Origin of the sequence: Bradyrhizobium sp. CCBAU 51745 (genome assembly GCF_028128715.1) — a bacterium.
GTDB classification, from domain to species: Bacteria; Pseudomonadota; Alphaproteobacteria; order Rhizobiales; family Xanthobacteraceae; genus Bradyrhizobium; species Bradyrhizobium manausense.
On the sequence record NZ_LBJP01000072.1, the window covers coordinates 1 to 56714 of the forward strand.

Genomic DNA, 56714 nt, shown 5'->3' on the forward strand with positions numbered 1-56714 from the left:
TCGCGGAAGGCGCGCTCGAGCTCGTCGAGCGAGACCTCGCCCGGACGGAGCGGACGCTCCAGCGTCTGGTCGACCAGCGAGCCCGTGGTCATCTCCTTGACGGGAGCGGCCTTGGCTTCAACGGCAGCCGGCGCTTCCGGCACCAGCGGCGGGGCGTCGGCAACGGGAGCGGAGCTGCCAGCCGGCATCGGCTGCGCCGAGCCTGACATCGCGGCCATGCCCTGCTCGACCATCGCTTCCAGCTTGTCGATGAGATCGCGGTCGTTGCCTTCAGGCTCGGCTTCGGTCGCCTCCAAGCCGGCCAGGATCTCCTTGATGCGGTCGATCGAGGACAGGATCACCGTCACGGCCTGGCCGGTCACCGGCATGCCGTCGCGGAATTTGCCCATCAAGGTCTCGCCGGCATGCGCCAGCGCTTCGAGCCGCGGCAACCCGAGGAAGCCGCACGTGCCCTTGATGGTGTGGACCAGGCGGAAGATGTTATCCAGGATCTTGGCGTTGTTCGGCTCCTGCTCGAACTTCACCAGCTGATTGTCGACGGTGTCCAGGCTCTCGCTGGTCTCCGTCAGAAACTCCCGCAACAGATCATCCATGAGCTACGCCTTACTGAGCTGGACCCCGACGTCCGCGCCGCCAGCAATTGGCGGAAATCCGCTCCGAGATCGTTAGACAACCCATTTCACGGTCCCGTTAATTTCATCCTCCGTGCTAATACGGATATTGAAGAGAAGTTTTCGATTCGACGGACGCGCGACTGCGGCTTTCGGCAAGTCCGGAGCGGAGCTTCGGCCCCGAAACGCGATAGGTAAATGCGAGGATAACAGCGTCACGACGGGCGCAAAAAAATCCGCCAATGTCGGCGGATACGTAAGGGCCGCACCAATTGAATCAAATCACCGGCGATTGGCATCGCATGCGCGGCGTTTGGTCGATGTGCCGATGACATCAGCAAGACGCGCACTCGCCGTAAACGGATTCTTACCCGCCCGGCGTCGCGAACAGTAACGCGCTAACCGAGCCGCGCAGCGGCCGCATGGTGCTCTGCGAAACAGTCATTGATCGCGGCCAGCAGCGCATCCGGCGTGAACGGCTTGCGCAGGCAGCGCGCCGCGCCGAGTTCGAGCGCCATCCTCAGAAAGTCCGGCGCCGACGAATTCAGGTCCGCGAAGGAATAGCCGGACATCGCAATCAGCGGCGTCGCAGGTGCCCTCCAACAGGTATATGGACAGCAACACAACCAATAAAATACAATTTAGCCGCCGCGCAACTGGGTGTCGAGGGCGCGACACATCTCATGGCATGCGTGGGATTGCGCCCATATGACCGCAAGCGGCCGACCGCCCAACCAGCTGCTGCAAATGCTCGATGCAGCAGATTTCGAGCTGTTGCGCCCTCACCTCGTCACGATTGAACTGGCCAGAACAACTGTCTTGAGTAAAGCTGATGTGGCGCTGCGACATGTCTACTTTCCACATGACGGAGCCGTATCGATCACCGTAGGCCCTTCCGAAGGGCAGACCATCGAGGTGGCGATGATCGGACGCGATAGCATCGTCGCCGGCGGCGCAGCCCTCGCTGACGGAATCGCGCTGTCAGATGCCGTCGCGCTCTTTCCCGGGACCGCATCCGCCGTTGAAATCTCGGCGTTTCGCAACGCTGCTGCCGCGAGTGCCCGGTTCCGCGGCCTCGTTATCAGGCATGAGCAAGCCCTGTTCGCGCGCGCACAGCAATCCCTGCTCTGCAATACGCTTCATCCTGTCGAGGCGCGGCTGGCATGCTGGCTGCTGCGCGCCCATGATCTGTTCAACAAGAAAGCCCTCCCGCTGACCCAGGAAACCCTGGCCCAGATGATGGGCGTACGACGTAACGCCGTTTCACTGGTCGCGCATGAGCTGCAACGCGCCGGAATCATCCGGTACAGCCGGGGCCAGATCGAAATCACCGATCTGTGCGCCCTGGAGGCGACATCCTGCGACTGTTGTTCCGCCGTAAGGGCTCATCACGCGCGGCTGCTGCGACTCCCGCCTTGACGCCGTCGACAGCTCAACCCGTTGTATTCCGGAGTGCACACAAGCCATCAAAGAAACAAAACATCGCGCTGTCCGTAAGGTCTGTGATTGCCAACTTATCCTGCGGGGAACAAGATGGAACTTGTTATTGAGCGAGGAATCGATTTCGAACCAAGATTGTTTGATTGACGAGACGGGAGGCAGCTTTGGAAACGATGGTGCGCCCCTCCAACGGTCTCCTGTCGGCGCTGTCGACAGACGATTATGAACTGATCCGCCCATATCTGCGCACGGTCGATCTGCCGCATGACGCCGTGCTGGTCGAGACCGGCGAGACGCTCAAGCGCGCCTACTTCCCGCACCGCGGCGTGATCTCGCTGGTCGTGAAGCTCGCCAAGGGCGAGCATGTGCAAGTCGCCATGATCGGCCGCGACAGCCTGCTTGGCGCGCTCTCGACCATGGGCGATGCATGCGCGCTGAACACCGCCATCGTGCTCATTCCCGGCGTCGCATCGGTGATCGAGCTCGACCGGCTGCGCGTGGCGGCTGAGCAAAGCTCCAGCCTGCGAACGCTGCTGCTTCGCCACGGCCTCGCAGTCTACGCCCAGGTCCAGCAAACCGCCGGCTGCAACGCGGCGCATCCGGTGGAGTCGCGACTCTCCCGCTGTCTGCTGCACACCCATGATCTGTCGGGCGACTATCGGCTGCTGCTAACGCAGGAGGCCATGGCGCAAATGATCGGAGCGCGGCGCAACAGCGTGTCGCTGGTCGCCAATACTTTGCAGCAGGCCAATTTCATCCATTACAGCCGCGGACACATCCAGATCCTCAATCTGGACGGGCTGCGCCAGACGGCGTGCGAATGCTATGCCACGGTCAAAGCCCAGTACGATCGACTGCTCGGACCCTGACGGCGCGCACGGAGCGGCGGATGGTAAAGCAAGTGCTTAACTCAGCCGTCAAACACCGCGCTTCTCGTGACCAGAACTGCAATCGGAATGACGTAAATCTCCCGGACGCCGCCAAACGGGGACCGGGACAACCATGTTCGACACCACATTCGCGCCTGCGCCTGGAACCGCGTCCCAGCGCGAGCTCGAACCGCTGCGCGAGGCCGGCGCGTTCGACGCGCTGGTGCGCGAAATCGGCGAGGACGGCGCCAGCGAGGTGCGGACGGTGTTCTGGAGCGAGACTATCGCGCGGCTCAAACTGTTTCGCACGCTGGCGCTCGACCAGCACCGGGCCAGGATCGGGCGCGAGGCGCATTCACTGAAGAGCACCGCCCGGACGTTTGGCTATGTCAGGCTCGCGTCGCTGGCCTCGCTGCTGGAAAGCACGGCCGATGCACTCGGCGCCGCTGAATTTGACGATCTTCTGCAGCAATTGGATGCGGCCTTTGCCGGCGCAAAGGCGCAGGAATCGCGCGATTGACGGCCCCCGGATACCCTCGCCGTACTTATACGGTTTGCAATTTTCACAGATGACTAATCATAGCTGGCGATAGTCCCCGGAAACCAGGAGGGTTTCCATGTTCACCTATGAGACCGCGGATCAGAAAGAGGTCCGTCGCTTCCGCATCGCCCAGTTCAACGGCCGGATGGCTACGGTGAAGGCAGGCGAGTCCACGGTGACGGGTTTTGTCCGCTCCGTGCTGGAGCAGGAATCGACCATCCCGCCACGCTGGACCATCACCATCATCCCGAATACGCCGAAGGAAGAGCCGAAGATGCTGCGGCCGACTTCGCGTGTGCGCCCCTTCGCCGAAGATTATTTCTAGGTGCAATGGCGCCGCCGCAGAGGCGGCGCCAGACGACAAGCTCAATCGATCGAATGCAGCAGCGCAGCGCGGACGAGGTCGGCGGTGTTTCGTGCGCCGAGCTTGCGCATCGCTTCGGCCCGATGGCTCTCGAACGTCCGTGGGCTGATCTGCATCCGCAGCGCGCCCTGCTTGTTCGAAAAACCCTCGCTGATCAGCCTCAGTACTTCGCGCTCGCGCTTGGTTAGCCGCTTGCCCGAGAGGCTCGAGAGCTCGGAGCCTGCCTCGCGCGGTACTTGCAACGCGTGGCCGGCCTGCAGCTCGGGAACCTCGGTGATGGACGAAGAGGGCAAGCCGGCCTTGTGGGAGCCGGCGAGCTGCTTGACCAGGCCGCAGACGCGCTCGGTCTGGGTCAGCGCATTCGCGACCACCTGCTGCAAATAGGCGCGTTCGCTCGAAGCGGGCGCAAGCTGGTCGCTGTGATGCTTGATTTCGCCCATATAGAGCAGCAGCGCGGTCAGGGGGCCGTTGAGCTCGCGCGCGATGGCCGCGGCCATCTCGTCAGCCGCCTTGGCACGGGCGGCATTGAGACGGACGAAATCGAGCTCTTCACGCGCAGAAGCGCTGCTTTCGAACCTTTCCGACGGCCGCGAATCAGCAACCGTATCGTTCTGTGACCCCATGTGATTCGTTTAGCGGAACCCGAGGCCTTCTGTGGTTAACTTTTTGCTCCGTAAGACTACGGTGATTTTGTCGGTTTTGTGCTGGAACGCCGGCACAGGCACAATTTATGCTTGCGTCCGGTCGCTCAAGCCTTCGCAAAAGTTGCTGGGCCTGCCCGATTCGTAGGCAACCTCCAAAGACATCCTTAACGAGATCAGCACCGGCCGGCCCGGCGTCCCCCATTTTACGGATAAATTAACGGCGGCTTGCTTCTCTTGTCACAATTGAGAGCGCGCGAATGCCTCCATGCATCGGGCCGACAGGCCTGCTGGAAACGTTGCAAGAGACTGCGTGCAATGGACGAGATCGACCAGCTTTCGGAGTTCCTGCAGAAGCTGACGCCGTTGTCGCGCAGCTGTCTGCTGAGCGAACTCGAGCGGCTTGAAGCCTGCGGCATCGACATGCCGGGCTCGGCGGAGATCCAGGCCAAGCTGCGCGCCGAATTCCGCAAGGATGGATCGAACCAGGCGCGCGCCACCAATCCATCGCGCTACTTCTTCGCACCGCTCGAGCTGCTGCTGATCGACGGTGCGCCCGAGCATGCCAATGCGGGACGGATCTCGCGCAACACGCTCACCCCGATCTGGGAATGGATCTGCCGCGACCTGCTGCCGACCATGGCGCGCGACTACGTCAGGGCGATCAACGACCAGGTCACCGCCAACAATCCCAAGGAAGTGCTGAAGATCGCAACGAACTTCCAGGGCAAGGTCGTCAAGGTGCTCGAGAACACGCTCGCCTCGCCGGAGAGCACAGAGTTCGCGCGCGCCAAGCTCGCGCAATACACGGCCTCGCGCACCGCCTTCGACGACGTGAAGAAGATGCTGCAGGTGCTGCGCGCCGGCGACGCGCTGCCGAAATTCAACGCGAAGCTGCCCGACACCATCACGAAATTCGACGACGGCCAGGTCGCGCAGATCACGGCGCAACTCGACGGCTTCAAGAAGGCCTATCCCGATGCGCTGCCGTTTGCGCTCGCATTGGTGGCGAGGCGCCTGAAGACGTTCTGGCGGCTCATATATCTTGCAACCAAGGGGGCCGCGACCAAGAGCGCGGACGAGGTTGCAGCGGCGCCCTATGCCTGCGTCGTTCCCATGGTGCTCGACCGGCTCGACGACAAGCGCCTCGCCCTGAGGATCGCGCTCCGCCATAACCGGTTCCTGGTCGCGCGCGACCTGCTCACCGAAATCTACGACGCCGAACATTCGCTCAAGGTCCGGATCGACGGCATCGAGCGATGCGAATGGGGCGTCCGGCTTCAGCAATTGATGGACGCGATCGCGGCGCTGGTGGCGGCCGAGGTCAGCCGCTTCCCCGCCAATGTCGGTCACATTCTCGGCTCGCGGCGGCTGCGCAGCCAGGACACGCTGGGCGGCAAGCTGAGCTATCTGGCCTGGAAGGGCCGCGACGCCGTGCAGGATGGAGCAGCGGCGTTTCGCAAATTGATCGGGGTGACCTGACTCCTCGAGATTCTATTCGGGCGTGTGCGGCAGCGTCAGGAAGCGATCGAGAAATCGCCCCGACATCACGAATCTGAACCACCAGTAGATCATCCGCCGCATCGACATAGCTGCAATCCCTGATAGCCCACCACCGGCCGCGCGCAGCAATAGCGCATGGGCGGCATCAGGCGTGTGAGGTGCTTCACACGCGTCTGCCGTCGGACCGGGTGAGTTTGCCGCATAACCGTCACGCGCGGCGACGGAACTTGCGCGCATCGCGCGAAAATGAGCGAAAATGAATTCGTGGACTGGGCGTATCGCTTCTATCCTCCTGTCCATCGCATGCCGCATGGAAGGACATTGGCAATGAAATCGCTCCGCCTGACATTGACCGTGATGACGTGGCTCCTGGGCGCGATCGCGTCAGCGGCGATGGCGCAGACGGCGCCGCCTCCGGGCACTTCCGCGCCGACCGCCGACAATGCCGTCCTGCTCACAATCTTCTTCAAGCACGATCAGTCGCGTCCACTCAGTGAGCTCAACGCTCAGCTGGACAAGCAGGGCTTTCGCAAAGCCTTTCCACCCGCGGGCGTGGAGGTCGTGAGCTGGTACGTGATGATGGGCATCGGCCAGGTGGTCACGCTGCGCCTGCCGGCCTCGCGCCTACGCGAAGTCAACCGCATCATCGAGGATACAGCGTGGGGTCCGTACCGCACGGAATTCTATCCGACCTATGACTACAAGGCGGTCGGCATGGCCGAACACGACAAAGCCACAGCCAATTGAGGCCGGCGTTATTCAATTGGGCGAAGTGCGCGCCGGCTTCGTCCAATTGCGGGACACCGGCTGCGCGCATCGGCGATGCGCTCCTCGCAAACTCTCACCGGATTTAGCGCATAGCTGCACGCAGCGCGCAGGCGGATGTAAAAATTTCTCGAAGAGAATTCGGACAATTTTACAAATGTTGCGAGCTTTAACGTTATCAGGATAATTCAAGATTCGTGTGAAGCTCTCCATACTATAACGCCCCACATTCCGTTAACTCGACTGTAACGGAATGGGAGCGGTCTGCGATGAACGATGGGATTGGTGAGCTCGCCGGGGGGCGGCTGAGGACCTTCGGACGACGGAAAATAATGCCGCGCGCATGCGTGGCCGACAGCAAGCGCCATCTGCGTGCCTTCATGAGCGAGGTGCTCGAGGATCTTGGCTTCGTCACCAGCGAATGCAGCGGTGCGAGCGAGCTGCAGGCGACGCTGGCCACCGATCTGCCGGACCTGATCCTGCTCGGCATCGCCGCCGACGGCATCGAGCCCGGCCAATTCCTGGAGGTTCTGGTGCGCGAAGGCTTCGACGGCAAGGTGCTCGCTGTCGGCGCGCGCGACTCGATCATCGTGAAAGCCGTGCAGCAGGTCGGCGAGGAGTACGGGCTCACGATGCTGCCGCCGCTCACCACGCCCTTTGCCGCCGACACGCTGCGCGACCGTGTTGCGATGCTGCTACCCGAGGAGCCGGCCCCGAGCCCGGCCGTGCATGTCGGCGAGGCCCTGCATGCGGGCTGGCTCGAGCTTTGGTACCAGTCGAAAATCGACGCGCGCTCGCTGGTACGCCGCGGCGCCGAGGCGCTGGTGCGAATGCGCCACCCAACCTGGGGTGTGGTGCCGCCGGCCTATTTCATCCCGGAGGAGCACGATCCGCATTTCCGCGACTTGTCGGAATTCGTGATCGAGCGCGCCGTGCAGGACTGGCACTATCTCCTGGAACAGCAGAGCGCGGTCGATCTGTCGATCAACCTGCCCGCGCCTTATCTCAAGGAGCCGCAGGCCGTGCGCGATCTCTGCCGCCGCATGCCGGTACATCCCGCCTTTGGCGGGCTGACGATCGAGATCGCCAGCAATGAAGCGATCCACGACCTCGCTTTCCTGACCGATATCGCGCGCGAGATGAGCTTCCATAATATCGGCCTGTCGGTCGACAATCTCGGCGCCAATTGGCCGGAGCTGATGGGACTGGACAAAATTCCCTTCATCAAGCTGAAGGCGGACCGGCAATTCGTCACGGGCTGCGGCAATGACCGCCTGAAGCGCACGGTGTGCCGTCACATCGTCGAGCTCGCGCGCGGCTACGGCGCCCGCGCCGTCGCGGAAGGTGTCGAGAGCCGGGCCGACCTGATGGCCGTGAACGAGCTCGGCTTCGACCTCGTGCAAGGCTATCTGTTCGGCAAGCCGATGCCGCTGAAGAAGTTTGCCAGAAGCGCGCAGACTCGGCCGGTGATGGCCCAGGGGTGAGACGAGACCCTCAGGCGTATCGTCGCGCGAAGAAGACGCAGACGACCACGAGCGCGGTCGCGGCGATCATGCTCCATGCGACCGGCTCGTGCAGCAGGAAGCCAGCCAGCGCGAGCCCGAAGAACGGCTGGAGCTGTTGCAACTGGCCGACGCGCGCGATGCCCCCGATCGCAAGGCCGCGATACCAGAAGATGAAGCCGACGAACATGCTGAAGATCGAGACATAGGCGAGACCGATCCAGGCAGGCAGACCGACGCCGTTCCATGCCTGAGGCCAGGTCCAGATCATGACAGGCAGCATCAGCGGCAGCGCCAGCAGCAGCGCCCAGGAGATCACCTGCCAGCCGCCGATCCGGCGCGACAGCGCGGCACCTTCGGCGTAGCCGAGCCCGCACAGCACGATCGCAGCGACCATCAGCAAATCGCCGGTGAGCGAGGCCGAGCCGTCATTCGACAGCGCAAAGCCCGCGACCGTGGCGCTGCCGAGGATGGCGAACAGCCAGAACAGCGGCCGCGGCCGCTCGCCGCCGCGCAGCACGGCGAAGATCGCGGTCGACAGCGGCAAAAGGCCGATGAAGACGATCGAATGCGCCGAGGTGATGTGCTCGAGCGCGAGCGCGGTCAGCAGGGGGAAGCCGAGCACGACGCCCACGGAGACGATGGCGAGCGAGGCGAGATCCTTCCGCTCGGGCCAAGCCTGACGCAGCAGGCCGAGCACGGCCGCACCGATCAGCGCGGCGATGATCGCGCGCGACGAGGTCAGGAATAGCGCGGAGAAGCCGCCGACCGCCACACGCGTCGCCGGCAGTGAGCCGCTGAAGATGATGACGCCGAGAAGCCCGTTGCCCCAGCCGCTGCCCGCAGATTGCATGTCCATCTTACCTTTTTGGGCGACGACCTTCGGTCCGGGCCGATGGCAAAACCAGCGACAATCCCATACAATCCCGCAAAACTGTATGGGCATGGAAGGTCATACACCTTGGATGGCGGGGCGCAGACAAAGGGGCGTGGCGGCACGCGGACCGTCGACGTGATGAGCGCGATCCGCGCCAAGGTGGCCGGCCGCGCACTCAGTGTCGGCGACCGGTTGCCATCGATCCGGAGCCTGGCCGCGGCGATGGGTGTTTCGCCATCCACGGTGGTCGAAGCCTATGATCGCCTCGCCGCCGAAGGGCTGATCCGTGCCCGCCGCGGCTCTGGCTTCTATGTTTCGCCGACTGTCACGCCGCCGCTCGCCTTGACCGAAGCCGAGCCGCGCCGCGACCGGGCCGTCGATCCGTTCTGGGTCTCCCGGCAATCGCTCGATGCGGATGCGGGCGTGCCGAAGCCGGGCTGCGGCTGGCTGCCGCCGGAGTGGATGCCGGACGCGGCGCTGCGGCGTGCCACCCGCGCGCTCGCCCGCAGCGACGCCAGCGTGCTGACGAACTACGGCTCGACCTCCGGCTCGCTGGCGCTGCGCCGGCTGCTGCTCACGCGCCTCGCGGAAGACGAGATCGAGGCCTCGATCAATCAGCTGATGCTGACGGGCTCCGGCACGCAGGCCACCGATCTGATTTGCCGCTTCCTGCTGCGTCCCGGCGACGCCGTGCTGGTCGACGACCCCTGCTATTTCAATTTCCGTGCGTTGCTGCGCGCACATCAGGCGAAGATCGTGAGCGTGCCCTATACGCCGTCGGGCCCCGATGTCGTCAGCTTCGAGCAGATCCTCGCCACCGAACGGCCGCGGCTCTACATCACCAATTCAGCGCTGCACAATCCGACCGGCGCGACGCTCTCGCTTCCGACCGCGCACCGGCTTCTGACCCTGGCTGCCGCACACGATCTCACCATCATCGAGGACGACATCTTTGGCGATTTCGAACCGGAGCGATCGCCGCGCCTGGCTGCGCTCGATGGATTGAACCGTGTGATCCGCATCGGCAGCTTCTCCAAGACACTCTCCGCCTCGGTCCGCTGCGGCTACATCGCCGCGCGGGCCGATTGGGTCGAGCATCTCGTCGATCTCCAGGTCGCGACCAGCTTTGGCGGCCCGAGCCCGGTCGCGACCGAGATCATCGTAAAAGTCCTGGTCGGCGGCAGCTATCGCAAGCACATGGACGAGCTCCGGCAAAAGCTCACGCGGGCTCGTCGCGATGTGGCGCGAAAACTCGGGGCGCTCGGCATCGAACCCTGGCTGATGCCGCGCGGCGGCTTCTTCCTGTGGTGCCGCCTCGCCGACGGACAGGATGCCACGGCGGTTGCCCGCGCTGCGCTTGAAGAGGATGTGGTGCTGGCGCCGGGCAATGTGTTCAGCGTGTCGCAGACCGCGCAAAACTTGCTGCGCTTCAACGTCGCACATATGAATGATCTGCGCATGTGGGATGTGCTGCGGCGGGCGTTGGAGGCTCAAGCCAGCTAGTACCACGGCTCCTCATACACGGGCTCGCCGTCGAGCAGCAGCCGCTTGATCGCGGCGCGGCCCGAGGGGAGCACGGCGGCGACGACGCGCAGCTTCTGCTGGTTGCGGGCTTGCTCGAGCTTTTTGCCCTCGCCTTCCGGCACGAAATAGCTTTCCAGGCCGTATCTGATCGTCAGCCTGTCGCAGAAGATGCGGCCGTTTGAGCCGCAGGAATAGCTGACGCGGCCGCGGATCAACACCTCGGACGCCGTGACCGCGACAGGAGCCGCATGCACCGAGACGGCCCGATAGAGGCCATCGGCATCGGGCGCCAGCTTGACGAACACGACCGGATTGCGCTCGGCGGACGGCTGACCGGCGAGTGCACCCGCCGGCAGTTGCGTGATGTCGTAGCCGAGCGTGACGTAGTCGCCGCGCAGGAGATCGCGGGGATCGACGGGGCGGGTCTGCAAGGTCACCTCGCGGCCCTCGCGCAGGATCTGCGTGCGATCGGCGACCATCAGGATCAGCAGCGCGCATTGCAGCAGGATCGCTCCGCCGAACAGCACGGCTTTCGGGATGCGCTGCCAGAGTGCGGAGAGCTTCGTCATCGCCCGGCCCTCGGCAGCATGCGATTGAGCGCTGAGGCGAACACGACGGCGATGACGCCGGCCGCCGCCAGGAAGGCCGAGCGGCGCAGCAGCGAGCCTTTCACCGCCCAGGTGATCCCCGCGATGACACCGGCGATGCCGAGCCAGCCGGCGACGATGCGCGGCCGCACGTCATCGAGCACGCCTGACACGACAAGGCACAGCATGGCAGCGAGCAGCGCGGCATAGGCGAACCAGGGCTCGCCGGCTGCGGATGCCGGCCAGATTGGCGCGGCGACCAGGACCAGGCCGATGGCACAGGCCGCGAGGATTTCACCTGCGCGCCTTGTGATACCGGCGGAGGCGAGCGCAAGAACCACGCCGGCAATTCCGCACAGGATCGCCCATGGCGGCTGCGCTGGCGCCGTGCCGGTTCGGAAGCGGAAGATGTCGTCGATCGTCATCACCTCCAGGGAGGCAACGAGGCCAAGCGCAAACGCGCCGTAGATCGACAGCACGCTGCCGAGCCGCTGCGCCCGCGGCGATGAGTGAGCTGCGATCGCAAGGCCGGCGCCGAACAGCAGCGCGGCTCCATCAGCCAGCACGAATGCCGGCTGCATCCCATCGAGATCGAAGCGAAGCGATGTCGCGATCCACCACGGCAGCATTGCGATCGCAACGAGGTGGGCGGCGACCCGGGAATTCCAGGCGAACGCAAGCGCGGCGGCGATCAGCCAGAGCAGCAGGAACGGAAGATGCAGGACATCAGCCGCGTCATAGGCGCGCATGCAGGTCCAGATGCCGGCGGCGACGAGGGCGACCGCAAGCGCGCCGCGCGCGCCGGTCAGCAGCGCCGCGGCGAATGCCCCGATCGACCACAGCAGCATGCCGCCGGCAAAATCATCGCCGAGATGATACATCTGGCCGACCAGCGCGATGCCGGCGCCGAAGATGATGGCGCCGATGCTGGCACAGAGATCGGCGAGAATAGTGCGGCCCGTCGTGGCGAACCACGCGCCGAGACCGCCGGCAACACACGTGCCGGCGAGCAGGATCGCAAACCGCGACAGGCGCGCGATCTCGGTCCAGTGCGCGGCGACGAAGGCGAGGAACGCGGCCGAGATCAAGAGGCCGCCGACGATGGCAACGACGACGGCGATGTTGATGCCTGATGAGAGCGGCGGCAACGCATTGCGGATGGCGCCGGCTGCCGCCGGCGCGATCACGCCATCGGCCTCCCATTGCGCAAGGTCGGCCTCGAGGCGCTGCCGGTAAGCTTTGTCGAACATCGTCGTCGGATCACAGGGTCGTGGATCAGCTGGCCGACTGCCGGCCGCGGGCTATTGGTCGGAACGCGGCGGCGGCGGGTTCAAACGGCCACGGCGCCGGGGGCTTCCGTTTGCCGGCCGGAAAGAAAGTCGAAAACAACCCCATGCACAGTAGCCAACCTCCGTCAGGTCAAGGACTTTGGCACACGATTACGGAATTCCAGAAATTGCGCTTGTTCCGTCGGGCAAAACAGGTGCATGATGGCATCATGGCGGGAGGTTCGACAGGCAGGGCGCGACATCCAGCATCCGCTCAGGCGAATTGAGAATATCGGGACAGCTGAAAGAAGGGTTCTGCCTGGTAGGACGGATCGGTGGCAAGGCGAGCGAGCCTTTGCCCGATGGCGGGCGCGAACTTCGCACCATGGCCTGAACACGCGGAGCAGACGATCAGGCGGGACTCCGGCCAGCGATCGATGATGAATTCCTCGCCCGCGTCTGGCCTGATGTCGGCGGGCGCGGTGTTGGTGTAGAGGCAGACGTCGCGATCGATGATGGGCCCGGCCGCGCCGGGGACGAGGGCGGCCAGCGCTTCGCCGATCGGGCGGAGTTCGGCATCGGTGGCGTGCGGACCCCAGTCGTCGGGGCCGACCACGGGCCCGTGGTTGTGAGGCGCAGCCTTGACGCCGCGCTGTTCGAAGTCCGGAAAGCCGTAGACGATGTTGTCAGGACCTCGGTCCAGAATGAAGATCGGGAAACGACCTGAAACCACAGTGCAGCTCCCCCCATGAGCCCCAGACCCAGCACGGCGACTTCGCATTTTCGCATGAAGGCCTCGCGAGCGATGTTACGATGCGTGGATCATCGTGGTGATTTCGCGGGGTTGCAAGGGCTACGGGAGGTGGTTACAGCACGATGGCCTGCTCGCAGCGACGCCAATGACGCACGATCTGACGCTGGTGACGCGCATTGATCGGGATGTGGCGGGGCCGGGGGCGACGGTGATTAATCCGTTTGGGGGCGGATGGATGGGAGAATTGACCGTGGTGCCAGCCGATTTCACAGGACATGCAAGGCAGGCCAGATAGGGCACGATGTGACTATTGCGAGGTGTGTGATGGGTAGAGCGACAGCGTACCGATCGGACGCACCGAACAGGGCAACCTTGGCCGCGATGATCGAACTGGCTAGTTCTTAGATTGATGATGGCGAGCCAATCGCCACTTTGAGATCACAGTCAGTCGTACAATACACCGATAACTTTTCGTGCAGAGACCATCGTCAATGCCACATCGACGCCGTCGGTCGCTTCAGTTGCGATGACGATTGACGAACCAAGCCCTCCTATTGTTTCGAACTGGCGGAGATAGCCCAGTCCACCCGGGAGACGCGCACCCACACGCTTAAGAATGCTGGTTCCATCCCCGAGCGTTACGGCGACAACTCGATTCTCCCATCGATCGAGATCAACGATTGTTAGCTCGGCACCACCCAAAATGATCTGTCCAGGCAGCGCGAGGGGAATGGCGCTTCCCTCCCTCACGCGATAGGCAACTGCAACGTGATCGAGCTCCGGCACAGAATTAATGGGCGTTGCCTCACCGGCGCCGACTGGCGGAGGCATATCGGTGAAGATCGCGCCGACAATACGATGCAGACGCAACTTGCTTTCGTCGAACGTCAGCGTAGGACGCAAAATCCGAGGGTCCGGCATCTGCGCAGCTAACGACACGCCGATCGCACCACGCGAAGTCACCAGCCGTCGCGCCAGAACTTGACTCTTATGCCGCGCGATAACCATGTTTTGGTCGCGGCCCGCATACGGCTCGGCATCGACAATCGCAACGGCACCTCCAGGTATGGCGAATCCTAAAGTATCGCCGCGAACATAGAAGAGCGCTTTACCTTCGAACCATTCGCCATCGAGCCGGTCTACAGCGACGTCCTGCGATTCCCCTTCGTGCAATTGGCCTACGAAGGCAGCAATGTCTGGGTAGATCGGAACAGAAAATGCGGGCTTGGCGATGGAAGGCAACCGCGCAACGGTCGCTCCGCTCTCAGCAGACAAAAGCGGTTCTCGCCAACGATGCAAGCGGAACTGCTCATGAACTTTCTCGATTTCTGTCCGGAGGCGCGCGAAATCGGCTTCGACCGCTTTAACATCCATGTAACTGATAGCAGCTTTGTTATGGTGAGATTGATTGAGCACACGTCGAGGCTCCGCCCCCTCACGAAGCGCGGCATCCTCAGCAAACCTCTTTACCACTGGATTGATGAACAGCTCGCCCGTCCCGCTTGAGACAAGGCCGCGCAGCTTGTCCATTAGAGGGATGAGCGTCAGCGCCTTAGTGGGCGCGGCATACGCTGGATGCACAATGTCGTCAAACAAATCACCGAGTCGCGTCTCAAGGAACACGCGCAGGTCGCTAGCGTAGTTCTGTGCGTCAAGAGCAGAATCGGGATTCGCATGAAATTCTTGCCGCTTACGATCAACCTCCTCGATCGCAGGTGCAACGGTGAGCGTTGGACGCACCGCGTTTACGGGATGCACAGATAGATGTTCAATACGATCATCAGCGCGATTTTCCGCAACGAGCGAGCGAGCGAACTTGCGATCATGCGTGGTTACGAACAGCTGCGCTCCCGTCTCTGCGACTCTTGCCAATCCGCGCGCGAAGCGCTCGCGATTATCGTTGTCAAGCAACTCCTGGGGATCGTCGAGGACCAGCAAAGACAGACCTCCGCGAGTTGCTAGCACATGCTCACGGAAAGCGAGAAAGAAACCGAGCAGCGCACCGCGCAACGCGGAAGCGTTGAAAACGTGCTGGGCCGGCGCAGTCACACCGTCCCGGCCAACTTGAAGCTCAAGCATACCTCGCGCATCCATACCCGTGCCGACGAGGTCCGGGGCGAAGCTCGTCGCGTTACGGTACATTGCGCGTCGCCAGTACTCAGATCGATTGTGAAGCTTTGTCCGCAGTGTTTCCACTTGAGCTTGGGCAAGCTCGCCGAGCGGCACAAGCAGCCTGAGGGCAGTCGCAGCCCTACTGCACGACACGATGCGCGCCTGCTTGGCAGTGTACCCCAAACGAGCAGACTCCAACCGTCGAATATGTTCAATCGCCGTATTAAGCGGCGCGACGCCCTCAATTATCGAGAGCAGCGACGACAGCCGGCGACCAATCGCCCGGTCAGCGTCGACGTCGCCATCTTGTCCTCGTCTAACGGCATAGAGAAAACTATTCAGCCCGTCGGCATTCTCGCGGCGCCATTCGGCGAAGGCCAACGCTCGCATGGTGCGGTTGACCATCTTCTGCAAGGCCATCGTTCCTGTCCCCAAAGCGGGGGGTAGCTGCTGCTGATCTGGCTCTTCAAACAAAGGCAAGGTCTGTATGCGCTCGGTTACAAGCGCAGAAGCATCCGCGCGTAGTGCTGAAAGCGCACCGCGAAACGATTCGGTCCCAAACAGTTCATCGACCAACCCGCCCCTAAGCAGTTCGGCGGGTGATGCCGGTAAATCGCCTCGACTTTCCTTCGCTATGGAAGGCGGAAGATCTTGGAGAAGACGTCCGCACCAATGCGACGACCATTCAGCAACGGTCTTCGCGACGATCTCACGATCTCGCTCTCCTTCCACTAGGTGGGCGCTAACCGCGTCTCCTGTAACTGGATCGCATGCGCCGTCTAACGAACCAATACAAACCGGGCATTTGCCCCTATCTGCATAATGATGCTCGTGCATCCAGGCCGAAACTCGAGCATATAGCTGCGAGCGCTGTGCGAGAGCGGGATTGACTGCAAGCTCGGCCAAGGTCGCCGCCTCTGCACTGATCTGCGACAATAAGCTAAGGACCGCCGAAGCCTCATCAATGCTTACCGAGAGAGCAGAGAGGCGCGCGATGGAGGGCAGCTCGCCAATATGCTTCGAGAGCTGCTCGATTGCTGGACGAACACTTGCCTCGAGGTTGTCTCGTGCCCTTCTATCTTCGGGATTAAATGCCTCACCCAATACTTCGCGCGCTTTAGCCAGCGCTGTACTCTTTAGCGTCGCGAAATGTTCATGTATCTTCAGAAGTCGAGCGCTGGAATCGCTCGCGTCCACGGCAGGTACGTCGCCTTCGAATGCGATAGAGGGACATTCGCTTGTGACGCCCGTGAGGTCTAGAGTTGCCTGCTGATAGTGCGTGCTCTGCAATCGCTACAAGCTCGACATCGAGTTCCTTAATCGAGCGCTTAGCAATACGTTCCGATGCTTTGCTGGCATGCCTGGCGAGATCGACAAGGTCCGCGAGGCCGGTCAAGCGAGCGACTGCCTCACCCAGTTGCGACGCAGAGCCAACCACAAGAAACGGTAGCAGGGCGGGCATGGTGGTCGCGATCCGCCATGCGATTGGATCGATGCCGAGCGAACTCAAATTCGGTGCAATTTCGGTGATCCTGCCGCGCGGCGTACGCCCCTGTTGGCGCCGGACAGGCGGCAAAAGGTTGCCGTTACCGTCGACGAATGTTAGCTAGACCCAGCTGTCCGCCGGGATTGCTGCACCATCTGCAAGCCGATCGGCGGTTTTATCCGGCATTGGCGTGACCGATGACATCGAGTGCGTCGTCGTTTCACCGCCATTGTGATCAATCTCGCAACTAAATTCGGTTGGACCTTCCTCTGGCGGACGCTGCGACCGGATAAGATGGCCAGTCAAGCACCAAACGATGGCATTCGCGATTGACGTTTTGCCAGAACCGTTGGCGCCCTCGAACAAGGTCACAGCCTTGCTGGGCTCAAAAGTGAAAGTGTCGGGCGGCTCGAGCGAACGGCCGTAAGCGTGTAGTCCAGCAAATCGATGTGCGACGATCTTCACCAGGCGCAACACCTTGATCGTGTGTGCAGGTTCGTGATCGGGCACGAGCTCAAACGCCGCTGGTGTGGTCCCGATGACATCGACAATTGCTTCGATATCGTCCGTAGAAAGTTTGCTGGCCCACATGCCTCGATTGCGACGATACCAATCCAAAATCACCCGGGCATCGTCGGAGCCGATCGAAAATTTGTTACCGGCGGCAACTGTGACAGCTCGCCCACCGACCAAGTCGGCCAGTAGTGAGTCGATAGTTAGAAGGTGAATGTCACGCGCGGGGAAATTCTCGTTCACTGTTGCCTCCTTAAGAGGCAACTTCTCTCGCGAATGCGCTCTAGTCCAGCGGATTAAGTTAGGAATCCACTCTTCGCAACTTTTTGGAGAGTTCCGTAGTCGCGTCTGAAGGTGCGGTTTATGGCGGAGAGGGAGGGATTCGAACCCCCGATAGGCTTGCACCTATGCCGCATTTCGAGTGCGGTGCATTCAACCACTCTGCCACCTCTCCTGAAGGCGCCATATAGAGGCAGGGCCCCTGTGGTTGGGGGCGTTCATAAGCGAGGATGGCGGGCCAGACAAGGCGCGAAAGGGGAAAATCCGCTGCCTGTTTTGGGCTCGCACCAGCCCGGAGCCCGTTCGCCGGGCTCCGGATTCCTATTTGACGCGTTTTCTTGACGCGAACCGGGGTCCAGTTCGCTTGAAAACGCTTCTGCAAGGTAAGGAACTGCCATGGAGCACCTCACCATCTCTGCCAATGGCGCCAAATTCCATGTGGTCCGCGCCGGCAGCGGAAAACCGCTGCTTTTGCTGCATGGGTGGCCGGAATTCTGGCTGACCTGGGAGCCGGTGATCTCGCGGCTTTCGGGCCGTTTCAGCCTGATCGCGCCTGATTTGCGCGGCTTTGGTGACAGCGACAAGCCTGATGGCGCTTACGGGCCTGACGGCCATGCTGCCGACATGCTCGCGCTGATGGACGGGCTCGGCATCGAGCGATTCGCGGTGGTCGGCCATGACGTCGGTGGCGCGGTGATGCAGCCGCTGGCGCGAGCCGCGCCCGAGCGGCTGGCGGGGCTGTTCTTGTTCGATTTCGTCTATCCCGGGATCGGGCCGCGGATGGCGGCGCCTGAAAGGCTCAACCACATCTGGTACCAGTCGTTCCAGCAGATGGAGATGGCCCCTCGGCTCGTTGGCGCGAGCCGCGAAAGCTGCCGGCTCTATATCGCGCACTTCCTTGAAGGTTGGGCGCATCGCAAGGACGCCTTCGACGACTTGCTCGATCTGTTCGGCGACACTTACTTCAGGGATGGCAATCTCGCCGGCGGCTTTGCGCATTATCGCGCCTCGCATGCCGGGCGCATCGCGATGATGAAGGGGGAGGCGCCGCGGATGCCGCCGATTCATGTGCCGACCTGCGTGCGCTGGGCCGAGCACGATCCGCTGTTTCCGTATGAATGGACTGATCGGCTGGGAGAGACGTTCAGCGATCTTGATCTCGGGATGTTTCCCGGCGTCGGGCACTTCCCGCATCGGGAGGATCCGGATCGGGCGGCGGCGGAGATCGCGGGGTTCTTTCAGCGGATCGGGTGGAGTTGAGGGGCGAAAGCGCTGGGAGATGCGCGCCCGCGGCCATCCTTCGAGACGCCCGCCTTCGGCGGGCCCTCAGGATGACGGCGCAATGTGCGGCGAGATATCAGACCCCACGGAAGCAAGAAAAACGGGGTGGGACCGCCAGACGCGGTAAACACTGGCGGTCCCGTGCCGCTTCAATCGAAATGCTGGCCAGGAAGGGCGGCTTCGCAGGCCTGCGTGAGGCGACGGTTCCACCCTAGCGTGCGTTCCGGGAACTGCAACGCAAAGTTGTCCTTAACCTAACCAGTCAAGGTTACTCTGGTGACGCGTTTTCCTGACGTGAACCGGTGTCCAAACGCTGGCTAGTCCGCCTTGGCAGAGTCCTTGTTGTTTTCCTTGTTGTTTTCTTTGTTGTTTTCCTTCGCCTTTTTCTTCCCCTCCGCGGCATCCCGGTCCTTGCCGTTGCCGCTGTCGCGGTGGCGGTTGGTGAAACGCGCATTGCCAAGGCCGGTGCCGATGGTGAGCACGCCCCAGCGATCGACGTCCTGCATGAACGGCACCTCGGAGAGGCCCTGAACCACGCCGTCATTGTGCATCACGATCGCGGTGTCGTGCTCGCCGATCGCAGGGATGCCCTCGATCAAACTCGCCGGCAGGTTGAACTTGCTGCTCTCCCAATTGCCCGGCAGATTCTGCGCGCCCTTTTCGATGGACCCGTCCGCGTTGATCACGCCGGGACAGGCGATGCCGATGAAGGGCGCGAGCTTGAAGCCGTCTTTTTCAGCTTCGGTGATCAGCCCCTTCAGCATCTTGGTGAGCCGCTTCACCGCGCCCTCGCGCGTCGGCTCGTCGTCGGCATGCCGCCACAGCTCTGATTTCACGACCTTGGCCTTCGAGAGGTCCTTGGCCTTCTTCCAGCCCGTCTCCACCAGGCCGCAACGAATGTTGGTGCCGCCGATATCGACCGCGAGGATGCTGTCATAGGCCTCGAAAATCCACGAGGGCGCCAGATGCAGCGCGCCGATCAGGCCGGCCTCGTCGGGGTGATGCCGGATCGGCACCATGTCGATCTTGAAGTCTTCGGCTTTCAGGATGATCTCGGCGCGCGCGATCGCGAGCTCGCCGAGCCTGGAATCGCGAAAGCCGCCGCCGACCACGATGCGCTCGGTCTTGGCCCAGGCTTTGGTCTTCAGGAACCGGCGCGTGACATAAGCGAGCTCCTGGGCGAACTCCTCGATGGCGCTGTGCACCACGGCGGAGGCTTCGACGTCGTCGCTGATCAGGATGGAATCCAGCGTCTTCTTGCTGATGTTCTCCGACGGCTCCTTGCCGAACGGGTCCTCGCCCGTCTTGCGCAGCGGCTTGCGCCAGCGCTCGAGGATCTCGCGGAACGCGCCCTTGCTGGCGCGGTCGCCGAGAAAACCGTCGTCGTCCTTCAGCTCGATATTGAAGCTGTCGATGTCGACCGATGGCAGCCGCTCGCCGCCGTGATTGGCGATGCCCGTGGTCTTGACCAGTTCGTCCGTTGCCATGAAATGCCCTTGCCCGCGTGTTCGGATTTGGAAAGACAACGGCGGGGGAACCGGTTGGTTGCTCGGCTGCGGCAATTCGGGCGGTCTGGCCAAATCCTTCTAATCCGGGCCTTTTTCGCCCGCTTTTCCTTGACTCTTGGCGACTTGCGGCTATAAGTCCGCACAACCGGCGCGGGGCGTTTCTCGCGCCGCATGTTTTTGCGTGGGTTTTCAAAGGGATAATCCCCGCCCGCACAAAACGCATTAACCCATAGCGACTGACAAAAAGCCGGCCCCTGGCAGATAGTCATGAGGTCGGGATTGAACACGAAGGAAAAAAACGATGTTCGCAGTCATCAAAACCGGCGGCAAGCAATACCGCGTCGTGCCGGATGATGTCCTGGAAGTTGGCAAGATCGAAGGCGAAGTCGGCTCGATCGTGCAGTTGAATGAAGTTCTGGTGCTCGGCGGCGACACGCCGGTGCTGGGCGCTCCGACGGTGGCCGGTGCCTCCGTTGCGGTCGAGGTGCTCGACCACAAGCGCGGCCCCAAGGTCATCGCGTTCAAGAAGCGCCGCCGCAAGAATTCGCGCCGCAAGCGCGGCTATCGCGACGAGATCACGGTGCTCCGCATCTCCGAGATCCTGGCCGACGGCGCCAAGCCCACCAAGGGCCCGCGTCCGAAGAAGGAAAAGGTTGCCAAGGCGCCTGCAGCGGAAGCTGCCGAGTAAACCTGAAACGATCACGCCCATTCACGAATTGAGGCGTGCGACGTTTTGAAATGATTCCGTCAAGGAATTGACCTAGAAGATACGCAGGATTTCGGAGACGAGCCATGGCTCACAAAAAGGCAGGCGGTTCATCGCGCAACGGTCGCGATTCAAAGGGTAAGCGCCTTGGCATCAAGGTGTTCGGCGGGGAGCGCGTGATCCCCGGCAACATCATTGCGCGTCAGCGCGGCACCACCTGGCATCCCGGCCTCAACGTGGGCATGGGCACGGACCACACTCTGTTCGCCAAGATCGAGGGTCGTGTTGAATTCCAGGCCAAAGCCAACGGACGCACCTTCGTAGCGGTGCTCCCGCTCGCAGAGGCGGCTGAATAGACGGTGGATCATATGGAGTCCGCCGGGTCCTTGACCGAACCGGCGGAGTCCGAAAGATCGAACAGATCGAAGGCTCCAGGGGAGGCAGGGAAACCGGCCTCCCTTTTCGTTTGACCAAATCACTTTTGACTTAGTGACTTCCAGCGGAGCCGGACATGTTGCAGGACTTTCTAGGCGTGACCTTGGCCGAGGCGAGACCCAGCGTCGTCGCCACCGAACGGCTGACCTTGCGACGGCCGACCCTTGCCGACGCCCACACCATCGCCCGCCTCGCCAACGACCGCCGTGTCGCTGAAAACACCCGCCGCCTGCCCCATCCCTATTCGCTGGACGATGCCGTCGCCTTTATCAGGCACATTGCCGCGCTCGGAGCTGAGACCGTGTTCCTGATCGAGCACGACAGCGGGCCGATCGGCATGGTCGGCATCGACCGCTCCACGCCCGACAATGCCGAGCTCGGCTATTGGCTCGGCGTCGAGCATTGGGGCCGGGGCTTTGCCACCGAGGCCGCGCGCGGCGCCATCGATTTCTTCTTCGAGGAGTTCGAGGACGACCATCTCTATGCCGGTGCGCGCGTCACCAATCCGGCCTCGCGCAACGTGCTGGAGAAGTGCGGCTTCCAGTGGAGCGGCGTGCAGCTGCATCGCTTCCTGGCGCTGGGTTCCTCGACCCCGGTCGACTGCTTCCGCCTCTCCCGCGGCGTGTGGTCGTCGCTGAAGAGCTGGAGCAGCGCGAGACGGGTGAGGTAGGGGCCAACTCTCACCACGAGTCGTCCCGGCGAAGGCCGGGACCCATAACCACGAATGGTCGTGAGGCGAAGGCTCCCACCCCGAGTCTTCGCCAAACCGCTCCCTGGGGGTATGGGTCCCGGCCTTCGCCGGGACGACAGCGGGGTTGTGGCTACACCGGTGGATTCACCTCTTCACTTGCGCGACCCAAATCGCGCTCGCGCAAGTAAATATAGAACCCGGCGCCGATGATGATGGCGGCGCCGATGATGGTGGCGATGGACGGCACGTCGCCGAACACGACGAAGCCGAAGATCACCGCCCACACGATCATCGAATATTGATAGGGCACCACGACGCTCGCCGGCGCGAGCTTGAGCGAGCGGTTGACGCAGAACCGCGCCGTCACCGAGATGCATCCGGCCAGCACGAAGAACACCAGGCTGCCTGGCGTCGGCGGCACCCAGTGGAAGGCCGACAGCACGGCACCCAGCGAGAACGTGCCGATGAATTGCGAGGACGCCATCACGATGTCGGGCGTCTTGCGCAGGCTGCGGGTGATCAGCATCAAGGTTGCAAAGGAAAGACTGCCGCCGAGCGCGATCAGCGCCGGCAGGCTCACCGTCTGCGCCGACGGCCGCAGCGCGATCACAACGCCGCAGAAGCCGACCAGGATCGCGGTCCAGCGCCGCCAGCCGACCTTCTCGCCAAGAAAAATGGCCGACATCGCGGTGACGAAAATCGGGCCGGCGAGATAATAGGTGATGACGTCGGCGAGCGGCAGGTAGACCGTCGCCAGGAAGAAGGCGGCGACCTCCAGCGTCGACAGCACGACGCGAAACAGCTGCAGGCCCGGCCGCTCCAGATGCAGGAACTGGTGACGCTGCCGCCAGATCATCGGCGACAGCAGCAGCAGCGCCGCGCTTGCGCGCAGGAACAGGAGCTGCCCCACCGAATACGTCCCGACCAGGAATTTGCCGATGGCGTCGCCGAACGAGAACATCGAGATCGACAGCACCATGAGAGCGATGCCAGCGAGGCGCGCCGAGCGGTCGTCATAGGCGGAGAGTTTCTTGAAGAAGGGCATTGAGCGCCGTTTTAATGAAGCAGGCCGCCGCGACAAGCCCGCACAAGCCGAATTGAACGGATTGTCGCACCCGTCGCATCGCGGTAGCGATAAGCACCTCACCGAGACAAGAGCTTGCGTCATGATGGATTTCGACCCGGCCCAGCACCGCATGATGCCCGCGCAACGCTGGTTTGAGGATTTCGTTGTCGGCGAGCGCTTCTTGCTGCCGAGCCGGACCCAGACCAGCGCGGTGTTCGCGGCCTTTCAGACCGCGAGCGGCGACACCCACCCGGTGCACTATGATGTGGAATATTGCCGCGCCCGCGGCATGCCGCATCTGCTCGCCCACGGCTTCCAGACGCTGATCCATACCGCGCCCGGCGCCGGGCTGTTTCCATTCATGGTCGAGGAGTCCCTGGTCGGCTTCCTCGAGCAGTCGAGCCGGTTCCTCAAGCCCGTCTTCGCCGACGACACGATCTATCCCGCGCTCGAGGTCACCGAGCTCGTGCCCGGCCGCACGACCGGCACGGTGACGCTTCGCAGCACGGTGTTCAACCAGCGCAAGGAGCTGGTGCTGGAAGGCACCCAGAAATTCCTGATCCGGCGCCGGCCGGCTGGTTAAGCGAGGGGCCTAAATCGCTCAAATTTCGGCCGATTTGCGGGCAAACCCGGGTTGCCCCGGGTGTCAGGCTGGCCTACCTATGGCCCATGAAATTCCTCGACGAAGCAAAGGTCTATATCCGCTCCGGTGACGGCGGCAACGGCTGCGTGGCGTTCCGCCGCGAGAAGTTCATTGAGTTCGGCGGTCCCTCCGGCGGCAATGGCGGCCGCGGCGGCAACGTGATCATCGAGGTCGCCGACGGCCTCAACACGCTGATCGACTACCGCTACCAGCAGCACTTCAAGGCCCAGAAGGGCGAGAACGGCATGGGCTCGGACCGCCACGGCGCCAACGGCAAGAACATCGTGCTGAAGGTCCCCCTGGGCACGCAGATCTTCGACGAGGATCGCGAGACGCTGATCCACGACTTCACCAAGGTCGGCGAGAAGTTCGTGCTGGCCGAAGGCGGCAATGGCGGCTTCGGCAACGCGCATTTCAAATCCTCGACCAACCGCGCGCCGCGCAACGCCAATCCCGGCCAGCCGGGCGAAGAGCGCTGGATCTGGCTGCGGCTGAAGCTGATCGCCGACGCCGGCCTCGTCGGCATGCCCAATGCCGGCAAGTCGACCTTCCTCTCCAAGGTCAGCGCCGCGCGGCCGAAGATCGCGGACTATCCCTTCACCACGCTGCATCCGCAGCTCGGCGTCGTGAATGCCGACGGCCGCGAATTCGTGCTCGCCGACATTCCCGGCCTGATCGAAGGCGCGCATGAAGGCACCGGCTTAGGGGACCGCTTTCTCGGCCATGTCGAGCGCTGCCGCGTGCTGCTGCATCTGGTCGACGCGACAAGCGAGCATGCCGGCAAGGCCTACAAGACCGTGCGCAAGGAGCTCGACGCCTATGGCGGGCTGCTCACCGACAAGATCGAAATCGTCGCGCTGAACAAGATCGACGCGGTCGAGCCGGACGAATTGAAGAAGCAGAAGGACCGGCTGAAGCGCGCCGCAAAGAAGACGCCGCTGCTGATCTCGGGCGCGACGGGCCAGGGCGTCAAGGAAGCGCTGCGCGCGCTGGTCGATGTGATCGGCGAGGCCCCGGTGTCAGCCAAGGCCAAGAGTGCGGCCGAAGCGGAGCCGTGGTCGGCCTGACATTGGAATGCGTGGCCGAGAGTACGCGCACCGCTGGCTTGTCTTCGCGCCCTCGATAGCGCAGCATCCAACAATCAAGAAATTTCAGGGATGACGCATGGCGCGCGCGAAGAACGTTCTCTGGATCATGTGCGACCAGCTTCGCTACGATTATCTCGGATGCACCGGCCATCCGACGCTGAAGACACCGAACATCGACGCCATGGCCAGGCGTGGCGTGCTCTTCACCAAGGCTTACGTGCAGTCGCCGATCTGCGGGCCCTCGCGGATGTCGTTCTATACCGGCCGCTACATGCGCTCGCACGGCTCGCACTGGAACGGCTGGCCGCTGCGTGTCGGTGAGCCCACGCTCGGCGATCACCTCAACAAGATCGGCGTGCGCAACGTGCTGGTCGGCAAGACCCACATGGCGCCCGACCTCGAAGGCATGAAGGCGCTCGGCATCCCGCCGGAATCCGTCATCGGCGTGCATGTCGCCGAATGCGGCTTCGAGCCCTATGAGCGCGACGACGGATTGCATCCGAGCGGCCGGCCACGCCCGAGATACGACGAATATCTGCGAAAGCACGGTTTTGAGGCCCCCAATCCGTGGGAGCATTGGGCCAATTCAGGCGCAGCCGAAGATGGCTCGTTGCAGAACGGCTGGCTGCTGGTGCATGCCGACAAGGCCGCGCGCGTGCCGGACGAGCATTCCGAGACGCCCTACATGACGCGGCGCGCGATGGATTTCATCCGCGAGGCCGAGACCGATGGCCGGCCCTGGTGCCTGCATCTGTCCTACATCAAGCCGCACTGGCCCTACATCGCGCCCGAGCCCTATGCCAGCATGTATTCGACCGAGGACATGATCCCGGTGATCCGCTCGATGCGCGAGCGGCAAAATCCGCATCCGGTGTTCGGCGCCTACATGGACATGCGCTACTCCCGCAACATGGCGCGCGACGAGGCGAGAGAGAAGGTGATCCCGACCTATATGGGCCTGATCACCCAGATCGACGACCAGATGGGCGTGCTGATGAAGTTTCTGCAGGCGCTCGGCCTCCTGGAAACCACCATGATCGTGTTCACCTCCGATCATGGCGACTATCTCGGCGATCACTGGATGGGCGAGAAGGATCTGTTCCACGAGCAGTCCGCAAAGATCCCTCTGATCATCATCGATCCCTCGCAGGAGGCCGACGCGACGCGGGGCACGCGCAGCGATGCACTGGTCGAGGGCATCGATCTCGCGCCGACCTTCGTCGATTATTTCGGCGGCAAGGTGCCGGGCCACATCCTCGAAGGACGTTCGCTGCTGCCGCTGCTCCGCGGCGAGAGGCCAGCCGATTGGCGCAAGGTGGCGTTCTCCGAATACGACTATTCCATGCAGGACGTCCGGCTGAAGCTGAACCAGCCGATCGAGCGCTGCCGCCTGTTCATGGTGTTCGACGGCCGCTGGAAATACATCCACGCCTCCGGCTTCCGCCCGATGCTGTACGACCTCGAAACCGACCCCGACGAATATGTCGATCGCGGCGACGATCCGGAATGCGCTGCGATCATCTCGCGGCTCCAGGCCGACCTGTTCGACTGGGCGCTGCATCCGAACGACCACATCACCACGCCGCGCGAGAGGATCGCGAACTATGCCGACAACCAGCTCCAGGTGAAGGGCGGGATCCTGATCGGCATCTGGGACGAAGCGGAGCTTGCCGCGATCAAGGACGGCATCGCCCAGCGCGCGAAGATGTGACCATCAAAGCCAAGCACAACTTAAGACCGGTCAACAAGCCGCCCTTCGAATTCCGGCTTGCCGGGCACCAGAAAGAGACGGTACCACTCAACGTCTCTCCGCTCGGCAAATTCGATATCCGCAAGCTTCGTGCTTTCTCCGAGGCTCAACTGATCGATTCCAAGATTTTGTGCGGCCGCATAGATCGAATAATCGCCCGGTTTCACGTCTGCGGAATATGCAGGCTCATTGTCGATCACTGACATGACGTGGATGCGACCGCTCTCGGATCGGAAGTGCACGCAGGTGATACGCTGCCATTCGTCGAAGGAAGGCGGCTGATCGGCTGCCACAAGCTCAATCCAGTGATCATTGAGATGAGCTTCGGTACCAATCATGCGAAAAGTCGGCGCTCCTGCAAAGCCCCGTTTGGTTTTCTCGTCGTTCCAATTTTCATCAGCACTGAGCGGTCTGTGCGGATCGTCGCACACGACGATCTGATAGTGACTCGCAAACAGCCGCGCAGCGCCAAGCAGATGCCGTTCCATGAGCGGGGGCCTCATTCACGATTTCGGTTCAATTCTCGATCTTATACCCCGTCGCCTTCACGATCGGCTGCCATAGTGCGATGTTGGCGGCGAGCTCCTTGGTCAGGCCATCCGCGCTGCTGCCGACCGGGATCAGCCCGATCGCCGTGAGCTTCTCCTTCACCTCGGGCTTGGCAAGCACCGCACTCGCGGCGGCGCCGAGCTTGCTGGCGAATTCCGGCGGGCTGCCGGCGGGAAGCCACATGCCGTACCAGGCATCGGCAACGAGATCGATGCCGCTCTCCTTCAGCGTCGGCACCTCGGGCGCAAACGGCGAACGCTCGGCGCTACTGATCGCGATGATCTTGACGCCCTTGGCGCGATGCTGCGGCAGCGCATCCGCCAATGTCGTAATGCCGAATGAGATATGACCGCCGATGATGTCATTGAGGATCGGCGCGCTGCCGCGATAGGGCACGCGCGTCAGGGCAATGCCGAGATCCTTCTCCAGCTTCGAGCCGGCGAAGTGCGGAATGGTGCCGTTGCTCGGCACGCCGAACGAGGTCTTGACGGGATGCGCCTTCAGCCACGCGACGAATCCCTTGAAGTCGGCGACATCCATGGCCGGGCCAACCACCAGCGCAAACTCGAACCGCGCCAGCAGCGACACCGGCATGAAATCCTTCGCCGTGTCGAAGCTCGGCGTCGTCTCCACCATCGGCAGCAGGTACATGGTCGGCCCCGTGGTCACCAGCACCATGCTGCCGTCGGGGCTCGCGCCCTTCACCGCCTTGATGCCGATCAGGCCGTCGCCGCCGGTGCGGTTCTCGACCACGACGGTCCGCTGCAGCATCGGGGCGATTTCCTGCGCGATCAGCCGGCACAGCGTGTCGCCGCCCGCCCCCGCCGCGAACGGGAAGATGATCTTTGTCAGCCCGGCTTGCGCGTGCGCCTCACCCGCCTGCTGCGCCAGCAGCGGCAGACCGAGACATCCGGCCATGAATTTACGGCGATCCATTCGTTTCCCGTCCAGCCCGCGATTGGTTGGCGGCATTAGAACCGGGCTGGCCGGCAAGACAAGGCCGACCTTCGCCGTTTACCGTTCTGCCCGCCTTGCGCCGGCCATCGTCCTGCTGCAAAAGCGGGCCTCACCCGAACAATTTCCGTAGCGCCAAAACATACGCACATGGCCAGCCCCGAACTCAGTCAATTCCGCCGCATCGTCGTCAAGGTCGGCTCCGCGCTGCTGGTCGATTCCGACAGGGGCGAGGTGCGTGCGTCCTGGCTCGCCGCGCTCGCCGACGACATGGCCAGGCTGCACAGGGAGGGCCGCGACGTCCTCGTGGTGTCCTCCGGCTCGATCGCGCTCGGCCGCAGCCGGCTCAAGCTGCCGCGCGGCCCGCTGAAACTGGAGGAGAGCCAGGCCGCCGCCGCCGTCGGCCAGATCGCGCTGGCGCGGATCTGGTCGGAGGTGCTCGGGGCCCACGGCATCGGCGCCGGACAGATCCTGGTGACACTCCAGGACACCGAGGAGCGCCGTCGCTATCTCAATGCCCGCTCCACCATCGGCAAGCTCCTGGAGTGGCGCGCCATCCCCGTCATCAACGAGAACGATACGGTCGCCACCACCGAGATCCGCTACGGCGACAATGACCGCCTCGCCGCGCGCGTCGCCACCATGGCGAGCGCCGATTTGCTGGTGCTGCTGTCCGACATCGACGGCCTCTACGACGCGCCGCCGAAGAACAACCCGAACGCAAAGCTGATCCCGGTGGTCGAGAGCATCTCCTCGGAGATCGAGGCGGTGGCCGGGGATGCCGAGTCCGAGCTGTCGCGCGGCGGCATGCGCACCAAGGTCGAGGCCGCCAAGATCGCCACGACTGGCGGCACGCATATGCTGATCGCATCGGGCAAGATCGAGCATCCGCTGCAGGCGATCGCCAATGGCGGCCGCTGCACCTGGTTCCTGACGCCAGCCAATCCCATCACCTCGCGAAAACGCTGGATCGCCGGCACGCTCGAGCCGAAGGGGACGCTGACGATCGACGCCGGCGCGGTGACCGCGCTGCGCGCCGGCGCCAGCCTGCTGCCGGCCGGCGTGATCAAGGTCGAGGGCCAGTTCGCCCGCGGCGATGCCGTCATCGTCCGCGGCCCCGACACCAGCGAGATCGGCCGCGGCCTGATCGCCTATGACGCCGAGGTCGCCGAGCGGATCAAGGGCCGCTCCTCGCCTGACGTGATGACCATCCTCGGCATCAGCGGGCGCTCCGAGATGATCCACCGCGATGATCTGGTGGTGGGCGGGTAAGGGCGAACTGGCCGCCAACTATTGCATGTCGTCGGCGCCGATATCCTGCCGGCCGTGCATCACTCGGACAACTTCAACACCGTCAGCTGTGGGTATGTAGAAGATCAAATGGTTGCCGACCGGAAAACTTCGCAGCTCGGCGCGTAATTCGCTGCGATCGCGGCCGGCAAATGGTGTGCCTGCCAACATATTGAATGTTGCGTCGATGCGATCAAGCAGCGCGTCGGCCGCTCGCGGATTATCTGCGGCGATATAATCCCAGATCGCCGTAAGGTCGATTTCTGTCTGCGGACTCTTAAGCGGTCTTTTTGCCATTCTTGGCCGCCAGACGTTTCCGACCTTCTGACTTGATCCGCTCGAACATGTCACCGACTTCTTCCATCGGTCCGCTGTCAAACCCCTTCTGGATTTCCTCCCGCAGCACTTCCAGCTTGACCTTGCGCCGCTCCTCGCGCTCCTCGACGAGGCGCAGGCCTTCGCGCATCACCTCGCTCGCGGTGGCGTAGCGGCCGCTCTCGACCAGATTGTCGATCAGGTCCTCGAAATGCTTGCCAATGCTGTAGCTGCTCGCCATGGGACGGCTCCGTTATCAGATAGTGATATTTATTGATATTTGGGCGCCTCGCAAGGCTCCGTCCGAGCTTGCGCATGACCAGGCCATTGGCCGACGTGGCGGCGCCAGCTGGGCCCCTGCCATACCTCCCCACCCTTCGCAAAAGCGGGATTTCCGTGCTAGGACACCGCCTTAGCAGAAGGTTGAACTCCCATGGCCGCCCCCCTCAAAGCCGTTGACGGCAATGCCGATCTTCAGGCGCTGATGTCCGATCTCGCTAGCCGTGCCCGCGTCGCCGCGCGCGTGCTGGCGCTGGCGCCGCCGGAGCAGAAGAACCGGGCGCTGGAGGCCATGGAACGAGCGATCCGCGCCAACGCAGCTGCGATCCTCGCCGCCAATGCCGAGGATGTTGCGGAAGCCCGCGCCTCGGGCGATGCGACCTCCGCCTTCATCGATCGCCTGACGCTGACGCCGGCGCGAGTCGACGGCATGGCCGAGGGCATCGCAATCGTGCGCGGCATCGCCGATCCCGTCGGCATCGTCACCGAGAGCTGGCAGCGACCCAACGGCATGACCATCGAGCGCGTGCGCGTGCCGCTCGGCGTCGTCGGCGTGATCTTCGAGAGCCGACCCAACGTTGCGGCAGATGCCGGCGTGCTCTGTTTGAAATCAGGCAATGCCGTGATCCTGCGCGGTGGCTCGGATAGCTTTCGCTCCTGTCGCGCGATCCACGAATGTCTCGTCCAGGGCCTGCGCGAAGCCGGCCTGCCCGAAGCTGCGATCACGCTGGTGCCGACGCGCGACCGCGCAGCGGTCGGCATGATGCTGTCCGGACTGAACGGCTCGATCGACGTGATCGTGCCACGCGGCGGCAAGAGCCTGGTCGCGCGCGTCGAGCAGGAAGCGCGCGTGCCCGTGTTCGCGCATCTCGAAGGCGTCAACCACGTCTATGTCGATGCCAGCGCCGACCTCGCCATGGCGAAGGAGATCGTGCTCAACGCAAAAATGCGCCGCACCGGCGTCTGTGGCGCCGCTGAAACGCTGCTGGTCGATCGCGCAGCTGCTGGCAAGGCTCTGAAGCCGCTGGTCGAGATGCTGATCGAGGCCGGCTGCGAAGTGCGCGGTGACGATGCCGTGCAAAAAACCGACGCACGCGTAAAACCTGCCAGCGAAGACGATTGGGACACCGAATATCTCGACGCGATCATCGCCGCAAAGGTGGTCGACGGAATCGACGGCGCGATCGCGCACATCCAGGACCACGGCTCGCACCACACCGATGCGATCGTGAGTTCGGATGAGGCTGCGGCGAGAAAATTCCTCAGCGAAGTCGATTCCGCGATTGTGCTGCACAATGCCTCGACGCAGTTCGCCGACGGCGGCGAGTTCGGCTTTGGCGCCGAGATCGGCATCGCCACCGGCCGCTTCCACGCCCGTGGTCCTGTTGGCGCCGAGCAATTGACGAGCTTCAAATATCGCGTTCACGGCACCGGACAGACGCGGCCGTAAGCGATGTCGCGAGGCGCGGGGCATTGAGTCAAAATTTCGTCGTGCCGCGCTTCGTGGCGCAAGCGGTCCCGCCCCATACCGGGGGCATGCGCATCGGCCTGCTCGGCGGCTCGTTCAATCCGCCGCATCAGGCGCATCGCGCGATCAGCCGCTTCGCCTTGACGCGATTGCAACTCGATCGCGTCTGGTGGCTGGTGACCCCAGGCAATCCGCTCAAGGAGAACGGCAATCTGCACGAGCTCGGCGAGCGCATGCAGGCGGCGCGCGACGTCGCTGATGACCCGCGGATCGAGGTGAGCTGTCTCGAATCCGTCATTCGCACCCGCTATACTATCGACACGATCAACACCTTGCGCCGCCGCTTCCCGGGCTTGCGCTTTGTCTGGATTATGGGCGCCGACAACCTCGCTCAATTCCATCGTTGGCAGGACTGGCGGCGCATCGCCGCCCAGGTCCCGATGGCAGTGATCGACCGTCCGCCGCAGAGTTTCCGCGCCCTCGCCTCCCCCGCTGCCCAGGCGCTCGCGCGCTATCGCCTGCCGGAGAATGAAGCCGCCTTGCTTGCGGATCGGCCGGCGCCGGCCTGGGTCTTTCTGACCGGATTGAAGCTCAATCTCTCCTCGACGGGCTTGAGGAACCCGGACGGAAGCTGGAAAGGTACGAAGTGAGACGCAATGTGGGGATTTACGGGCTCTCTGGCATATTGAAACCCTTAACCCCACATGATGTAGTGTAGCCAGTGGACGCCGGATTCGCGTTCGCGATACAGTGAAAGGAATGGTCCCTGACCACGTCTGTATTGTCCAAGTCTGTTTTACCCAAGGTTGCCAAGCCTACGCGTAAAACATCGACCCAAGCTGCGGCCTTGAAGGCGCAACCCGACGCCGACAAGACGCTGAGCCTGATCCTCTCCCGCCTCGAGGATATGAAGGCGGAAGAGACGGTCACCATCGACCTTCGCGGCAAATCGGCATACTCCGACTACATGATCGTCACCACGGGCCGTGTGAACCGGCACGTTGGCGCGATCGCGGAGAACGTGACGAAGAGCCTCAAGGAAAGCGGCATCAAGAACATCCATGTCGAGGGCTTGCCCAATTGCGACTGGGTGCTGATCGATTCCGGCGATGTGATCGTGCACGTGTTCAGACCCGAGGTCCGTGAGTTCTACAACCTCGAGCGGTTGTACACGCAGGGCCCAGGGGCGGCGAAGGCGATCTAGGCTCGACCCGGTAGGCCCGCTTGGCCGATTTCGAATCGGCTGACGCGCATGCTAGCGTCGTGCGCGCGCGGAATGCGCGCGGTCATGAAAACACGACTCTGAAGCCTCATGCGTGTTGCAGTCATTGCGGTGGGCCGGCTGAAGCAGGGCCCCGAACGGGAGCTTGCCGACCGCTATTTCGAGCGGTTCGACGAGGTTGGCCGCAAGCTCGGATTCCGCGAGCTGACCATCCACGAAATCCCCGAGAGCCGCGCGCGCGACACCGCAACGCGCATGGCCGAGGAAGCCGCGGCGATATCGGCGCACATTCCCGAAAAATCGATTCTGGTGGCGATGGACGAGCGCGGCCAAAACCTCGATTCCACCGTATTCGCACGGAATCTCGGACGCTGGCGCGACGAGGGCGCCGGTCATACTATCTTCGCGATCGGAGGGGCGGACGGACTTTCGCCCGAATTGCGCCGTAAGGCCAAGCTCACGATCGCGTTCGGCTCTGCGACCTGGCCGCATCAAATGGTCCGCGTCATGCTTCTGGAACAGCTGTATCGGGCCGCCACCATTCTGGCCGGCCACCCCTATCATCGCGCGTGATTCGCGCCACAACGAGCACCTTGCGCAACAGATGCGAGCGCCGATCCTCAATTTGCTGCTAATGGCGAGCTGCGCCGGCGCAAGCCTCTTCGCTGAAGAAAGCCTCGCGCAAGCTCAGGCGCAAGGTCAGGCGCAAGGTCAGGCAATCGCACCGGCGCCGCAGACCGCGGCGATCTCACCCGACGCGATCAAGCAGCGCGAGCAGGAGCTGGAAGCCGCGCGCGCCCGGCAGAAGAGCGCGGAGGAGGCGCAGGCCAAGCTGAAGGCCGAGATCGCCTCGCTCGGCCAGGACCGCACCCAGCTCAATCAGCAATTGATCGACACCGCCGCCAATGTCCGCACCGTCGAGACCAAGATCGACGAGGCCGAGGCGCGGCTGAAGACGCTGAACGGCCGCGAGCAGCAGGCGCGCGCTTCGCTCGATTCGCGTCGCGCCGACATCGTCGAGGTGCTGGCGGCCCTGCAGCGCGCCGGACGGCGTACGCCGCCGGCGCTGCTGGTGCGGCCCGAAGATGCGCTGCAATCGCTGCGCACCGCGATGCTGCTCGGCGCCGTCGTGCCGGAATTGCGCGGCCGCGCCGAGACGATCGCAAGCGAGCTCGGCGAGCTTGTTGCCTTGCGCAAGACCATCGCGAGCGAACGCGACCAGCTCGCCTCCGACCGCGACAGGATCCGCAGCGACCAGACCCGGCTCACCGCCCTGGTCGAGGAGCGGCAGCGCCAGCAGGCCTCGCGCGAAAAGGACCTCGACGCCGAGAATTCGCGCGCCATCACGCTGTCAAAGCAGGTCGGCGATCTCCAGGGGCTGATCGCCAAGATGGAGCAGGACCTGCAAAGCGCCGCCAAGGCGGCCGAGCAGGCCGCCGAGGCCGCCAGGCAGGCCGAGGCCAAGGAGGCCAAAGAGGCCAACGCTGCGGCTGCAAACGCGGCGGCCAATGCCAAACCGGGCCCGGCCATCTTCAAGGACCGCTCCCGGACCAGCCCGGCGATCCTGTTTGCCTCGGCCAAGGGGCTCCTGCCGCTGCCGGTTAACGGTAACAAGATCAGGGACTTTGGCGGTTCCGACGGGGTCGGCGGGGTCCAGAAGGGCATTTCGCTGGCCACCAAGCCCGGCTCCCAGGTCACGACGCCGTGCGACGGCTGGGTGGTCTATGCCGGCCCGTTCCGCAGCTATGGACAACTCTTGATCCTCAATGCCGGGGGCGGGTATCATGTCCTCATCGCCGGGATGGAGCGCATTTCGGTAAACATCGGACAGTTTGTGCTCACGGGGGAGCCGGTCGCGACCATGGGGTCGACATCTCAAGTCGCCTCCATTCTCGCCACCAACGCGAGTCAACCTGTGCTGTATGTCGAGTTCCGCAAAGACGGCACTCCAATCGATCCAGGCCCATGGTGGGCCGCAAATGAAGGCGAGAAGGTTCGCGGATGATGCGCAAGACTTCAGTTATCCTCCTCAGCGCGGCCACCGGTGCGGCGCTGACGCTGTTCGTGACCCAGCCGCGCGCGGTGTTCATGGGCTCCAGCGCGCGAGCCGCGACAGCGGACACCTATCGCCAGCTCAACCTGTTCGGCGACGTCTTCGAGCGCGTGCGCTCCGACTATGTCGAGAAGCCCGACGACACCAAGCTGATCGAATCCGCGATCAGCGGCATGCTCTCGGGCCTCGATCCGCATTCGAGCTACATGGACGCCAAGAGCTTCCGCGACATGCAGGTGCAGACCCGCGGCGAGTTCGGCGGTCTCGGCATCGAGGTCACGATGGAAGACGGCCTGATCAAGGTGGTCTCGCCGATCGACGACACGCCGGCCTCGCGCGCCGGCGTCATGGCCAACGACATCATCACCAATCTCGACGATGAAGCGGTGCAGGGCCTGACCCTGAACCAGGCGGTCGAGAAGATGCGCGGCCCCGTCAACACCAAGATCAAGCTCAAGATCATCCGCAAGGGCCAGGACAATCCGATCGACGTCACCCTGGTGCGCGACAACATCCGCGTCCGCTCGGTGCGCGCGCGCGTCGAGGCCGACGACATCGCCTATATCCGCATCACCACCTTCAACGAACAGACCACCGAAGGCCTGAAGAAGGAGGTCGCCAACCTCTCGAGCCAGATCGGCGACAAGCTGAAGGGCTACATCATCGACCTGCGTAACAATCCGGGCGGCCTGCTCGAGGAAGCCGTCACCGTGTCCGATTCGTTCCTGGAGAAGGGCGAGATCGTGTCGACCCGCGGCCGCAATGCCGAGGAGACCCAGCGCCGCACCGCGCACGCGGGTGACCTCACCAAGGGCAAGCCTGTCATCGTGCTCGTCAACGGAGGTTCGGCCTCGGCTTCGGAGATCGTCGCCGGCGCGCTGCAGGACCACAAGCGCGCGACCATCGTCGGCACGCGCTCGTTCGGCAAGGGCTCGGTGCAGACCATCATCCCGCTCGGAAGCGGCAACGGCGCACTGCGCCTCACCACGGCGCGCTACTACACGCCGTCGGGCAAGTCGATCCAGGCCAAGGGCATCGTGCCTGATATCGAAGTGCTGCAGGACGTGCCTGATGAGCTGAAGGCGCGCACCGATACCAAGGGCGAAGCTTCGCTGCGCGGTCACCTCAAGAACGACGGCGACGAGAAGACCGGTTCGCAATCCTACGTCCCGCCGGACGCCAAGGACGACAAGGCGCTCAAGATGGCCGACGATTTGCTCCACGGCATCAAGAACAGCGCCTCCGCGGCGCCGACGCCGGGCAGCGACAACAAGGCCGCGCCCGCGGACAAGCCCAAGGCAGCGAACTAAGGCAGCCAACCAAGGCGGCGAGCTAGGCACACCTATCCGATCTGACGAAAGGGCGGCTTCAGGAAGCCGCCCTTTTTGCTTGGGAACTCCTGGTCTCCCCGGCCTATCCCGGCCTGCCGCCGCTTGACCTCGACGTGGTATCGTCGGGTCGAGTGATTCGGGATCTCGCATGACTGAAACGGCCGATGATCTGAGCGCCCCGCTCGGACAGGACAAGCCGCGCCGGAAACGGCGGCTGCGGCTGCCGTTCACCGCCATGCAACTGATCGCCGTCATGCTCGGCCTGTTCCTGGTCACCTTTGCCGGCTTTGCCATCTTCAACAAGGACCCGCTCGGCGGCGAGCCGATGATGCGGATCGCGATCCGCGATCCCAAGGCCACCGACGAGAAGCCTGTCGCCTCCGGTCACGGCCAGGAGATCAAGCAGGAAGGCAAGCAGGAGACCAAGGAGGCGCCGAAGCAGGCGAGCGAGCAGAAGACCGTCACCATGATCGACGGCTCCACCGGCGCACGCCATGACGTGGTGATCGGCGCGGGCGAGGCTGCCGACAAAGGCGAGGCGGCTTCCGCAGCCCCGCCCGTCATGAACGGGGGCGATCCAAAGCTGCTGGAGAAGTCCCGCTACGGCATGATCCCCGCCATCTCGGGCGACCTCAAGCCGTTCAACGTCTATGCCGCCGAGGCTGACCGGGCTAAGGCCGCGAAAATGCCTGTGGTGGCGATCGTGATCGGCGGCCTCGGCGTCGGCGCCGCCAAGACCACCGACGCCATCATGAAGCTGCCGGGCGCGGTGACGCTGGCCTTCACGCCTTATGGGTCCGATCCCGGCAAGCTCGCCGAGCGCGCCCGCGCCCAGCGCCACGAGATCTTCCTTCAGATCCCGATGGAGCCCTACGACTTCCCCGACAACGATCCCGGCCCGCAGACGCTGCTGACCTCGCTGACTCCAGACCAGAACACCGACCGCCTGTACTGGCACCTCAGCCGGATGCAGGGCTATGCCGGCCTCACCAATTTCATGGGCGCCCGCTTCATCGCGACGGACGCGGCGATGCAGCCGATCATTCGCGAGGCCAGTAGGCGCGGCCTCGGCTTCTTCGATGACGGCTCCTCGCCCCGCAGCATCGCCTTACAGGCGGCCGGGAGCCTCGCGGTGCCGTTCGGCAGGGGCGACATCGCGCTCGACGCGGTGCCGACCCCGACCGAGATCGACCGCGCCCTCAACAAGCTGGAATCGACGGCGCGGGAGCGCGGCGTCGCCATCGGCACGGCCTCGGCCCTGCCGGTCTCGATCGAGCGGATCGGGGCCTGGATCAAGACATTGAACGACCGGGGTATTCTATTGGTGCCATTGACAACCGCGATGCTGAAATCAAAATCCAGCTAAATCAAAGAATTGGTACGGCAGGGCTTCCCGATGGCCCGGCCGGCAGCACGCGAGAGGTTGGGCGGAATGGCGCGTTATGAGGATCTGCCCTACCGAACCTGCGTCGGGGTGATGCTGCTCAACAAGGAAGGCCTGGTGTTCATTGGTCGCAGAGCCGGCGGCATCGAGCATGTCGACGACAACCATGTCTGGCAGATGCCGCAGGGCGGGGTCGATCCTGGCGAGGACAATTGGGAAGCCGCCAAGCGCGAGCTCTATGAAGAGACCAGCGTGCGCTCGATCGAGCGGCTCGGCGAGGTGCCGGACTGGCTGATCTATGACATCCCGCGCACGGTCGCAGGGCGCGCCTGGAAGGGCCGCTACCGCGGCCAACGCCAAAAATGGTTCGCAGTGCGCTTCACCGGCAAGGACAGCGAGATCAATGTCGCCAATCCCGGCGGCGGCCACAAGGCCGAATTCGTCAGCTGGCGCTGGGAGCCGATGAAGAACCTCCCCTCACTGATCATCCCGTTCAAGCGCCCGGTCTATGAGCGCGTGGTGAAGGAATTTTCCGCGCTGGCGGATGGTTGATCCTTATTGTCGTCCCGGGGCGATGCGCAGCATCGAACCCGGGACCTCGAGATTCCGGGTTCGATGCTACGCATCGCCCCGGAATGACGACGAGAGATATTCGCAAGTGAACGATGAAAAACCCTACCGCCCGAACGTCGGGATCGCGCTGTTCAACGCCGATGGCCGCGTGCTGATCGGGCACCGCTTCAAGGGCGACGGCCCCGAGATCATCCTGCCCGGGCTCGACTGGCAGATGCCGCAGGGCGGTGTCGACGAGGGCGAGAACCTGCGCGATGCGGCCATGCGCGAGCTGTGGGAGGAGACCAGTGTCGTCAGCGCCTGCTATCTCGGCGAGACCGACTGGGTCAGTTACGAATTCCCGCCCTATGACGGACCGCAGACGCACCGGCTGGCAAGGTTTCGCGGCCAGCGCCAGAAGTGGTTCGCACTGCGCTTCACCGGCAGGGACGACGAGATCGACCCGCTGACGCCGCGCAATGACCAGCCCGCGGAGTTTGACGCGTGGCGGTGGGAGCAGCTCGACCGCGTCGCCGACCTCGTGGTGCCGTTCCGCCGCGAGGTCTACCGGGCGGTGGCCGAGCAGTTCGCACCCTTTGCCAAATAGCCTCGCTGCATCAATTCATCGGCCCCACCGCGAACGGGCCGATCGCGATGACGTGGCAGTCGCTGTCGTGCCTGGCGCAGTCGGCGAGCGCGGTGTTGACCGCGGTCTGCTCGTCGGCGGCTTTCAGGCCGAGACCGGGGCGGCCGGCGGTGCCGACGGCGACCGCATTCCAGCCCGTGCCGTCGCCGAGCTTGCGCACGACCTCGTCGCGCGCATCGGCCACGATCGAGGGATTGGTCGCGGCGTGAAAGAAGCCGGTGACCCTGAGCAGGGTCGGGATCGGCACGACGAACACGTCGTCGACCGCCACGATCATGCAGGCCGAGCCCGCGATCGCGCCGCAGGATTCCAGCGCGCGCCGCGCTGAATCGTCGATCGACGTTCCGCCAAGCCCCATGAAATATTGTCCGGCGGGACCGAGCGCTATCGTGCGCGATTTCGCCGCCGTCATGTAGATGTTTTCGAGCCGGGTCTTGAACTGATCACGCAGCATCGGAAAATCTTTCGGCACGAACGCGCGCTCGGTGATGGCGTCGTGCCGATACCAGGGCTTCGGCGGCATCGGCGGCTCCCCATGGCCGTAGACCACCTTGTTGCCGACGGCATAGAGCTCGCAGCGCCGCTGCGATTGGGCGGCGTCCGCCCGCTTCTGGCATTGGTCGAGCGCGGCGTTGCGCGCCTCCTCCTCGGTCGGCCTATTGAGAGCGGAGCCGAAGAAGCCGCCAATGTTCAGGGCGTAAGCCTTGAAATCCGCGGCCGCCGCATATTCGTTGCTGAGAAATGAACGCTGCCGCTCGCCGATGAACGGCACCGCGTCCACCGCGATCTTGCCGGTGGAGGCAGCGGGCGGTGACGACATCGGCGTCGGTGTCGCGGCAGCCGCTTGGGTCGGCGTCGATGTCGGCACCGGCGAAGGCGCCTTCGCCGCCATCGTGGGCGTCGGGCTGGGTGACGGCGCAGTGAGCGAACCCGGCGCGGGTGCCGCGGCAGTGGACGTCGCGGGACTGGACGTGACCCGACTGGTCGTCTCGAGCTTGGTGAAATAGAGGAAGCCGCCGACGCCGATGGCGACAACGGAGACCACGCCAACCACCAGCGGCCACATCCAGTTCGGCGCCGGCGCAGCCTTGATCGTTTTCTTCAGCTGCGGTCTTGCGTAAGTCCCGTCCTCGCGCCGCATCGCGACCATGTAGGCGTGCACCGGCGTCGGGATGTTCTTCACTTCCTGTGCGCCGATATCGGCGAACTGCACCGACAGCTTGTTGGCGACCTGCTCATGCACGGCGCGCGAGATGCAGATGCCGCCGACCTCCGCGAGCCCCTCGAGCCTGGCCGCGATGTTGACGCCGTCGCCGAGCAGATCGCCGTCGCGCTCGACGACGTCGCCGATGGTGATGCCGATGCGAAACGACATCTGCCGGCTCGGCGGATAGGCCATGTTGCGGGTTCGCAAGGACTCCTGGATGTCGATCGCGCAGCGCACCGCGTCGACCGCGCTCGGGAATTCCGCGAGCACGGCATCGCCTGCGGTGTTGAAGATGCGGCCGTTCGCCTTTGCGATGAAATCGTCGATGACGGAGCGATAGGAGGCCAGGCGCCGCAGCGTCTCTTCCTCGTCTTCCGCAACGAGCCTCGAGTAGCCGGCAATATCGGCCGCGAAAATCGCCGCGATCTTGCGCTTCATCTGCGACCTGCCCTGGAACCTCTTCGCCGCGGCAGAATGCCGCTATCGCCGGCGCGGTGCAACAAAGTTTCAGCGCCCGCCACGGTCTGTGGCGAGCGCTGATTTTATTGCGGAATTCTGAAGTGTCGGCGTGACCGCGAGTGCGACCCGGGCGATCGCAAGTGCGACGGCGGCGATCGCGAGTGCGACGGCGGCGATCGCGAGTGCGACGCCGGCGATCGCGAGTGCGACGCCGGCGTCAGTGCATCGCGGTCGTGTTGAGCTCCTGCTGGATGCTCTTGTAATGGTCGAGCCGTGCAATCGCGAGATCAAGCTCGGAGCCTTCGTGCTCGGACAGCTTCTCCTGCATTTCCGCGATCTTGTCGGCGAACTGCGCCCGATCGAGCTCGTCCAGCGAGGTCGCGACGTCGGCAAGCACGGTGAGACGATCGTCGGAAACTTCCGCAAGGCCGCCGGTCACGATGACCTTCTGCTTCTGGCCACCGGTGATGATGGTCAGGATGCCCGGCCGCACCGCAGCCACGAAGGGGGCATGCCCGGCGAGCACGCCGAAATCGCCTTCCCAGCCGGGGACGTCGACCTGGTCGACCTCACCCGAGAAGGCGAGCTTTTCCGGAGAGACGAGATCGAAGTGGAAGGTGGCCATGGTGTTTCCGCTTGCTTTGCTGGTCACCCGCGGGCTCGACCCGCGGGTCCATCCATCAAAATTCTCTTTAGATGGATCGCCGGGACTTCAGTTTGAAGACGCGCTTCGCGCTTCAGCCCGGCGATGACGAGGTGAAGAGCTTAGGCCGCTTCAGCGGCGAGCTTCTTGCCCTTCTCGACCGCCTCTTCGATGGTGCCGACCATGTAGAAGGCGGCTTCCGGCAGGTGATCGTACTTGCCTTCCACCAGGCCCTTGAAGCCCTTGATGGTGTCGGCGAGGTCGACGAACTTGCCCGGCGAGCCGGTGAAGATTTCGGCGACGTGGAACGGCTGCGACATGAAGCGCTCGACCTTGCGGGCGCGGGCCACGGTCAGCTTGTCCTCTTCCGAAAGCTCGTCCATGCCGAGAATGGCGATGATGTCCTGCAGCGCCTTGTAGCGCTGCAGCACCTGCTGGACCTGACGGGCGACCGCGTAGTGCTCCTCGCCGACGACCAGCGGGGAGAGCATGCGCGAGGTCGAGTCGAGCGGGTCCACCGCCGGATAGATGCCCTTTTCGGCGATCGAGCGCGACAGCGTGGTGGTCGCGTCCAGATGCGCGAACGAGGTCGCCGGCGCCGGGTCGGTCAAGTCGTCGGCCGGAACGTAGATGGCCTGCACCGAGGTGATCGAGCCCTTCTGCGTGGTGGTGATGCGCTCCTGCAGCGCGCCCATGTCGGTCGCGAGCGTCGGTTGATAGCCCACGGCGCTCGGAATACGGCCGAGCAGCGCCGACACTTCCGAGCCGGCCTGGGTGAAGCGGAAGATGTTGTCGACGAAGAACAACACATCCTGGCCCTGGTCGCGGAAGTCTTCCGCGATGGTGAGACCGGTGAGCGCGACGCGGGCGCGGGCGCCCGGGGGCTCGTTCATCTGGCCGAACACCAGCGCGCATTTCGACTTCACGCTCGGATCCGGATTCTTCGGATCGGCGTTGACCTTGGACTCGATGAACTCGTGATAGAGGTCGTTGCCTTCACGGGTGCGCTCGCCGACGCCGGCGAACACGGAGTAACCACCGTGCGCCTTCGCGACGTTGTTGATCAGCTCCTGAATCAGCACGGTCTTGCCGACGCCGGCGCCGCCGAACAGGCCGATCTTGCCGCCCTTGGCATAGGGGGCGAGCAGGTCGACGACCTTGATGCCGGTGACGAGAATTTCAGCCTCGGTGGACTGGTCGGTGTAGGTCGGCGCTTCCTGGTGGATCGCGCGCAGGCCTGCGGTCTTGACGGGACCGGCCTCGTCGATCGGCTCGCCGATGACGTTGATGATGCGGCCGAGCGTGCCTTCGCCGACGGGAACGCGGATCGGAGCGCCGGTGTCGGTGACTTCCTGACCGCGGACCAGACCTTCGGTGGTGTCCATCGCGATGGTACGGACGGTGGACTCACCGAGATGCTGGGCGACTTCGAGCACCAGGCGGTTGCCGCCGTTCTTGGTCTCGAGCGAGTTGAGAATGGCCGGGAGGTGGCCTTCGAACTGCACGTCGACGACGGCGCCGATGACCTGGGTGACGCGACCGACCTGGGCTGCCATTGAATGTCTCCTTCGATCCGAACTTCTAAGCCGCGATCAGCCTGACCGCGATGTTGCGTGTGATGGGTGTCGATGCGCCGTGATCAGACGGCCTCGGCGCCCGAGATGATTTCGATCAGTTCCTTGGTGATCTGCGCCTGACGCGTGCGGTTGTAGACCAGCGTCTGCTTGCGGATCATCTCACCGGCGTTGCGCGTCGCGTTGTCCATCGCGCTCATCTGCGCGCCGTAGAACGAGGCGTTGTTCTCGAGCAGCGCGCGGAAGATCTGGACCGCGAGGTTGCGCGGCAGAAGACGGGTGAGAATCTCGTCCTCTTCCGGCTCGTATTCGTAGGACGTCGTGCTGGCGGGAGCGCCTTCCTCGACCACCAGCGGGATGATCTGCTGGGCGGTCGGGATCTGCGCGATCACCGACTTGAAGCGCGAGTAGAACAGCGTGCAGACGTCGAACTCGCCGGCCTCGAAACGCGCCAGCACCTTCTTGGCGATGTCCTCGGCATTGACGAAGCCGAGCTGGCGTACGCTGCGCAGATCGAGATGCTCGACGATCTGCTTGTCGAACTGGCGGCGGAGCTGCTCGTAACCCTTGCGGCCGACGCAGAAGAATTTCACTTCCTTGCCCTGGTTCATCAGGGCCAGCGCGCGCTCGCGGGCGAGGCGCACGATCGACGAGTTGAAGGCGCCCGACAGGCCGCGCTCGCCGGTGCAGACCAGCAGCAAATGAACCTGGTCGCGGCCGGTTCCGGCCAGCAGCGCGGGGGCGCCGGGCGAGCCCGCGGCAGCGCTGGCGATGTTGGCGATCACCGCGCTCATCTTGTCGGCATAGGGACGCGCAGCTTCCGCGGCGGTCTGCGCGCGGCGCAGCTTCGAGGCCGCGACCATCTGCATGGCCTTGGTGATCTTTTGCGTCGCCTTGGTGGAGGCGATGCGGACGCGCATGTCTTTAAGTGACGCCATTCTTCGTTCACCCCGGCGGTTCGACGCGATGTCGGACCGCTAGCCTGTCCCTATCGCGATGCCCGGCCGGGCGCCGGGCACGCTTCTTGTTGTTGTGCCTTTCGCGAAACGATCACGGCCGGCGAACCGGCCATGACGGCTCGTGATTACGCGAAGCTCTTCGCGAAGCCTTCGACCACAGCCTTCAGCTTCGCGGCAACGTCGTCGGAGAGATCGCGGCTGTCGCGGATCGCGTTGAGAATGTCGACATGCTTGCCGCGCAGCAGCGAGAGCAGGCCGTCCTCGAACGCCTTCACCTTGTTGAGCGGGAGCGGATCGAGATAGCCGTTGGTGCCGGCCCAGATCACGCAGACCTGCTCTTCCATCTTCAGCGGCGAGAACTGCGGCTGCTTCAGCAGCTCGGTGAGGCGCGAACCGCGGTTGAGCAGGCGCTGGGTCGAGGCGTCGAGGTCGGAGCCGAACTGCGCGAACGCCGCCATTTCGCGGTACTGCGCCAGCTCGCCCTTGATCTTGCCGGCGACCTTCTTGGTGGCCTTGGTCTGCGCCGACGAACCGACGCGCGACACCGACAGACCGACGTTCACCGCGGGACGGATGCCCTGGAAGAAAAGGTCGGTTTCCAGGAAGATCTGGCCGTCGGTGATCGAGATGACGTTGGTCGGGATGTAGGCCGACACGTCGTTGGCCTGGGTTTCGATCACAGGCAGCGCCGTCAGCGAGCCCGAGCCCTGGTCCTTGTTCAGCTTCGCCGCGCGCTCGAGCAGGCGGGAGTGCAGATAGAACACGTCGCCGGGATAGGCTTCGCGGCCCGGCGGGCGGCGCAGCAGCAGCGACATCTGGCGGTAGGCGACGGCCTGCTTGGACAGATCGTCATAGATGATGACCGCGTGCATGCCGTTGTCGCGGAAGTACTCGCCCATGGTGCAGCCGGTGAAGGGCGCGATGTACTGCATCGGCGCCGGATCGGACGCGGTGGCGGCGACGATGATCGAATATTCGAGCGCGCCCTGCTCTTCCAGCACCTTCACGAACTGCGCGACGGTCGAACGCTTCTGGCCGACCGCGACGTAGACGCAGTACAGCTTGATGTTCTCGTCGGGCTGCGCGTTGAGGGGCTTCTGGTTCAGGATGGTGTCGAGCGCGATCGCGGTCTTGCCGGTCTGGCGGTCGCCGATGATCAGCTCGCGCTGGCCGCGGCCGATCGGGATCAGGGCGTCGATCGCCTTGAGGCCGGTCGCCATCGGCTCGCTCACCGACTTGCGCGGAATGATGCCGGGCGCCTTGACGTCGACGCGCATGCGCTTCTCGGCCTGGATCGGGCCCTTGCCGTCGATCGGGTTGCCGAGCGCGTCGACGACGCGGCCGAGCAGACCCTTGCCGACCGGCGCGTCCACGATGGCGCGGGTGCGCTTGACGGTCTGGCCTTCCTTGATTTCACGGTCGGCACCGAAAATAACGACGCCGACGTTGTCGGTTTCGAGGTTCAGCGCCATGCCGCGGGTGCCGTTCTCGAACTCGACCATTTCACCGGCCTGGACGTTGTCCAGACCGTAGACGCGGGCGATACCGTCGCCGACGGACAGCACCTGTCCGACTTCGGAGACTTCAGCTTCCTGGCCGAAATTCTTGATCTGGTCCTTGAGGATCGCGGAAATTTCCGCGGCGCGGATGTCCATCAGCCTGCCTCTTTCATCGCGTGCTTGATCGAATTGAGTTTGGTGCGAAGCGAGCTATCGATCATGCGGCTGCCAAGCTTCACGACGAGGCCACCGATGATCGAGGGATCGATCTTCACGTTGAGCGCGACGTCCTTGCCGGTCACCGACTTCAGGGCAACCTTGAGAGCGTCGAGATTCTTGTCCGACAGCGCCTCCGCAACCGTGACGTCGGCGGTCGCCTCGCCCTTGAACTTGGCGACGAGGGCGCGATAGGCGCGGATGACGTCAACCACCACGAACAGGCGGCGGTTGGCGGTCAGCACTTTGAGGAAATTGGCGGTGATGCCGGCGATGCCGGCCTTGTCCAGTACGGCCGAGAGGGCCTTGGACTGGGCGTCGGCCGCAAAGACCGGGCTGCGGACGAGGCGCTTCAGATCGGCGCTTTCGTTCAGCAGAGCCTCGAACTTGTCGAGATCGGCCTTGACCTCGTCGACCACATTCTGGTCGCGGGCCAGTTCAAACAAGGCCGTTGCATAACGGCCCGACACACCTGAAACGGACGTATCTTCTGCAGCCACAGACGCGCTCTTTTAGCTGTCAAATTCGCAAGGGAAAAACCGTCGCCACGAAGCGGCGCCTAGCGATCCAAGCCCTTGGAATTCAAGCGGGACTTCGATTTTCGACCAGCACGGGAAGTGCCGGGCTCGTTAAAATCGCGGCTTTGCTAACATAGCAGGCGCGCACGTGCAACATGACGCCAAATTAAAGGCACGACCTTCTGTCGCCAGTTCGTCGCACGTCGCGGCCCACCTCACCGCGATCGTTGCGACGACCTGCCATGCCACGGAATCGCCGCGAACCTTTCGTCGGCGGCGTGCTCTTTTGTTCCTGCCGTCAGCGCATAGCGGCCATGAACACGGATCGCTGAGCCGTGTTCAGGTGCGCGCCGTTCCCGCCCGCCGAATACTTACCCAATTCTAAATGCGAAGAGTAACAAACTTCGTTTTACAGTATTCGCAAGTAATCGATCAGTTAATGAATCGTTAAAGAGAAAGATTACGGAACTTTAGGTGAATATCGATTCAGATCACAAGATATTTCATGACGACACGGATCGGAATTACTGCCCAATTCACGCCTCATTGGGAATCGAAACGCCAACTCGCTCACAAACTGATGGGGGCTCCACTTGCCACATATGTGGCATTACTAGCGTAGGGACCATTAAATGCTGTCATTGAAGACGCTGGGAACTGTGACCCGGCCGCGTACGGCGATTGCTTTCGTCGCTGCAACTCTCTTCGTCGGTGGGACTGCCACCGAAGCTTCCGCCAAATCCAGGCATCACCACCGGGGTTCTCACCACCACAGCCACCAGGCCCAGGCTGACACCGTCGCGAATTCCGGTTGGCTCAACGCCAATGCGTCGATGACGCCGTCGCAGGGCACCGGCCACAGCTTCTCCGGCATGGCCTCCTATTACGGCAACGAGTCCGGCAGCCGCACCGCCTCCGGCGCGCGCTTCAACCAGAACGCCATGACCGCGGCGCACCGGACCCTGCCGTTCGGCACCAAGGTTCGTGTGACCCATGGCGGCCAGAGCGTCATCGTCACCATCAATGACCGTGGCCCGTTCGTGCGCGGCCGCGTGCTCGACCTCTCCACGGGTGCAGCCCGCGCCATCGGCCTCACCGGTGCCGGCGTCGGCCGCGTCACCGCGGAAGTCGTCTCCTAACGGCGCGAGAAGCGCCTTCGGCCTACTTGCGCAGTTTTCATCAGTTTTGCTGCGCGAATGAAACAAGCCCGTGGTCTTGGGGGACCACGGGCTTTTTGTTTGACTTCGTCGCCAATATTGACCCGTCATTCCGGGGCGATGCGCAGCATCGAACCCGCAATCCATCGTGCGACAGAGTTGGTGGATGAATGGATTCCGGGTTCACGCTACGCGCGCCCCGGAATGACGACGGAGGATATGGCCGCGGCTTGGCCTTACAAAAAGCTCTGCGGATCGACGTCCACCTCGAGCTTCTGGTTGCCGGTCGGCTTCGGGCACACCGCGAGCCAGTTGCGCAAATAGTCCGACAGATCGAAGCCGCGGGCCGATTTGACCAGGATGCGGAAGCGGTAGCGGCCCTTGATGACGGCGAGCGGGGCTTCGGCGGGGCCGAGCACGACGACGCGCTCGTCGCGCGGCGCGAGTGCAACGAGCTTGCGGCCGAGGCCCTCGGCGCTCGGACGATCGCCGGCGGAGATGATCAGGCTGGCAAGGCGCCCGAACGGCGGATAGAGCGTCTTCTCGCGCAGATCGATCTCGCTGTCGTAGAAGGCCTCGCGGTCGCAGGCGATCAGCGCCTTCATGACGGGGTGATCGGGCTGGTGGGTCTGCAGATAGCCGACGCCGCGGCCCTGCTCGCGGCCGGCGCGGCCGATCACCTGGTTGAGCAATTGCCAGGTGCGCTCTGCCGCACGCGGATCGCCGTTGGAAAGGCCGAGATCCGCATCGACCACGCCGACGAGATTGAGCCGCGGAAAATTGTGGCCCTTGGCGACGAGCTGCGTGCCGATGATGATGTCGACGCGGCCTTCCGCGATCTCGGCAAGCTCGCTGCGCATCGTCTCGATCGAGGTGATGAGATCGCTCGACAGCACCATGGTGCGCGCTTCCGGGAACAGCGCCGCCGCCTCCTCCTGCAGGCGTTCGACGCCGGGACCGACGGCCACCAGCGATTCCTCGGCGGCACAATGCGGACAGGTTGGCGGTCGCGGCATCGAGAAGCCGCAATGGTGGCAGACGAGGCGCTGGCGAAAGCGGTGATCGACCAGCCAGGCATCGCAGATGGTGCAGGCAAAGCGATGGCCGCAGGCGCGGCACAGCGTCAGCGGCGCATAGCCGCGGCGATTGAGGAACAGCAGCGCCTGCTCGCGCTTTTCGATGGCTTTTCTGATCTCGCCCGCCAGGCGCGGCGAGATGTAGCGGCCGCGCGCGGGCGGCTCACGGCGCAGGTCGATGGCCTCGATTTCAGGCATGTGCTGGCCGCCGAAGCGCGAGGGCAGCGCGATGCGCTGATAGCGGTTCTTGCGTGCATTGACCTCTGACTCGACCGAGGGCGTGGCGGAGGCCAGCACGATCGGGATTTTGGCGATATGCGCGCGCACCACCGCCATGTCGCGGGCGTGATAATGCACGCCCTCGTCCTGCTTGTAGGCCTGGTCGTGCTCCTCATCGACCACGATGAGGCCGAGATTGGCGTAAGGGAGAAACAGCGCCGAGCGCGCGCCGACCACGACCGGTGCAGTTCCTTCGGAGATTGCAGCCCAATTGCGCGCGCGGGTGCGCGGCGTCAGCTCGGAGTGCCATTCGATCGGACGCACGCCGAAACGTTGCGCGAAGCGATCGAGGAACTGGCCGGTCAGCGCGATCTCCGGCATCAGGATCAGCGACTGCTTGCCGCGGCGGATGGTTTCCGCCACGGCCTCGAAATAGACCTCGGTCTTGCCCGAGCCGGTGACGCCGTCGAGCAGCGCGACATGGAAGGTGCCGTTCGCCGCGAGCGCGCGCATCGCATCGACGCCGGCGCGCTGCAACGGCGAGAAATCCGGCCGGCCGAACTCCGGATCGGGCGCGGGCGGCGGAGGCGGCGGCGGCATCGGCTCGACCGTGAGCGTGCCCTCATCGACGAGGCCGTCGATCACGCCGGCGGAGACGCCGGCTTCCCTGGCAGCCTCGGACTTGCCGTGCAGCAGCCGGTCCGACAGCACCTCGATCACGCGCGAGCGCGCCGGCGTCAGCCGCCGCGGGGGATCGCCCGTCAGCCGCACGCCGGCGCGGACCCGTTCGGGGCCGAGGTTCTCGCCCATGCGCAGGCACATCCGCAGCACCATGCCGCGCGGGCTCAGCGTATAATTGGCGACCCAGTCGACGACGGCGCGCAGCTCGCCCTTCAGCGGCGGGACGTCGAGCTTCTCGCTGACCTCCTTGAGGCGATTGTGCAGGCGCGGATCGGGATTGGCGTTCTCGCCCCAGACCACGGCGAGCACCTCGCGCGGCCCCAGCGGCACACCGACGAGATCGCCGGCCTTCAGCTCCATGCCCACAGGGACCTTGTAGGAATAGGTCTGGTCGAGCGCGACAGGCACCAGCACGTCGACCATGCGGGTCGCGTTGGCGGAGGCGGTCGTGCTGCGCGAGGTGTGATCCATGAACGGAGAATCGGAACCTTTGGGGTCTCTTGGGGCGTTCAGGCTAGCGCTGTGGAGCCGCCTTAGCGAACAGTAAACTGGTGGGATGCGATATACTGTGCGGAATCACCACGTCCAGAGCGCATGAGCAAAGCGGCCGCCCCCCACATCGAGCTCGCCAGCGCCGATCCCTCGATCGCGCAGGAGATGGCGCGCTGGCTGTCGCATCTCGGCGCCGAGCGGCGGCTGTCGCCGAAGACGCTGGAAGCCTATGGCCGCGACCTCAGGCAATGCCTGGATTTCCTGTGTAGCCATTGGGGCGAGCGCGTGACGCTGGAACGGTTCGCCTCGCTTGAAGCCACCGACGTGCGCGCCTTCATGGCGATGCGCCGCGCCGATGATATTGCCGGCCGTTCACTGATGCGCGCGCTGGCGGGCCTGCGCTCGTTCGGCCGCTTCCTCGAGCGCGAGGGCAAGGGCAAGGTCGGCGCGCTCTCCGCGATCCGCGCGCCGAAGGTCGCAAAGACCTTGCCGAAGCCGCTGCCGATGGCATCGGCAAAGCGTCTGGCCGACGCCGACGAGCGCGCCGGCGAGGAACGTGAGACCTGGATCCTGGTGCGCGACGCCGCGGTGATGGCGCTGCTTTATGGCTCGGGCCTGCGCATCTCCGAGGCGCTGGGGCTGAAGCGCCGCGAGGTGCCGAAGGTGGGCGAAGGCGACGTTCTGGTCGTCACAGGCAAAGGCAACAAGACGCGCATGGTGCCGGTGCTGCAGAACGTGCTGGCGCTCATCGACGAATATGTCGCGATGTGCCCGCATGCGTTGCCGCAGGAGGGACCGATCTTCGTCGGGGCGCGCGGCGGTCCCTTGAGCCCGCGCATCATCCAGCTCGCGATGGAGCGGCTGCGCGGCGCGCTGGGCTTGCCCGACAGCGCCACGCCGCACGCGCTGCGGCACTCCTTCGCCACGCATCTGCTCTCGCGCGGCGGGGACTTACGCGCCATCCAGGAATTGCTCGGCCATTCCTCGCTGTCGACCACGCAGGTGTATACCGGGATCGATTCCGAGCGGCTGCTGGAAGTCTATGCGAGCGCGCATCCGCGCCGATAATTGCTGACATCAAGCTGTCATGGCTCGCTCCTGGCAAGCATGCCTCTTGCGCGAGCCGCGCGGTTCGGTCAATCGTTGCGGAGCCGCGACAGGAGGGATCATGAGCGCACACGAAAGCATGGAGCACGCCGAGCATGCCGAGCACGCATCGGGCGAGAACAAGAAGATCGCCCTGCTGATCGCGGTGCTGGCACTGTTCCTGGCGATCTCGGAAACGCTCGGCAAGGGCGCCCAGACCGAGTCGATCAGCAAGAACGTCGAGGCTTCCAATCTCTGGGCGTTCTTCCAGGCCAAGAGCATCCGCCGCACCGTGGTGCAGACCGCCGCCGAGCAGGGCAAGCTGACGCTGGGTGCCACCACCGACGACGCCATGAAGGCCGCGGTGCAGAAGCAGATCGACGATTGGACCAAGACCGCGGCGCGCTACCGCTCCGAGCCCGAGACCGGCGAAGGCACCGAGCAGCTCGCCGAAAAGGCCAAGCACGCCGAGCACGAGCGCGACGAGGCGACCGCGAAATATCATCATTTCGAGCTGGCCTCGGCCGCGTTCCAGATCGGCATCGTGCTGGCCTCGGCGACGATCATCACCGGCATGCTGCCGCTGGCCTGGATCGCCGGGCTCTTGACGATCGCTGGCCTCGGCATGACCATGCTCGGCGCCTGGGCGCCGCATCTGCTGCATCTGCATGGGTAGACGGCGCCACGCACACCGCTGTCATGCCCCGGCTTGACCGGGGCATCCAGTACGCCGCAGCACGTCGGTTTTAATCTCGCTGTCTCTGGAATACTGGATTGCCCGCCTTCGCGGGCAATGACACTGAGTGCGTAGCAAGCAGCTCAGCGCGCCTCGTGCACGCTCTTGCGGAAGCGCTGGATCAAACGGAGGGTGCGCGAGGACCAGCCTTCGCCGTTACCCTTGACCAGCTCGCGGATGCGCCGCTTGATCGGCTCGACCAGCTCCGTCGCCTTGGCGCGCAGCCGCAGCACCAGCTCGTAGAGCCGCTCGAACCAGTGCATCTCCAGCAGCTTGTCGCGCGTGACGTCGAATACGAAGGCGGTGACGCCGACGCCCAGCATTTTTGCGAACAGGAACGTGGAGACGCCGGTCAGCCAGTATTGATGCGTGAGCAGCCACAGGCCAATCAGCTTGAGCGGAAACAGCGGGATGATCGGCACCACGAACACGATCAGCGTCATCGCCGGGGACAGTGCATCGACGCGGTCGGCCAGCCACTCCTTCACACGGGCGAGCGGGATCAGTGCGACCACCCGCGCGACGACAGGCTCGAGATGGTCCCACAGCCAGGCTTCGATCAAAAAGATGATCGCAAGCAGGACCCAGACCGGTTGAAGAAGGCGGCGTAGCATGTGATGTCCCGCCCGATTCGGCCCTGGGCGTGACCTACATATGGATGGCCCGCTTGCCGACTGCAAGCGCGGCTTCCTTGACGGCCTCCGAGCGGGTCGGATGCGCGTGGCAGGTACGGGCGAGATCCTCCGCACTGCCGCCAAATTCCATGAGAACGCAGGCCTCATGGATCATTTCGCCGGCTTCGATGCCGATGATGTGCACGCCGAGCACGCGGTCGGTCTTCGCATCTGCGAGAATCTTCACGAAGCCGTCAGTTGTCTGATTGACCTTGGAGCGGCCGTTGGCGGTAAAGGGAAACTTCCCGACGGTGTAGGCGACGCCGGCCTGCTTGAGCTCTTCCTCGGTCTTGCCGACGGAGGACACTTCCGGGGTGGTATACACGACCCCCGGGATGACGTCGTAATTCACGTGGCCGGCCTGGCCGGCGATGATCTCCGCGACCGCAACGCCTTCGTCCTCGGCCTTGTGGGCGAGCATGGGACCGGCGACGACGTCGCCGATGGCGTAGACGCCCTTCAGGCTGGTGGCGAAATGCGGATCGATCTGGACGCGGCCGCGCGCATCGAGCGCAACGCCGGCTTCCTTCAGCCCGAGGCCCTCGGTGTAGGGCACGCGGCCGATGCAGACCAGCACGACGTCGGCTTCCAGCGCCTCGGCGGCACCGCCGGCGGCGGGCTCGATGGTCGCCTTCAGCGCCTTGCCTGAGGTGTCGACGGCGGTGACCTTGGCGCCAAGCTTGAAGGCAAATCCCTGCTTCTCGAGGATGCGCTGGAATTGCTTTGCGATCTCACCGTCCATGCCGGGCAGGATGCGATCCAAAAATTCGACCACGACGACTTCGGCGCCTAAGCGCTTCCACACCGAGCCGAGCTCGAGGCCGATCACGCCGGCGCCGACGATCAGGAGCTTGCCGGGCACCTTGTCCAGCGACAGCGCGCCGGTGGACGAGACGATGCGCTTCTCGTCGATCTCGATGCCCTTGAGGCGCGCGATGTCCGAGCCGGTCGCGATCACGATGTTCCTGGTCTCGATCAGCTGCGACTTGCCGTCGGCGGAGACCTCGACCTTGCCGGTGCCGAGGATCTTGCCGGTGCCCTTGAGCACGTCGACCTTGTTCTTCTTCATCAAGAACTCGACGCCCTTGACGTTGCCGTCGATGCCCTGCTGCTTGAAGTTCATCATCGCGGGAAGATCGAGCTTCGGCGACGACACCGACACGCCCATCTTGGCGAAGGAGTGCCCGGCTTCCTCGAACATCTCGGAGGCATGCAGCAGCGCCTTCGAGGGCATGCAGCCGACGTTGAGACAGGTGCCGCCCAGCGTCGCGTTCTTTTCGACCACGGCGACTTTCATGCCGAGCTGGCTGGCGCGCACCGCGCAGACATAACCGCCAGGTCCGGTGCCGATGACGACGAGATCGTAGGTAGCCATGAGAGAAAGTCCCGTAAGTTTAGCGTGATGAGAATGTGTCAGCGTCCGCGCGGCGCGTCAGCGTCCGCCGGACACATCGAGAATGGCTGAGGTGACGTAGGAGGCATCGTCCGACAGCAGCCAGACGATGGCATTGGCGATTTCGTCCGCAGTGCCGACGCGCTTCATCGGCACCATATGGGCCAGGCGATGATGCCGGTCGGGCTCGCCGCCGGAGGCGTGAATTTCGGTGTCGATCAGGCCGGGGCGGATCGCGGCAACGCGAATGCCTTCGCTAGCGACCTCATAGCCGAGGCCGATGGTGAAGGAATCGACCGCGCCCTTGGACGCGGCATAATCGACATAGGTGTTGGGCGCGCCGAGCTTGGCGGCGACCGACGACAGATTGACGATGACGCCGCCCTTGCCGCCATGCTTGGTCGACATGCGTTTGACGGCCTCGCGCGCGCAGAGGATGGAGCCGGTGACGTTGACCGCCAGCACGCGCTGGATGCGCTCGGCCGTCATCTCGTCGACGCGCACCCCGCTCTGGCCGACAATGCCGCCATTGTTGACGAGCGCGCCAAGCGTGCCGAACTTGTCGGCCTGCTTGAACAGGTCGACGATGTCGCGTTCCTCGGCAACGTCGCACTTCACCGCGATCGCCTTGCCGTTGCTGGCCTCGATGGTAGCTACCGCCTCGTCGGCGGCCTTCTTGTTGCTGGCATAGCCGACCACGACGCGATAGCCGCGCGCGGCCGCCGCAAGCGCGGTGGCGCGACCAATGCCGCGGCTGCCGCCGGTGATGACAACGACTTTATCGGTCACGTCCGCCTCCATCATTCGACAAACGCCGTCGCCCATGCAGGCGACGGCGTCTTCAAAGCATCGGGGATCAGAGATCGAGCACCAGGCGTGCCGGATCTTCCAGGCTCTCCTTGACGCGAACCAGGAAGGTGACGGCTTCCTTGCCGTCGATGACGCGGTGGTCGTAGGACAGCGCCAGATACATCATCGGGCGGACCTCGATCTTGCCGCCGACGACCACCGGGCGATCCTGGATCTTGTGCATGCCGAGGATGCCGGACTGCGGCGCGTTCAGGATCGGCGTCGACATCAGCGAGCCGTAGATGCCGCCGTTGGTGATGGTGAAGGTGCCGCCCTGCATCTCGTCGATCTTGAGCTGGCCGTCACGAGCGCGGCGACCGAAATCGGCGATGGCCTTCTCGATGTCGGCGATCGATTTTTGATCGCAGTCGCGCACGACGGGCACGACGAGACCCTTGTCCGTGCCGACGGCGACGCCGATGTGATAGTAATTCTTGTAGATCAGATCGGTGCCGTCGATCTCGGCGTTGACGGCCGGGACGTCCTTCAGCGCCTGCACGACGGCCTTGGTGAAGAAGCCCATGAAGCCGAGCTTGGAGCCGTGCTTCTTCTCGAACGCATCCTTGTAATGCGCACGCAGCGCCATCACGTTGGTCATGTCGACCTCGTTGAAGGTCGTCAGCATGGCCGCGGTGTTCTGCACGTCCTTGAGGCGGCGCGCGATGGTCTGGCGCAGGCGGGTCATCTTGACGCGCTCTTCGCGCGCCGCGTCATCGGCAGGCGACGGCGCGCGGACCTGCACGGCGGCGGCGGGCTGGTTCACCGGGGTCGGCGCGGAGGCCGCACGCTCGATCGCAGCGAGCATGTCGCCCTTGGTGACGCGGCCGTCCTTGCCGGAGCCCGGAACGGTCGAAGCATCGATGCCGCTCTCGGCCGAAATCTTGCGTACGGACGGAGCGAGCGGCGCATCGGCCGGCGGTGCTTTTGGCGCAGCGGCGGCAACCGGAGCGGCAGCGGCAGGCGCCGGAGCAGCTGCAGCAGGCTTGGCGGGTGCGGCGGCGGACTTGGCAGCACCGGCGCCATCGGTGATCTGGCCGAGCAGCGCACCGACTGCGACGGTCGCGCCATCGGCGGCGATGATCTCGCTCAGCGTGCCGGCCGAGGGCGCCGGGACCTCGATGGTGACCTTGTCGGTCTCGAGCTCCACCAAGGGCTCGTCGACGGCGACCGGGTCGCCGGCCTTCTTGAACCAGCGGCCGATGGTGGCCTCGGTGACGGATTCGCCGAGCGTCGGCACACGAATTTCAGTCATGGTCTTTTCCTTAAGGGATCGCAGTCGCGGACAGGAATTCATACGTCATGCCCCGCCTAGTGCGCGATTGCGCACGGGGAGCGGGGCATCCAGTCCTCCGCGACGTTCGTGCTGATCACGAAGTTCACGGCGTACTGGATTGCCCGCCTTCGCGGGCAATGACAGTCTTAAAAAAACTTCTCAGCTCAATGCTTCGTCCAGGAACGCCTTCAACTGCGCCTGATGCTTGGACATCAGACCAGTGGCGGTCGCGGCGGAAGCGGCGCGGCCGACATAACGCGGACGCCGGCTCGCACCGTTCACCTGGTTCAGCACCCATTCCAGATAGGGCTCGATGAAGTGCCAGGCGCCCATGTTGCGCGGCTCTTCCTGGCACCAGATCACTTCCGCCTTCTTGAAGCGGGACAGCTCGGCCACCAGCGCCTTCAGCGGCACCGGGTAGAGCTGCTCGACGCGCATCAGGTAGATGTCGTCGATGCCACGCTTCTCGCGCTCCTCGTAGAGGTCGTAATAGACCTTGCCCGAGCACAGCACGATGCGGCGGATCTTCTCGTCCGGAACGAGCTTGATCGGCTCGTTCGGCAGCATCTGGGCGTCATCGTAGAGAATGCGGTGGAAGGTCGTTCCCTTCGCCAGCTCCTCGAGACGCGAGACCGCTCGCTTGTGACGCAGCAGCGACTTCGGCGTCATCATGATCAGCGGCTTGCGGATCTCGCGATGCAGCTGACGGCGCAGCACGTGGAAGTAGTTCGCGGGCGTGGTCGGATAGACCACCTGCATGTTGTCTTCCGCGCACATCTGCAGGTAACGCTCGAGGCGCGCCGAGGAATGCTCCGGTCCCTGGCCCTCATAGCCGTGCGGCAACAGGCAGACGAGGCCGGACATACGCAGCCATTTGCGCTCGCCCGAGGAGATGAACTGGTCGAACACGACCTGCGCACCGTTGGCGAAGTCGCCGAACTGGGCTTCCCAGAGGGTCAGCGTGTTCGGCTCGGCGAGCGAATAGCCGTATTCGAAGCCGAGCACGGCTTCTTCCGACAGCAGCGAGTTGATGACCTCGTAATGGCCCTGCTCGTTGCCGAGATGGTTGAACGGCGTGTAGCGGCTTTCGTCCTCCTGGTCGATCAGGACCGAATGGCGCTGCGAGAAGGTGCCGCGCTCCGAATCCTGTCCGGAG

General features: G+C 63.9%; 54 protein-coding genes, 1 tRNA gene and 1 pseudogene (1 of these 56 running past the window's edge). 28 read left to right on the plus strand and 28 right to left on the minus strand.

Going from position 1 to position 56714, the window contains the following annotated elements:
• Window positions 1–593: Hpt domain-containing protein (locus XH98_RS17705; protein ID WP_271619421.1), on the minus strand; the 593-nt coding region annotated here is incomplete at its 3' end.
• 416 nt (window positions 594–1009) lie between these two features.
• Window positions 1010–1210: pseudogene (locus XH98_RS17710) on the minus strand (response regulator); the annotation flags it as partial.
• Window positions 1211–1319: 109 nt separating this feature from the next.
• Here XH98_RS17710 and XH98_RS17715 point away from each other — a divergent pair.
• The 4 genes from XH98_RS17715 to XH98_RS17730 all read left to right on the plus strand — a co-directional run bounded on the left by XH98_RS17715 (window position 1320) and on the right by XH98_RS17730 (window position 3786).
• The gene (locus tag XH98_RS17715) at window positions 1320–2030 is read left to right on the plus strand and encodes a Crp/Fnr family transcriptional regulator (protein ID WP_271619422.1); all 711 of its coding nucleotides are present in this window, start codon (window positions 1320–1322) and stop codon (window positions 2028–2030) included.
• A gap of 194 nt (window positions 2031–2224) precedes the next feature.
• The gene (locus tag XH98_RS17720) at window positions 2225–2920 is read left to right on the plus strand and encodes a Crp/Fnr family transcriptional regulator (protein ID WP_271599652.1); all 696 of its coding nucleotides are present in this window, start codon (window positions 2225–2227) and stop codon (window positions 2918–2920) included.
• Between the two features lie 133 nt (window positions 2921–3053).
• On the plus strand, window positions 3054–3440 hold the full coding sequence (locus XH98_RS17725) for an Hpt domain-containing protein (protein ID WP_271599645.1): 387 nt from the start codon (window positions 3054–3056) through the stop codon (window positions 3438–3440).
• 97 nt (window positions 3441–3537) lie between these two features.
• Window positions 3538–3786, plus strand: coding sequence for a hypothetical protein (locus XH98_RS17730; RefSeq protein ID WP_057740838.1), 249 nt, complete (start codon window positions 3538–3540; stop codon window positions 3784–3786).
• A gap of 41 nt (window positions 3787–3827) precedes the next feature.
• Here XH98_RS17730 and XH98_RS17735 read toward each other — a convergent pair whose 3' ends face one another.
• The gene (locus XH98_RS17735) at window positions 3828–4448 is read right to left on the minus strand and encodes a helix-turn-helix domain-containing protein (protein ID WP_271619423.1); all 621 of its coding nucleotides are present in this window, start codon (window positions 4446–4448) and stop codon (window positions 3828–3830) included.
• A gap of 336 nt (window positions 4449–4784) precedes the next feature.
• On the opposite strand from XH98_RS17735, the gene XH98_RS17740 reads away from it, so the two are divergent.
• The 3 genes from XH98_RS17740 to XH98_RS17750 all read left to right on the plus strand — a co-directional run bounded on the left by XH98_RS17740 (window position 4785) and on the right by XH98_RS17750 (window position 8218).
• On the plus strand, window positions 4785–5948 hold the full coding sequence (locus XH98_RS17740; protein WP_271599643.1) for a hypothetical protein: 1164 nt from the start codon (window positions 4785–4787) through the stop codon (window positions 5946–5948).
• A gap of 348 nt (window positions 5949–6296) precedes the next feature.
• Complete coding sequence (locus XH98_RS17745) at window positions 6297–6716, plus strand: hypothetical protein (protein WP_442868606.1); 420 nt, start codon at window positions 6297–6299, stop codon at window positions 6714–6716.
• Window positions 6717–7003: 287 nt separating this feature from the next.
• On the plus strand, window positions 7004–8218 hold the full coding sequence (locus tag XH98_RS17750; protein ID WP_271619424.1) for an EAL domain-containing response regulator: 1215 nt from the start codon (window positions 7004–7006) through the stop codon (window positions 8216–8218).
• A 10-nt stretch (window positions 8219–8228) separates the two neighbouring features.
• On the opposite strand, the gene XH98_RS17755 is transcribed toward XH98_RS17750, so the two are convergent.
• The gene (locus XH98_RS17755) at window positions 8229–9089 is read right to left on the minus strand and encodes a DMT family transporter (RefSeq protein WP_271619462.1); all 861 of its coding nucleotides are present in this window, start codon (window positions 9087–9089) and stop codon (window positions 8229–8231) included.
• A 162-nt stretch (window positions 9090–9251) separates the two neighbouring features.
• Here XH98_RS17755 and XH98_RS17760 point away from each other — a divergent pair, with 162 nt between their 5' ends.
• Complete coding sequence (locus tag XH98_RS17760; RefSeq protein WP_442868605.1) at window positions 9252–10616, plus strand: aminotransferase-like domain-containing protein; 1365 nt, start codon at window positions 9252–9254, stop codon at window positions 10614–10616.
• Here the strand turns inward: XH98_RS17760 and XH98_RS17765 are convergent.
• The 6 genes from XH98_RS17765 to XH98_RS17790 form a co-directional block, all read right to left on the minus strand.
• A complete protein-coding gene (locus XH98_RS17765; protein WP_271619426.1) occupies window positions 10613–11206 on the minus strand; it encodes a GDYXXLXY domain-containing protein in 594 nt (197 codons plus the stop codon). The genes XH98_RS17760 and XH98_RS17765 overlap by 4 nt on opposite strands.
• Window positions 11203–12474 (minus strand): DUF2157 domain-containing protein, encoded by a 1272-nt coding sequence (locus XH98_RS17770; protein WP_271619427.1) that lies wholly within the window; start codon window positions 12472–12474, stop codon window positions 11203–11205. The genes XH98_RS17765 and XH98_RS17770 overlap by 4 nt, the downstream gene beginning before the upstream one ends.
• 292 nt (window positions 12475–12766) lie before the next feature.
• Window positions 12767–13225, minus strand: coding sequence for an FAD-dependent oxidoreductase (locus XH98_RS17775; protein WP_271619428.1), 459 nt, complete (start codon window positions 13223–13225; stop codon window positions 12767–12769).
• A 465-nt stretch (window positions 13226–13690) separates the two neighbouring features.
• Window positions 13691–16555, minus strand: coding sequence for a hypothetical protein (locus XH98_RS17780; RefSeq protein WP_271619429.1), 2865 nt, complete (start codon window positions 16553–16555; stop codon window positions 13691–13693).
• A 409-nt stretch (window positions 16556–16964) separates the two neighbouring features.
• Window positions 16965–17600, minus strand: coding sequence for an ATP-binding protein (locus XH98_RS17785; protein WP_271619430.1), 636 nt, complete (start codon window positions 17598–17600; stop codon window positions 16965–16967).
• A 121-nt stretch (window positions 17601–17721) separates the two neighbouring features.
• Window positions 17722–17811 (minus strand) — tRNA-Ser (locus tag XH98_RS17790).
• A 221-nt stretch (window positions 17812–18032) separates the two neighbouring features.
• Between XH98_RS17790 and XH98_RS17795 the strand changes: the two genes are divergently transcribed.
• On the plus strand, window positions 18033–18896 hold the full coding sequence (locus tag XH98_RS17795) for an alpha/beta fold hydrolase (protein ID WP_271619431.1): 864 nt from the start codon (window positions 18033–18035) through the stop codon (window positions 18894–18896).
• Window positions 18897–19234: 338 nt separating this feature from the next.
• Here XH98_RS17795 and XH98_RS17800 read toward each other — a convergent pair whose 3' ends face one another.
• Entirely contained in the window at window positions 19235–20404 is a 1170-nt protein-coding gene (locus tag XH98_RS17800) for an ROK family protein (protein WP_271619432.1), read from the minus strand.
• 322 nt (window positions 20405–20726) lie between these two features.
• On the opposite strand from XH98_RS17800, the gene rplU reads away from it, so the two are divergent.
• The 3 genes from rplU to XH98_RS17815 all read left to right on the plus strand — a co-directional run bounded on the left by rplU (window position 20727) and on the right by XH98_RS17815 (window position 22236).
• The gene (rplU, locus tag XH98_RS17805; protein ID WP_057740817.1) at window positions 20727–21113 is read left to right on the plus strand and encodes a 50S ribosomal protein L21; all 387 of its coding nucleotides are present in this window, start codon (window positions 20727–20729) and stop codon (window positions 21111–21113) included.
• A 104-nt stretch (window positions 21114–21217) separates the two neighbouring features.
• The gene (gene rpmA / locus XH98_RS17810) at window positions 21218–21487 is read left to right on the plus strand and encodes a 50S ribosomal protein L27 (protein WP_092234086.1); all 270 of its coding nucleotides are present in this window, start codon (window positions 21218–21220) and stop codon (window positions 21485–21487) included.
• A gap of 155 nt (window positions 21488–21642) precedes the next feature.
• Entirely contained in the window at window positions 21643–22236 is a 594-nt protein-coding gene (locus XH98_RS17815) for a GNAT family N-acetyltransferase (protein ID WP_271599630.1), read from the plus strand.
• A gap of 151 nt (window positions 22237–22387) precedes the next feature.
• Here the strand turns inward: XH98_RS17815 and XH98_RS17820 are convergent, their stop codons facing one another.
• Window positions 22388–23302 (minus strand): DMT family transporter, encoded by a 915-nt coding sequence (locus XH98_RS17820; RefSeq protein WP_271619433.1) that lies wholly within the window; start codon window positions 23300–23302, stop codon window positions 22388–22390.
• Window positions 23303–23423: 121 nt separating this feature from the next.
• On the opposite strand from XH98_RS17820, the gene XH98_RS17825 reads away from it, so the two are divergent.
• From XH98_RS17825 to XH98_RS17835, 3 genes are all read left to right on the plus strand, one after another.
• On the plus strand, window positions 23424–23906 hold the full coding sequence (locus tag XH98_RS17825; protein WP_271619434.1) for a MaoC family dehydratase: 483 nt from the start codon (window positions 23424–23426) through the stop codon (window positions 23904–23906).
• Window positions 23907–23992: 86 nt separating this feature from the next.
• Window positions 23993–25033 (plus strand): GTPase ObgE, encoded by a 1041-nt coding sequence (obgE, locus tag XH98_RS17830; RefSeq protein WP_057740805.1) that lies wholly within the window; start codon window positions 23993–23995, stop codon window positions 25031–25033.
• 97 nt (window positions 25034–25130) lie between these two features.
• A complete protein-coding gene (locus XH98_RS17835) occupies window positions 25131–26765 on the plus strand; it encodes an alkaline phosphatase family protein (protein ID WP_271619435.1) in 1635 nt (544 codons plus the stop codon).
• 20 nt (window positions 26766–26785) lie between these two features.
• On the opposite strand, the gene comJ is transcribed toward XH98_RS17835, so the two are convergent.
• Both comJ and XH98_RS17845 read right to left on the minus strand, forming a co-directional pair.
• On the minus strand, window positions 26786–27292 hold the full coding sequence (gene comJ, locus XH98_RS17840) for a competence protein ComJ (RefSeq protein ID WP_271619436.1): 507 nt from the start codon (window positions 27290–27292) through the stop codon (window positions 26786–26788).
• Between the two features lie 28 nt (window positions 27293–27320).
• Window positions 27321–28289, minus strand: coding sequence for a Bug family tripartite tricarboxylate transporter substrate binding protein (locus XH98_RS17845; RefSeq protein WP_271619437.1), 969 nt, complete (start codon window positions 28287–28289; stop codon window positions 27321–27323).
• 168 nt (window positions 28290–28457) lie between these two features.
• Here XH98_RS17845 and proB point away from each other — a divergent pair, with 168 nt between their 5' ends.
• Window positions 28458–29579 (plus strand): glutamate 5-kinase, encoded by a 1122-nt coding sequence (proB, locus tag XH98_RS17850; protein WP_271599625.1) that lies wholly within the window; start codon window positions 28458–28460, stop codon window positions 29577–29579.
• Between the two features lie 18 nt (window positions 29580–29597).
• Here proB and XH98_RS17855 read toward each other — a convergent pair whose 3' ends face one another.
• Together XH98_RS17855 and XH98_RS17860 are read right to left on the minus strand one after the other, a co-directional pair.
• A complete protein-coding gene (locus tag XH98_RS17855; protein WP_271599624.1) occupies window positions 29598–29894 on the minus strand; it encodes a type II toxin-antitoxin system RelE/ParE family toxin in 297 nt (98 codons plus the stop codon).
• Entirely contained in the window at window positions 29875–30153 is a 279-nt protein-coding gene (locus XH98_RS17860; RefSeq protein ID WP_271619438.1) for a type II toxin-antitoxin system ParD family antitoxin, read from the minus strand. The genes XH98_RS17855 and XH98_RS17860 overlap by 20 nt, the downstream gene beginning before the upstream one ends.
• A 192-nt stretch (window positions 30154–30345) precedes the next feature.
• On the opposite strand from XH98_RS17860, the gene XH98_RS17865 reads away from it, so the two are divergent.
• From XH98_RS17865 to XH98_RS17905, 9 genes are all read left to right on the plus strand, one after another.
• Window positions 30346–31641: a glutamate-5-semialdehyde dehydrogenase gene (locus tag XH98_RS17865; RefSeq protein WP_271619439.1), complete on the plus strand. Its 1296-nt coding sequence runs from the start codon at window positions 30346–30348 to the stop codon at window positions 31639–31641.
• A gap of 23 nt (window positions 31642–31664) precedes the next feature.
• Window positions 31665–32309: a nicotinate-nucleotide adenylyltransferase gene (locus XH98_RS17870; RefSeq protein WP_271619440.1), complete on the plus strand. Its 645-nt coding sequence runs from the start codon at window positions 31665–31667 to the stop codon at window positions 32307–32309.
• 197 nt (window positions 32310–32506) lie between these two features.
• Complete coding sequence (gene rsfS, locus XH98_RS17875) at window positions 32507–32863, plus strand: ribosome silencing factor (protein ID WP_057740788.1); 357 nt, start codon at window positions 32507–32509, stop codon at window positions 32861–32863.
• A 108-nt stretch (window positions 32864–32971) separates the two neighbouring features.
• Window positions 32972–33454 carry a 23S rRNA (pseudouridine(1915)-N(3))-methyltransferase RlmH gene (gene rlmH / locus XH98_RS17880; protein ID WP_271599620.1) on the plus strand — a complete coding sequence of 161 codons (483 nt, stop codon included), beginning with the start codon at window positions 32972–32974 and terminating at the stop codon, window positions 33452–33454.
• 31 nt (window positions 33455–33485) lie between these two features.
• Window positions 33486–34886, plus strand: coding sequence for a murein hydrolase activator EnvC family protein (locus XH98_RS17885; protein ID WP_271619441.1), 1401 nt, complete (start codon window positions 33486–33488; stop codon window positions 34884–34886).
• On the plus strand, window positions 34883–36244 hold the full coding sequence (locus tag XH98_RS17890; RefSeq protein WP_057740782.1) for a S41 family peptidase: 1362 nt from the start codon (window positions 34883–34885) through the stop codon (window positions 36242–36244). The genes XH98_RS17885 and XH98_RS17890 overlap by 4 nt, the downstream gene beginning before the upstream one ends.
• A gap of 169 nt (window positions 36245–36413) precedes the next feature.
• Entirely contained in the window at window positions 36414–37631 is a 1218-nt protein-coding gene (locus XH98_RS17895; protein WP_271599618.1) for a divergent polysaccharide deacetylase family protein, read from the plus strand.
• A 66-nt stretch (window positions 37632–37697) separates the two neighbouring features.
• On the plus strand, window positions 37698–38201 hold the full coding sequence (locus XH98_RS17900) for an RNA pyrophosphohydrolase (protein WP_271619442.1): 504 nt from the start codon (window positions 37698–37700) through the stop codon (window positions 38199–38201).
• A 106-nt stretch (window positions 38202–38307) separates the two neighbouring features.
• A complete protein-coding gene (locus tag XH98_RS17905) occupies window positions 38308–38808 on the plus strand; it encodes an RNA pyrophosphohydrolase (RefSeq protein WP_271619443.1) in 501 nt (166 codons plus the stop codon).
• A 10-nt stretch (window positions 38809–38818) separates the two neighbouring features.
• On the opposite strand, the gene XH98_RS17910 is transcribed toward XH98_RS17905, so the two are convergent.
• The 6 genes from XH98_RS17910 to XH98_RS17935 all read right to left on the minus strand — a co-directional run bounded on the left by XH98_RS17910 (window position 38819) and on the right by XH98_RS17935 (window position 45904).
• Entirely contained in the window at window positions 38819–40492 is a 1674-nt protein-coding gene (locus XH98_RS17910; RefSeq protein WP_271619444.1) for an adenylate/guanylate cyclase domain-containing protein, read from the minus strand.
• Between the two features lie 238 nt (window positions 40493–40730).
• Window positions 40731–41138 carry a F0F1 ATP synthase subunit epsilon gene (locus tag XH98_RS17915; protein WP_271599615.1) on the minus strand — a complete coding sequence of 136 codons (408 nt, stop codon included), beginning with the start codon at window positions 41136–41138 and terminating at the stop codon, window positions 40731–40733.
• 140 nt (window positions 41139–41278) lie between these two features.
• On the minus strand, window positions 41279–42712 hold the full coding sequence (gene atpD, locus XH98_RS17920) for a F0F1 ATP synthase subunit beta (protein ID WP_057740772.1): 1434 nt from the start codon (window positions 42710–42712) through the stop codon (window positions 41279–41281).
• A gap of 83 nt (window positions 42713–42795) precedes the next feature.
• Entirely contained in the window at window positions 42796–43668 is an 873-nt protein-coding gene (locus XH98_RS17925; RefSeq protein ID WP_271599614.1) for a F0F1 ATP synthase subunit gamma, read from the minus strand.
• A gap of 146 nt (window positions 43669–43814) precedes the next feature.
• Window positions 43815–45344, minus strand: coding sequence for a F0F1 ATP synthase subunit alpha (atpA, locus tag XH98_RS17930; RefSeq protein WP_271599613.1), 1530 nt, complete (start codon window positions 45342–45344; stop codon window positions 43815–43817).
• Window positions 45344–45904 (minus strand): F0F1 ATP synthase subunit delta, encoded by a 561-nt coding sequence (locus XH98_RS17935; RefSeq protein ID WP_271599612.1) that lies wholly within the window; start codon window positions 45902–45904, stop codon window positions 45344–45346. The genes atpA and XH98_RS17935 overlap by 1 nt, the downstream gene beginning before the upstream one ends.
• A 650-nt stretch (window positions 45905–46554) precedes the next feature.
• On the opposite strand from XH98_RS17935, the gene XH98_RS17940 reads away from it, so the two are divergent.
• Window positions 46555–47061, plus strand: a complete 507-nt coding sequence (locus XH98_RS17940) for a septal ring lytic transglycosylase RlpA family protein (RefSeq protein ID WP_271599611.1) — start codon at window positions 46555–46557, stop codon at window positions 47059–47061.
• Window positions 47062–47315: 254 nt separating this feature from the next.
• On the opposite strand, the gene XH98_RS17945 is transcribed toward XH98_RS17940, so the two are convergent.
• Window positions 47316–49526, minus strand: a complete 2211-nt coding sequence (locus tag XH98_RS17945; protein ID WP_271619445.1) for a primosomal protein N' — start codon at window positions 49524–49526, stop codon at window positions 47316–47318.
• Window positions 49527–49649: 123 nt separating this feature from the next.
• On the opposite strand from XH98_RS17945, the gene XH98_RS17950 reads away from it, so the two are divergent.
• Entirely contained in the window at window positions 49650–50615 is a 966-nt protein-coding gene (locus tag XH98_RS17950; RefSeq protein WP_271599609.1) for a tyrosine recombinase XerC, read from the plus strand.
• 100 nt (window positions 50616–50715) lie between these two features.
• A complete protein-coding gene (locus XH98_RS17955; protein ID WP_271599608.1) occupies window positions 50716–51309 on the plus strand; it encodes a DUF4337 domain-containing protein in 594 nt (197 codons plus the stop codon).
• A gap of 143 nt (window positions 51310–51452) precedes the next feature.
• On the opposite strand, the gene XH98_RS17960 is transcribed toward XH98_RS17955, so the two are convergent.
• The 5 genes from XH98_RS17960 to XH98_RS17980 all read right to left on the minus strand — a co-directional run.
• The gene (locus tag XH98_RS17960) at window positions 51453–51983 is read right to left on the minus strand and encodes a hypothetical protein (RefSeq protein ID WP_271619446.1); all 531 of its coding nucleotides are present in this window, start codon (window positions 51981–51983) and stop codon (window positions 51453–51455) included.
• Window positions 51984–52017: 34 nt separating this feature from the next.
• Complete coding sequence (gene lpdA, locus XH98_RS17965) at window positions 52018–53418, minus strand: dihydrolipoyl dehydrogenase (protein ID WP_271619447.1); 1401 nt, start codon at window positions 53416–53418, stop codon at window positions 52018–52020.
• A gap of 57 nt (window positions 53419–53475) precedes the next feature.
• The gene (locus XH98_RS17970) at window positions 53476–54237 is read right to left on the minus strand and encodes an SDR family oxidoreductase (RefSeq protein ID WP_442868607.1); all 762 of its coding nucleotides are present in this window, start codon (window positions 54235–54237) and stop codon (window positions 53476–53478) included.
• A 55-nt stretch (window positions 54238–54292) separates the two neighbouring features.
• On the minus strand, window positions 54293–55537 hold the full coding sequence (gene odhB / locus XH98_RS17975) for a 2-oxoglutarate dehydrogenase complex dihydrolipoyllysine-residue succinyltransferase (protein WP_057740752.1): 1245 nt from the start codon (window positions 55535–55537) through the stop codon (window positions 54293–54295).
• A 180-nt stretch (window positions 55538–55717) separates the two neighbouring features.
• A protein-coding gene (locus tag XH98_RS17980; RefSeq protein WP_057740750.1) for a 2-oxoglutarate dehydrogenase E1 component crosses the window boundary here: on the minus strand, window positions 55718–56714 show its final stretch. Its footprint extends 1961 nt past the window's final position; 997 of the gene's 2958 nt are visible here — the last part of the coding sequence; the start codon falls outside the window, past its right edge — the gene reads right to left on this strand; the stop codon is at window positions 55718–55720.

Coding starts and splice junctions, on each gene's coding strand:
- XH98_RS17715 (WP_271619422.1), top strand. CDS start 1,320: ATGACCGCAAGCGGCCGACCGCCCAACCAGCTGCTGCAAATGCTCGAT.
- XH98_RS17720 (WP_271599652.1), top strand. CDS start 2,225: ATGGTGCGCCCCTCCAACGGTCTCCTGTCGGCGCTGTCGACAGACGAT.
- XH98_RS17725 (WP_271599645.1), top strand. CDS start 3,054: ATGTTCGACACCACATTCGCGCCTGCGCCTGGAACCGCGTCCCAGCGC.
- XH98_RS17730 (WP_057740838.1), top strand. CDS start 3,538: ATGTTCACCTATGAGACCGCGGATCAGAAAGAGGTCCGTCGCTTCCGC.
- XH98_RS17735 (WP_271619423.1), bottom strand. CDS start 4,448: ATGGGGTCACAGAACGATACGGTTGCTGATTCGCGGCCGTCGGAAAGG.
- XH98_RS17740 (WP_271599643.1), top strand. CDS start 4,785: ATGGACGAGATCGACCAGCTTTCGGAGTTCCTGCAGAAGCTGACGCCG.
- XH98_RS17745 (WP_442868606.1), top strand. CDS start 6,297: ATGAAATCGCTCCGCCTGACATTGACCGTGATGACGTGGCTCCTGGGC.
- XH98_RS17750 (WP_271619424.1), top strand. CDS start 7,004: ATGAACGATGGGATTGGTGAGCTCGCCGGGGGGCGGCTGAGGACCTTC.
- XH98_RS17755 (WP_271619462.1), bottom strand. CDS start 9,089: ATGCAATCTGCGGGCAGCGGCTGGGGCAACGGGCTTCTCGGCGTCATC.
- XH98_RS17760 (WP_442868605.1), top strand. CDS start 9,252: ATGAGCGCGATCCGCGCCAAGGTGGCCGGCCGCGCACTCAGTGTCGGC.
- XH98_RS17765 (WP_271619426.1), bottom strand. CDS start 11,206: ATGACGAAGCTCTCCGCACTCTGGCAGCGCATCCCGAAAGCCGTGCTG.
- XH98_RS17770 (WP_271619427.1), bottom strand. CDS start 12,474: ATGTTCGACAAAGCTTACCGGCAGCGCCTCGAGGCCGACCTTGCGCAA.
- XH98_RS17795 (WP_271619431.1), top strand. CDS start 18,033: ATGGAGCACCTCACCATCTCTGCCAATGGCGCCAAATTCCATGTGGTC.
- XH98_RS17800 (WP_271619432.1), bottom strand. CDS start 20,404: ATGGCAACGGACGAACTGGTCAAGACCACGGGCATCGCCAATCACGGC.
- rplU (WP_057740817.1), top strand. CDS start 20,727: ATGTTCGCAGTCATCAAAACCGGCGGCAAGCAATACCGCGTCGTGCCG.
- rpmA (WP_092234086.1), top strand. CDS start 21,218: ATGGCTCACAAAAAGGCAGGCGGTTCATCGCGCAACGGTCGCGATTCA.
- XH98_RS17815 (WP_271599630.1), top strand. CDS start 21,643: ATGTTGCAGGACTTTCTAGGCGTGACCTTGGCCGAGGCGAGACCCAGC.
- XH98_RS17820 (WP_271619433.1), bottom strand. CDS start 23,302: ATGCCCTTCTTCAAGAAACTCTCCGCCTATGACGACCGCTCGGCGCGC.
- XH98_RS17825 (WP_271619434.1), top strand. CDS start 23,424: ATGATGGATTTCGACCCGGCCCAGCACCGCATGATGCCCGCGCAACGC.
- obgE (WP_057740805.1), top strand. CDS start 23,993: ATGAAATTCCTCGACGAAGCAAAGGTCTATATCCGCTCCGGTGACGGC.
- XH98_RS17835 (WP_271619435.1), top strand. CDS start 25,131: ATGGCGCGCGCGAAGAACGTTCTCTGGATCATGTGCGACCAGCTTCGC.
- comJ (WP_271619436.1), bottom strand. CDS start 27,292: ATGGAACGGCATCTGCTTGGCGCTGCGCGGCTGTTTGCGAGTCACTAT.
- XH98_RS17845 (WP_271619437.1), bottom strand. CDS start 28,289: ATGGATCGCCGTAAATTCATGGCCGGATGTCTCGGTCTGCCGCTGCTG.
- proB (WP_271599625.1), top strand. CDS start 28,458: ATGGCCAGCCCCGAACTCAGTCAATTCCGCCGCATCGTCGTCAAGGTC.
- XH98_RS17855 (WP_271599624.1), bottom strand. CDS start 29,894: ATGGCAAAAAGACCGCTTAAGAGTCCGCAGACAGAAATCGACCTTACG.
- XH98_RS17860 (WP_271619438.1), bottom strand. CDS start 30,153: ATGGCGAGCAGCTACAGCATTGGCAAGCATTTCGAGGACCTGATCGAC.
- XH98_RS17865 (WP_271619439.1), top strand. CDS start 30,346: ATGGCCGCCCCCCTCAAAGCCGTTGACGGCAATGCCGATCTTCAGGCG.
- rlmH (WP_271599620.1), top strand. CDS start 32,972: ATGCGTGTTGCAGTCATTGCGGTGGGCCGGCTGAAGCAGGGCCCCGAA.
- XH98_RS17885 (WP_271619441.1), top strand. CDS start 33,486: ATGCGAGCGCCGATCCTCAATTTGCTGCTAATGGCGAGCTGCGCCGGC.
- XH98_RS17890 (WP_057740782.1), top strand. CDS start 34,883: ATGATGCGCAAGACTTCAGTTATCCTCCTCAGCGCGGCCACCGGTGCG.
- XH98_RS17895 (WP_271599618.1), top strand. CDS start 36,414: ATGACTGAAACGGCCGATGATCTGAGCGCCCCGCTCGGACAGGACAAG.
- XH98_RS17900 (WP_271619442.1), top strand. CDS start 37,698: ATGGCGCGTTATGAGGATCTGCCCTACCGAACCTGCGTCGGGGTGATG.
- XH98_RS17910 (WP_271619444.1), bottom strand. CDS start 40,492: ATGAAGCGCAAGATCGCGGCGATTTTCGCGGCCGATATTGCCGGCTAC.
- XH98_RS17915 (WP_271599615.1), bottom strand. CDS start 41,138: ATGGCCACCTTCCACTTCGATCTCGTCTCTCCGGAAAAGCTCGCCTTC.
- atpD (WP_057740772.1), bottom strand. CDS start 42,712: ATGGCAGCCCAGGTCGGTCGCGTCACCCAGGTCATCGGCGCCGTCGTC.
- XH98_RS17925 (WP_271599614.1), bottom strand. CDS start 43,668: ATGGCGTCACTTAAAGACATGCGCGTCCGCATCGCCTCCACCAAGGCG.
- atpA (WP_271599613.1), bottom strand. CDS start 45,344: ATGGACATCCGCGCCGCGGAAATTTCCGCGATCCTCAAGGACCAGATC.
- XH98_RS17940 (WP_271599611.1), top strand. CDS start 46,555: ATGCTGTCATTGAAGACGCTGGGAACTGTGACCCGGCCGCGTACGGCG.
- XH98_RS17945 (WP_271619445.1), bottom strand. CDS start 49,526: ATGGATCACACCTCGCGCAGCACGACCGCCTCCGCCAACGCGACCCGC.
- XH98_RS17950 (WP_271599609.1), top strand. CDS start 49,650: ATGAGCAAAGCGGCCGCCCCCCACATCGAGCTCGCCAGCGCCGATCCC.
- XH98_RS17955 (WP_271599608.1), top strand. CDS start 50,716: ATGAGCGCACACGAAAGCATGGAGCACGCCGAGCATGCCGAGCACGCA.
- XH98_RS17960 (WP_271619446.1), bottom strand. CDS start 51,983: ATGCTACGCCGCCTTCTTCAACCGGTCTGGGTCCTGCTTGCGATCATC.
- lpdA (WP_271619447.1), bottom strand. CDS start 53,418: ATGGCTACCTACGATCTCGTCGTCATCGGCACCGGACCTGGCGGTTAT.
- XH98_RS17970 (WP_442868607.1), bottom strand. CDS start 54,237: ATGGAGGCGGACGTGACCGATAAAGTCGTTGTCATCACCGGCGGCAGC.
- odhB (WP_057740752.1), bottom strand. CDS start 55,537: ATGACTGAAATTCGTGTGCCGACGCTCGGCGAATCCGTCACCGAGGCC.